At 45.8% G+C, this 57,671-nt stretch carries 57 protein-coding genes and 1 tRNA gene (2 of these 58 cut by a window edge); 5 read left to right on the top strand and 53 right to left on the bottom strand.

Going from position 1 to position 57,671, the window contains the following annotated elements:
- From WMO62_RS02820 to gap, 37 genes are all read right to left on the bottom strand, one after another.
- Window positions 1–326, bottom strand: the 5' portion of a protein-coding gene (locus WMO62_RS02820; protein ID WP_117497169.1) for a BMC domain-containing protein. 37 nt of this gene lie to the left of the window's left edge; 326 of the gene's 363 nt are visible here — the first part of the coding sequence; it begins with the start codon at window positions 324–326; its stop codon lies off the left edge, out of view.
- Window positions 327–329: 3 nt separating this feature from the next.
- A complete protein-coding gene (locus WMO62_RS02815) occupies window positions 330–884 on the bottom strand; it encodes a DUF2284 domain-containing protein (RefSeq protein WP_118439350.1) in 555 nt (184 codons plus the stop codon).
- Window positions 885–895: 11 nt separating this feature from the next.
- Window positions 896–1,336, bottom strand: coding sequence for a cupin domain-containing protein (locus WMO62_RS02810; protein ID WP_117497171.1), 441 nt, complete (start codon window positions 1,334–1,336; stop codon window positions 896–898).
- 77 nt (window positions 1,337–1,413) lie between these two features.
- On the bottom strand, window positions 1,414–2,652 hold the full coding sequence (locus WMO62_RS02805) for an ethanolamine utilization protein EutH (RefSeq protein WP_349143732.1): 1,239 nt from the start codon (window positions 2,650–2,652) through the stop codon (window positions 1,414–1,416).
- Window positions 2,653–2,694: 42 nt separating this feature from the next.
- Window positions 2,695–3,234, bottom strand: a complete 540-nt coding sequence (locus tag WMO62_RS02800; protein WP_349143731.1) for a BMC domain-containing protein — start codon at window positions 3,232–3,234, stop codon at window positions 2,695–2,697.
- A 3-nt stretch (window positions 3,235–3,237) separates the two neighbouring features.
- Window positions 3,238–4,590 (bottom strand): 4Fe-4S dicluster domain-containing protein, encoded by a 1,353-nt coding sequence (locus tag WMO62_RS02795; protein WP_117497177.1) that lies wholly within the window; start codon window positions 4,588–4,590, stop codon window positions 3,238–3,240.
- Between the two features lie 22 nt (window positions 4,591–4,612).
- A complete protein-coding gene (locus tag WMO62_RS02790) occupies window positions 4,613–4,894 on the bottom strand; it encodes a EutN/CcmL family microcompartment protein (RefSeq protein WP_117497179.1) in 282 nt (93 codons plus the stop codon).
- A 36-nt stretch (window positions 4,895–4,930) separates the two neighbouring features.
- Window positions 4,931–5,665, bottom strand: a complete 735-nt coding sequence (locus tag WMO62_RS02785) for a hypothetical protein (protein WP_349143730.1) — start codon at window positions 5,663–5,665, stop codon at window positions 4,931–4,933.
- A 15-nt stretch (window positions 5,666–5,680) separates the two neighbouring features.
- Complete coding sequence (gene eutJ, locus WMO62_RS02780) at window positions 5,681–6,511, bottom strand: ethanolamine utilization protein EutJ (RefSeq protein WP_118439345.1); 831 nt, start codon at window positions 6,509–6,511, stop codon at window positions 5,681–5,683.
- Between the two features lie 31 nt (window positions 6,512–6,542).
- On the bottom strand, window positions 6,543–7,154 hold the full coding sequence (pduL, locus tag WMO62_RS02775; RefSeq protein ID WP_117497184.1) for a phosphate propanoyltransferase: 612 nt from the start codon (window positions 7,152–7,154) through the stop codon (window positions 6,543–6,545).
- Window positions 7,151–7,960 carry a cobalamin adenosyltransferase family protein gene (locus WMO62_RS02770; RefSeq protein WP_349143729.1) on the bottom strand — a complete coding sequence of 270 codons (810 nt, stop codon included), beginning with the start codon at window positions 7,958–7,960 and terminating at the stop codon, window positions 7,151–7,153. The genes pduL and WMO62_RS02770 overlap by 4 nt, the downstream gene beginning before the upstream one ends.
- A gap of 82 nt (window positions 7,961–8,042) precedes the next feature.
- On the bottom strand, window positions 8,043–8,327 hold the full coding sequence (locus WMO62_RS02765; protein WP_117497188.1) for a BMC domain-containing protein: 285 nt from the start codon (window positions 8,325–8,327) through the stop codon (window positions 8,043–8,045).
- A 45-nt stretch (window positions 8,328–8,372) separates the two neighbouring features.
- Window positions 8,373–9,851 (bottom strand): acetaldehyde dehydrogenase (acetylating), encoded by a 1,479-nt coding sequence (locus WMO62_RS02760; RefSeq protein ID WP_349143728.1) that lies wholly within the window; start codon window positions 9,849–9,851, stop codon window positions 8,373–8,375.
- A gap of 3 nt (window positions 9,852–9,854) precedes the next feature.
- Window positions 9,855–10,442, bottom strand: coding sequence for a BMC domain-containing protein (locus WMO62_RS15875; protein WP_435390458.1), 588 nt, complete (start codon window positions 10,440–10,442; stop codon window positions 9,855–9,857).
- A gap of 22 nt (window positions 10,443–10,464) precedes the next feature.
- Window positions 10,465–11,139, bottom strand: coding sequence for an ethanolamine utilization microcompartment protein EutL (gene eutL / locus WMO62_RS02750; protein ID WP_349143727.1), 675 nt, complete (start codon window positions 11,137–11,139; stop codon window positions 10,465–10,467).
- A gap of 26 nt (window positions 11,140–11,165) precedes the next feature.
- Window positions 11,166–12,095 (bottom strand): ethanolamine ammonia-lyase subunit EutC, encoded by a 930-nt coding sequence (gene eutC, locus WMO62_RS02745; RefSeq protein ID WP_435390457.1) that lies wholly within the window; start codon window positions 12,093–12,095, stop codon window positions 11,166–11,168.
- A 15-nt stretch (window positions 12,096–12,110) separates the two neighbouring features.
- Window positions 12,111–13,478, bottom strand: coding sequence for an ethanolamine ammonia-lyase subunit EutB (locus tag WMO62_RS02740; protein ID WP_349143725.1), 1,368 nt, complete (start codon window positions 13,476–13,478; stop codon window positions 12,111–12,113).
- Between the two features lie 17 nt (window positions 13,479–13,495).
- Entirely contained in the window at window positions 13,496–14,929 is a 1,434-nt protein-coding gene (eutA, locus tag WMO62_RS02735) for an ethanolamine ammonia-lyase reactivating factor EutA (protein ID WP_349143724.1), read from the bottom strand.
- Window positions 14,922–15,368 carry a EutP/PduV family microcompartment system protein gene (locus tag WMO62_RS02730; protein ID WP_118439337.1) on the bottom strand — a complete coding sequence of 149 codons (447 nt, stop codon included), beginning with the start codon at window positions 15,366–15,368 and terminating at the stop codon, window positions 14,922–14,924. The genes eutA and WMO62_RS02730 overlap by 8 nt, the downstream gene beginning before the upstream one ends.
- A gap of 37 nt (window positions 15,369–15,405) precedes the next feature.
- Window positions 15,406–15,762, bottom strand: a complete 357-nt coding sequence (locus tag WMO62_RS02725) for a BMC domain-containing protein (RefSeq protein ID WP_117497202.1) — start codon at window positions 15,760–15,762, stop codon at window positions 15,406–15,408.
- Window positions 15,762–16,925: a 1-propanol dehydrogenase PduQ gene (locus WMO62_RS02720; protein ID WP_349143723.1), complete on the bottom strand. Its 1,164-nt coding sequence runs from the start codon at window positions 16,923–16,925 to the stop codon at window positions 15,762–15,764. The genes WMO62_RS02725 and WMO62_RS02720 overlap by 1 nt, the downstream gene beginning before the upstream one ends.
- A 104-nt stretch (window positions 16,926–17,029) precedes the next feature.
- On the bottom strand, window positions 17,030–17,320 hold the full coding sequence (locus tag WMO62_RS02715) for a BMC domain-containing protein (protein ID WP_349143722.1): 291 nt from the start codon (window positions 17,318–17,320) through the stop codon (window positions 17,030–17,032).
- Window positions 17,321–17,614: 294 nt separating this feature from the next.
- Entirely contained in the window at window positions 17,615–18,847 is a 1,233-nt protein-coding gene (locus WMO62_RS02710) for a GNAT family N-acetyltransferase (protein ID WP_349143721.1), read from the bottom strand.
- An 88-nt stretch (window positions 18,848–18,935) separates the two neighbouring features.
- Window positions 18,936–19,967, bottom strand: a complete 1,032-nt coding sequence (rseP, locus tag WMO62_RS02705) for an RIP metalloprotease RseP (protein WP_118596052.1) — start codon at window positions 19,965–19,967, stop codon at window positions 18,936–18,938.
- 1 nt (window position 19,968) lies between these two features.
- A complete protein-coding gene (locus WMO62_RS02700) occupies window positions 19,969–21,111 on the bottom strand; it encodes a 1-deoxy-D-xylulose-5-phosphate reductoisomerase (protein WP_118509877.1) in 1,143 nt (380 codons plus the stop codon).
- Between the two features lie 58 nt (window positions 21,112–21,169).
- On the bottom strand, window positions 21,170–21,979 hold the full coding sequence (locus WMO62_RS02695) for a phosphatidate cytidylyltransferase (RefSeq protein WP_349143720.1): 810 nt from the start codon (window positions 21,977–21,979) through the stop codon (window positions 21,170–21,172).
- Complete coding sequence (gene uppS, locus WMO62_RS02690; RefSeq protein ID WP_117497216.1) at window positions 21,976–22,671, bottom strand: undecaprenyl pyrophosphate synthase; 696 nt, start codon at window positions 22,669–22,671, stop codon at window positions 21,976–21,978. The genes WMO62_RS02695 and uppS overlap by 4 nt, the downstream gene beginning before the upstream one ends.
- A gap of 114 nt (window positions 22,672–22,785) precedes the next feature.
- The gene (gene frr / locus WMO62_RS02685; RefSeq protein ID WP_118596055.1) at window positions 22,786–23,340 is read right to left on the bottom strand and encodes a ribosome recycling factor; all 555 of its coding nucleotides are present in this window, start codon (window positions 23,338–23,340) and stop codon (window positions 22,786–22,788) included.
- A gap of 14 nt (window positions 23,341–23,354) precedes the next feature.
- Window positions 23,355–24,050, bottom strand: a complete 696-nt coding sequence (gene pyrH, locus WMO62_RS02680) for a UMP kinase (RefSeq protein ID WP_117497219.1) — start codon at window positions 24,048–24,050, stop codon at window positions 23,355–23,357.
- 127 nt (window positions 24,051–24,177) lie between these two features.
- Complete coding sequence (gene dtd, locus WMO62_RS02675) at window positions 24,178–24,624, bottom strand: D-aminoacyl-tRNA deacylase (RefSeq protein ID WP_117497221.1); 447 nt, start codon at window positions 24,622–24,624, stop codon at window positions 24,178–24,180.
- Window positions 24,625–24,649: 25 nt separating this feature from the next.
- Window positions 24,650–25,237 carry a Maf family protein gene (locus tag WMO62_RS02670; RefSeq protein WP_117497222.1) on the bottom strand — a complete coding sequence of 196 codons (588 nt, stop codon included), beginning with the start codon at window positions 25,235–25,237 and terminating at the stop codon, window positions 24,650–24,652.
- 81 nt (window positions 25,238–25,318) lie between these two features.
- Window positions 25,319–26,644 carry a phosphopyruvate hydratase gene (gene eno, locus WMO62_RS02665; protein WP_349143718.1) on the bottom strand — a complete coding sequence of 442 codons (1,326 nt, stop codon included), beginning with the start codon at window positions 26,642–26,644 and terminating at the stop codon, window positions 25,319–25,321.
- Between the two features lie 54 nt (window positions 26,645–26,698).
- On the bottom strand, window positions 26,699–28,039 hold the full coding sequence (locus tag WMO62_RS02660; RefSeq protein ID WP_349143717.1) for an SH3 domain-containing protein: 1,341 nt from the start codon (window positions 28,037–28,039) through the stop codon (window positions 26,699–26,701).
- 9 nt (window positions 28,040–28,048) lie between these two features.
- A complete protein-coding gene (gene gpmI, locus WMO62_RS02655; RefSeq protein WP_349143716.1) occupies window positions 28,049–29,587 on the bottom strand; it encodes a 2,3-bisphosphoglycerate-independent phosphoglycerate mutase in 1,539 nt (512 codons plus the stop codon).
- Window positions 29,588–29,832: 245 nt separating this feature from the next.
- Complete coding sequence (tpiA, locus tag WMO62_RS02650; RefSeq protein ID WP_117497228.1) at window positions 29,833–30,582, bottom strand: triose-phosphate isomerase; 750 nt, start codon at window positions 30,580–30,582, stop codon at window positions 29,833–29,835.
- Window positions 30,583–30,655: 73 nt separating this feature from the next.
- Window positions 30,656–31,879, bottom strand: coding sequence for a phosphoglycerate kinase (locus tag WMO62_RS02645; protein ID WP_117497231.1), 1,224 nt, complete (start codon window positions 31,877–31,879; stop codon window positions 30,656–30,658).
- A 226-nt stretch (window positions 31,880–32,105) separates the two neighbouring features.
- Window positions 32,106–33,119, bottom strand: coding sequence for a type I glyceraldehyde-3-phosphate dehydrogenase (gap, locus tag WMO62_RS02640; protein ID WP_117497233.1), 1,014 nt, complete (start codon window positions 33,117–33,119; stop codon window positions 32,106–32,108).
- Window positions 33,120–33,337: 218 nt separating this feature from the next.
- Here gap and WMO62_RS02635 point away from each other — a divergent pair, with 218 nt between their 5' ends.
- Complete coding sequence (locus WMO62_RS02635) at window positions 33,338–34,144, top strand: histidinol-phosphatase HisJ family protein (RefSeq protein ID WP_349143715.1); 807 nt, start codon at window positions 33,338–33,340, stop codon at window positions 34,142–34,144.
- Between the two features lie 104 nt (window positions 34,145–34,248).
- Here WMO62_RS02635 and mnmA read toward each other — a convergent pair whose 3' ends face one another.
- Genes mnmA through WMO62_RS02615 form a run of 4 tightly spaced genes read right to left on the bottom strand, consistent with a single transcriptional unit; the run spans window position 34,249 to window position 37,454 of the window.
- Entirely contained in the window at window positions 34,249–35,322 is a 1,074-nt protein-coding gene (gene mnmA, locus WMO62_RS02630; protein ID WP_118439178.1) for a tRNA 2-thiouridine(34) synthase MnmA, read from the bottom strand.
- A 1-nt stretch (window position 35,323) separates the two neighbouring features.
- The gene (nifU, locus tag WMO62_RS02625) at window positions 35,324–35,761 is read right to left on the bottom strand and encodes a Fe-S cluster assembly scaffold protein NifU (RefSeq protein ID WP_117497237.1); all 438 of its coding nucleotides are present in this window, start codon (window positions 35,759–35,761) and stop codon (window positions 35,324–35,326) included.
- 34 nt (window positions 35,762–35,795) lie between these two features.
- Window positions 35,796–36,983, bottom strand: coding sequence for a cysteine desulfurase NifS (gene nifS / locus WMO62_RS02620; RefSeq protein WP_349143714.1), 1,188 nt, complete (start codon window positions 36,981–36,983; stop codon window positions 35,796–35,798).
- A 6-nt stretch (window positions 36,984–36,989) separates the two neighbouring features.
- Complete coding sequence (locus WMO62_RS02615) at window positions 36,990–37,454, bottom strand: RrF2 family transcriptional regulator (protein WP_349143735.1); 465 nt, start codon at window positions 37,452–37,454, stop codon at window positions 36,990–36,992.
- Between the two features lie 125 nt (window positions 37,455–37,579).
- On the opposite strand from WMO62_RS02615, the gene WMO62_RS02610 reads away from it, so the two are divergent.
- Complete coding sequence (locus tag WMO62_RS02610) at window positions 37,580–39,112, top strand: putative polysaccharide biosynthesis protein (protein ID WP_349143713.1); 1,533 nt, start codon at window positions 37,580–37,582, stop codon at window positions 39,110–39,112.
- Between the two features lie 65 nt (window positions 39,113–39,177).
- Window positions 39,178–40,206 carry a 3-deoxy-7-phosphoheptulonate synthase gene (locus WMO62_RS02605; RefSeq protein WP_349143712.1) on the top strand — a complete coding sequence of 343 codons (1,029 nt, stop codon included), beginning with the start codon at window positions 39,178–39,180 and terminating at the stop codon, window positions 40,204–40,206.
- 53 nt (window positions 40,207–40,259) lie between these two features.
- Here WMO62_RS02605 and WMO62_RS02600 read toward each other — a convergent pair whose 3' ends face one another.
- From WMO62_RS02600 to WMO62_RS02560, 9 genes are all read right to left on the bottom strand, one after another.
- Window positions 40,260–43,313, bottom strand: a complete 3,054-nt coding sequence (locus WMO62_RS02600) for a gamma-glutamyl-gamma-aminobutyrate hydrolase family protein (protein ID WP_349143711.1) — start codon at window positions 43,311–43,313, stop codon at window positions 40,260–40,262.
- A gap of 5 nt (window positions 43,314–43,318) precedes the next feature.
- Window positions 43,319–44,197, bottom strand: a complete 879-nt coding sequence (locus WMO62_RS02595; RefSeq protein ID WP_117497248.1) for a tyrosine-type recombinase/integrase — start codon at window positions 44,195–44,197, stop codon at window positions 43,319–43,321.
- Between the two features lie 107 nt (window positions 44,198–44,304).
- Entirely contained in the window at window positions 44,305–44,868 is a 564-nt protein-coding gene (locus WMO62_RS02590) for a hypothetical protein (protein ID WP_147357041.1), read from the bottom strand.
- A gap of 54 nt (window positions 44,869–44,922) precedes the next feature.
- Complete coding sequence (gene proC, locus WMO62_RS02585; RefSeq protein WP_118509903.1) at window positions 44,923–45,717, bottom strand: pyrroline-5-carboxylate reductase; 795 nt, start codon at window positions 45,715–45,717, stop codon at window positions 44,923–44,925.
- Between the two features lie 81 nt (window positions 45,718–45,798).
- Window positions 45,799–47,343, bottom strand: coding sequence for a ribonuclease Y (rny, locus tag WMO62_RS02580; RefSeq protein ID WP_349143710.1), 1,545 nt, complete (start codon window positions 47,341–47,343; stop codon window positions 45,799–45,801).
- A gap of 114 nt (window positions 47,344–47,457) precedes the next feature.
- Entirely contained in the window at window positions 47,458–47,913 is a 456-nt protein-coding gene (locus tag WMO62_RS02575; protein WP_349143709.1) for a regulatory protein RecX, read from the bottom strand.
- Window positions 47,879–48,970, bottom strand: coding sequence for a recombinase RecA (gene recA / locus WMO62_RS02570; RefSeq protein WP_349143708.1), 1,092 nt, complete (start codon window positions 48,968–48,970; stop codon window positions 47,879–47,881). The genes WMO62_RS02575 and recA overlap by 35 nt, the downstream gene beginning before the upstream one ends.
- Before the next feature lie 221 nt (window positions 48,971–49,191).
- On the bottom strand, window positions 49,192–50,277 hold the full coding sequence (asd, locus tag WMO62_RS02565; protein ID WP_117497261.1) for an aspartate-semialdehyde dehydrogenase: 1,086 nt from the start codon (window positions 50,275–50,277) through the stop codon (window positions 49,192–49,194).
- 225 nt (window positions 50,278–50,502) lie between these two features.
- Window positions 50,503–51,276, bottom strand: a complete 774-nt coding sequence (locus tag WMO62_RS02560; protein WP_349143707.1) for a formate/nitrite transporter family protein — start codon at window positions 51,274–51,276, stop codon at window positions 50,503–50,505.
- A 226-nt stretch (window positions 51,277–51,502) separates the two neighbouring features.
- Between WMO62_RS02560 and WMO62_RS02555 the strand changes: the two genes are divergently transcribed.
- Window positions 51,503–51,575, top strand: a tRNA-Thr gene (locus tag WMO62_RS02555).
- Between the two features lie 125 nt (window positions 51,576–51,700).
- Here the strand turns inward: WMO62_RS02555 and glgA are convergent.
- Window positions 51,701–53,152 carry a glycogen synthase GlgA gene (gene glgA, locus WMO62_RS02550; RefSeq protein ID WP_147602228.1) on the bottom strand — a complete coding sequence of 484 codons (1,452 nt, stop codon included), beginning with the start codon at window positions 53,150–53,152 and terminating at the stop codon, window positions 51,701–51,703.
- Between the two features lie 196 nt (window positions 53,153–53,348).
- Here glgA and WMO62_RS02545 point away from each other — a divergent pair, with 196 nt between their 5' ends.
- Complete coding sequence (locus WMO62_RS02545; RefSeq protein WP_117497268.1) at window positions 53,349–54,989, top strand: ABC-F family ATP-binding cassette domain-containing protein; 1,641 nt, start codon at window positions 53,349–53,351, stop codon at window positions 54,987–54,989.
- A gap of 238 nt (window positions 54,990–55,227) precedes the next feature.
- On the opposite strand, the gene WMO62_RS02540 is transcribed toward WMO62_RS02545, so the two are convergent.
- Both WMO62_RS02540 and nrdD read right to left on the bottom strand, forming a co-directional pair.
- Complete coding sequence (locus WMO62_RS02540) at window positions 55,228–56,256, bottom strand: asparaginase (protein WP_349143706.1); 1,029 nt, start codon at window positions 56,254–56,256, stop codon at window positions 55,228–55,230.
- Window position 56,257: 1 nt separating this feature from the next.
- Window positions 56,258–57,671, bottom strand: partial view of an anaerobic ribonucleoside-triphosphate reductase gene (gene nrdD / locus WMO62_RS02535; protein ID WP_118509913.1) — the 3' portion only. It continues 725 nt past the right edge of the window; the window shows 1,414 of its 2,139 coding nt (coding positions 726–2,139); its start codon lies off the right edge, out of view; it ends in the stop codon at window positions 56,258–56,260.

Below are 57,671 nucleotides of genomic sequence, written 5' to 3'. Positions count from 1 at the left end.
ACATCATGGTAATAGCGAACAACCTCATTGAGAGCGCTTCTTACATCTGAAATATCTCCGGTGATGATCAAAGTTCCGGTAAAACGATCTGCAAATCCAAGATATACATTTCCGCTCTTTATTGCAATGTCAGAAGCAATAACGGCTGATTCCGGTGGAGTCATATTCATGATCCCGATCGCAGATGATCCATAATCAATAGAAGGATTCAGACCCAGCTTCTGGTAAATGATCGGAGCCGGTCCGCCCATCACATGTGCAAGTGTGATCTCTTTACCTGCAACGGTCTCCTGTACAATTCTGATCTGATCTCTATGGTCAATCATCTCTTATTCCTCCTGGTTACATAATAAACTGGATACAGTCACCTGATATTCCGGCAGTTTGTTATCAAACCACTGTAATTTAATACCCAGTTCTTCTTCCAAAAGTCTGGTAAACTGAAATCCCAGACAAGTCATGGAATATCGCTGATCCTCCGGATGCCTGCACGGCAGATCATCCAATCTTGCGCATCTCTTACAGAGAAGACATGTGCTGATACTTAAGCTTCCCGGATATTGTTTTTCCAGCTCTAAAAGAATTACCTGCAGGTGAAGCTGAACCTTCTGAAAGAGATTTCTTCTCACCCAATCCATACCTTCCGGTGTCTTGATCCGCTCACGTAGTTCTTCTGAATAATGAATCTTTACAGCGATCAGATACGCATCCTGGTATGGCTTCAGATACTCAAATGGATCTGGCTGACCAGGCGGACAGGACCAGTCATTGTTATAATTCGTACATTTTTTGCACGCTTCATTTGAAGTTTTGGGATCCAGATAAGTCACCAACCGACTCACCGGTAATTTTTTTACAATGACTTCTGTGCGATAATCTTTCATAAGCTTTCTCTTTATAACTCAGCCCAGTTTGCCGGATATACAAAATACCAGTATTTTGCATAATTTGGTGTCTGGAAGTGAATATGGCTTCCTTTCGGGATATAAATGATCTCACCTGGTTTTGCTGTCAGAACATTTCCATTGATCTCGATCTCCAGAGTTCCCTCTACAACGCAGTCATACTCATCATAAGTAAGTGTCCATTCAAATGATGTGCCGTCTTTTAATTCCATGAGACCTGCACCCATTCTCGGTGCTTCTTCCAGGGTCACAACATCTTTCAGATATACCCCATCTTGCTCAAAACGCTCAGTCTCGACTTTATCAGTGGTGATCTTGATGATTCCACTCGGATCTTTTTCTTTATACGGCTCAGCCGGAGCTGCAGTGCCAGCTGATTCAGCCAGTACTTTTTCAACAATAGAGCGAATCAATTCTTTACTTACATCCATCTTTATACCTCGCTTATTCTAAAAGGAGCTTTACGAAAGCCGCTATTACACTTACTTTGCAAAGCTCCGTATTTAGATTACTCTTCTTTTTCTGCTGCTTTTACAGATGCTTCAACCTTTGAAAGAAGTTTCGGCGCAAGAATATTAGCAACGATCAGAGCTGTGATACCAGCTGTCAGCTTACCAACAATCATCGGGAAGATCATCTCGCTGTTAACACCTGCAGTAAATCCAAGGTGATCACCAAATACGAATGCTGCAGAAACTGCAAATGCAACGTTAAGGAGTTTTGCCTTCGGATTCATATCGCCCATAATATTAAATACAGCGATATTGTTTGCAAGGTTTGCTACCAGACCTGCAGAACCTTCTTTGTTCATACCAAGTTTTCCACCAATAGACTCCAGCGGCTTACCAAAGGTACGTGTGATCCACTCTACCATCGGGAATGCACCGATCAATACGCAGGAGATCTGTCCACAGGTAAGAAGACCAGACTCAAGTGGAATAGCTCCAGAAGCATCCGGCTCAACCATGATGTTCAGAAGCGGGAATTTAATACCGGTTTCATACTCAAATACTGCAATTGCAGTAAAGATCGTGATAACGATCGTAACGCCTGAACCAAATTTGTCAAAGCCACGGATCATCTTGTCCGGGATCACCCACAGACCTACAACGATAAGACCAGCAATAATGATAACCGGAATCAGGTTCACGAGGATCGTTCCGATACCCATCTTGTACTGTGTCATGTTCATTGCCAGACCACCAACGATACATCCGATCGGAACAGTGATCAGACCAGCCAGAACACCGGCACCCAGGTACGGTTTATCTGATTTTTTGATAATGGAAAGTGCTACCGGGATTGTAAATACAATTGTTGGTCCCATCATGGTTCCAAGGATCAGACCTGCAAAATTACCAATACTTTCGTTTGCTGCCATCTGCATAGCCAGCGGATAACCACCCATGTCACATGCAAGCAGTGTCGTTGCGAACATGGAAGGGTCAGCACCAACCAGAGTATAGATCGGAGCGATGATCGGTTTTAAGATAATACACAGAACCGGAGCTGCTGCTACTACTCCAGCCATAGCTGCTGCCAGAGGTCCCATAGCATTAAATCCTTCATCGAATTTTTCACCATATCCCCGCTTGTTTCCAGCAATCTTATCAATTGCACCAACCAGCATGAAGATCATCATAATAAATACGATTGCGCTGTTAATAGAAATACCGGATATCCATTCACCAAAACTTTCAGTGAATACACCTACATTTGTAATGTTAGAAACTAATTCCTGAAACATACAACCTCTCCCTTCGATTAGTATCCTTTCCTACGGTAAGGATTATAAGAGTGATTCAAGTACCTGTTTGGAAGGACGTGGAATCACGGTACTTCCAATGTAAAGCTCACTCTGTTTTTCAGCTGCTGCAACTGCTGCGCGAACAGCACCCACATCACCTGTAAGGGTGAAATAACCTTTTCCACCCACAGCATAGCCGGTCCTCACTTCGATCAGTGTCACCTGAGCGGCTTTTGCTGCCACATCTGCTGCCTTGATAGCCGATGCGATTGAATAAAACTCCACAACACCAATGGCCTGTGGGTCTACTACTTCCTGTGTTCCTGCAATTGCAGGGAACAATTGCTCATGTACATTTGGAATAAGAAGAGAATCAACAATAAATTCCCCTCCTTTTGCCAGGCCAGCCTCTAAGGCTGCTCTTACTGCACCAGTTTCGCCCCCAACGATGACCATATATTTTCCAGGACATACTGTTGTACCACGAAGCAATGTAACCTGGGCAGCTTTTATCATGTCATCACTGGTTTCGATACCACGTGCAATACTGGTAAGTTCTACCATACAGATTGCCATTCCCATGATTTATGCCTCCTTCTTGCTGATTCGAATGCCTGAAGATCCAATCTCTGTGACGATTCCCGCAAATCCGGTGTGGATATTTGCAGAGAGCCCCTCTGCTGCTTCCGCAATGAGATCTCCTGCATGTACCATATCTCCAACCTTCACCACCGGGGTCGCTGGTTTTCCAATGTGCTGTCCAAGCGGAACGATCACTTCCTTCACATCCAGATCTGTGATCAGCTTTGGCTCCACATGGAATACATAGTCTGAAAGTCCCAGCCTTGCGATCAACCGTTCGGTTGGTATCCTGCGCTGCTCGATGGTGGATTTTGCTGTAGGATTCTGGTTCTTTTCAGGATTGATTCCCAGTCCTCTCAACAGTCCCTTGGTATAGTCATTCATTTTCCGTGGTGATAAGCCCATCGGACATGCAAACATTTCGCATACACCACAGCTGCTGCAGTTTGCAGCACTTCCAAAAGTAGCTTCAAACTCCTTGACGTCTGTGATCTGATCCTGACGCCAGAGATTTCTCATAATTTGATTGGGTTTTACATTATGACCAATCTGTTCTCTTGGACACAGATCCGTACAAAAACGACACTGAATACAGGATGTTCTTGCCTGACGAATCATAGTCTGTACCGGCTTCACTGCCCTTCTTACCAGATAATGATCTTTTGGCAGGATCAGAAGGTTACCGGTTGTTTTTGTTACCACTGCATGATCGATCATGGAATCACTCGACTGCATCTTTCCCATCATTGGACCACCGATGATGACTGCATAGTCTTTTACTCTCAGATCAACCTGATTGATGATCCTTCGAATCGGTGTTCCAAGCGGAACTTTAAACATCACAGGTTCTCTCACTGCACCTGTAACAGATAAATACTTCTCCGTCACAGGTTTGTCTTCCAGCGCATCTGCAATGGAAAGAACGGTTCCAACATTCTCGACAACTGCTCCCACATTTAATGGAAGTCCTCTTTCCGGAACGCTTCGCCCTGTCACCTGCTGAACCAGCACCTGCTCATCTCCTGCCGGATAAAATGTCCGCATTGGAAAAATCTCAACTGCAGCATGTTTCTCACGGATCGCTTTCTCCAACGCTGCAATCTCAGCCTTATATTTTGCTTTTAATCCGATCACAATGTGCTGTGCTTCTAAATGATGCCCCATGAGCAGTATCGTATCAATGATACGGTCTGCAAATTCACGGCACAGGAACTTATCCGTCTCGATCAACGGTTCGCATTCCGCTGCATTAATAATCAAATATTCAGCTTTTGCATTTAATTTTACGTGTGTTGGAAATCCGGCGCCGCCGGCACCAACAACACCTGCTTTTTTAATCGCTTCTATTAGTTCCATAAACTTCAGCTCCATTAACTCATCAGATCAGCGCGACATCAACATCATGTCCGTCCACGATTCCAACTATAGTTGCATCCACCGGAATATTACTTCCTCCGGCTGCCGGACGAGCAGAACTACCGCCAACGTAGATCACCGTTTCACCGACACCTGCGCCGATAATATCTGCTGCAATGATCGGTTCCCCGACAGGATGCAGATCGATCAGATTAATCGGCTGAATCACAAGAAGTTTCAGTCCGTTTAAGTTTTCATCCTTTCTGGTTGCCCAGATATTTCCGATTACTTTTGCTGTCTTCAAATCAGAAACTCCTTTCTTCTAGTTTCGATTTATCACTTAGCAATCTACTTTTTCAATCACAATATGATACTTTTTCGCATAATCCGTTGCCAGATCTGTAACGATTGTCTTTCCGTTCACAAGAATGCGAGTTACTTTGCCCTGATGGGCTATGATCATGTCTCTTTCTGAGAGTACTCGCTTTTCAAAAGCAAGGTCTTTTTCCTCTGCCTTTGCAGAGACTTCTACCTCTGTACTGCTTGTACAGCACTCACTTCCCAGAATAGCAGGTCCGATCTGCTCATTCGGAAGGATCTCCACCCCGCTCTTTTTCAGGAGCTCAAGATTTGCTTCGAGCTTTCCATAATATTCCCTTGGTGCAGTCTTACGATAGTGATATAATTCCACATCCTCTTCCGGAACATAGATTTTCTTACCACAAAGCAGAGCCTTTCCAAATGCTTTTGTATAAGGCGTATCAAAAATACCATTTACGATCTTTCCCAGCGCCTCATTGGTCAGTGTATATGCGATCACGGCTTCCCAGTTTTCCACATCCCATGTATCCTCAAGCAAAGCACATCTCATCCGATAATACTCTGCCAGTTGTTTACATTCATAGACTTTGTGGCAAATCTCTCCATGATTCTCAGATATGATACCAAGCACAGGTTTATCTTCCGCTCCCACAACTCCAATATGGTTAGCTTCCGCTTCCGGCTCAGCTTCACAGGCGGCAACACGCTCTTGTACTCGACGATAGATTTCGTTGACTAATGCATCTAAATCCATGCGTATTCCTCCTAACTATTTGCAATTCATTGCAATTCCCGTCGGAGTAACCAAAAATGGATTCTCCGGCTTGACGGTTTTGATACCCGTCTCTTTTTCAATAATTTTTTCCATACCGGTGAGGCAGCAGGTACCACCACAAAGGTAAATGGTATCCGTCTCGCTGAGATTTACATACTTTTTGATAATACTTGCCATCTTTTCTACTACCGGTTTCAAAATCGGAAGAATCTCGCGATGTTTGCTGTAATCCTGCTTAATCACCTCTGCCTCATCAAAACTGATATGATAATTACCTGCAAGTACTAACGACAGATGCGTACCACCTGTTGGCTCATCCTGAATATCAACCACCTTGCCATCTTTCAGGATAGCAAGTCCTGTCGTACCGCCACCAATATCTACGATCACACCATCTGAGATCTGGTACACAGCATTTGCAGCACTGGGCTCATCCAACACTGCAACTACTTCAAATCCTGCACCTTCTGCCACATACTGATGTGTCTTTACACTGCTTTCAGTACCTGCCGGCATAGCGATCGCACAGTCAATAAGCTCTACTTCTCTGCCGGTTTTTTCTGATATACGGTCTTCCAGTTTTTTCTTTAACTCTTTTACCACTCGGAGGGTTCCAGAATAATCCACAACTACTCCATCTTTCAGGAAGTTATGCGCCTGCTTCTCACATGCAATCGGATTGTTCTCTTCATCCAAGACTACGATCACGATATATGCAGTACCAAGATCCAATCCCACTTTAAATTTGTTGCCTACAGGCTGAAAGGTTTCGGTCTCAGACTGTTCTACCCTTTTCATATAGCTTTCGATTCTTTGAATATCCATTCCAATTGCTCCTGTCGATATGTTTCCTTTTTTAATGTCTGATAATCTTTCCTAATGTAAAGCCGCTTACCATAGCTGCATTCGCTTCATCAAAATCGATATGCATCTTATACCGATATTTATCACTGACACGGATCACCACATCATCAAATGTCAGCATACGCTCTGTGAGCATCTGAACACTGACACGCTCTCCGTCCTTCATATTCATTTTACGGGCAATGTCCGTTGGAACATGAATATGATTATGGGCTACGATCGCTGCCGGGATGTCTTTTAGTACACCCTTAGGTCCTTCAATGGTGATAGTTCCGGCACCTTCCAGATTGCCGGACTCCCGAACCGGAGCTTCTACTCCCAGAGTTCGTTTATCAGTAATAGAAACCTCTACCTGAGCAGCACTTCTGGCCGGTCCCAAAACAGATACCTGTAAGGTTCCTTTTTTTCCTACCAGCTTTACTTTCTCTTCACTCAGGAACTGCCCCGGCTGGGACAGCATACGCTTCGGGTGAAGCTGTGCACCTTCTCCAAACAGGATCTCTATCTGTTCCTGGGTCAAGTGTACATGTCTTGCCGACACTTCCACTTCGACCAGACCAGACTTTACAATAGAATCAACGACTTCGTCTATTATTCTATTCATTTTGCCTCCTGATTCTGAAGTTTTGCCAACTGTTTACACATCAGGATATGCATTGCACTGGACATGCGGTTTAATTCCTCGATGATATCACCTCGGTCATAACTCTTTCCGTTATGGAAAGCGGTTGCAGCCGCTACTTCTGTCTCACGCACTGCAGTCCGCATCTGATTCAATAATGCATATGTCTTACCCAGCTTATAACTTGGAAGCACCATCTGTTTTACCTTATAATATTTCATCGGATAATGCGAATGCTCTCTCAGTTCAGCGTGAGTCAGCCCGATAATGGTTTCTCTTGTAAACGGTTCTTCCAGCACATCACATCTCATCATTTCCCGGATACTTGTCAACACATCTTCCAGGTCTTCTACAATGGACATATCCTCGCCCATCTCGATCAGTATAGTCTGGTTCAGAACAAAGAGTGCTTCTAATGCATCCAGTTTTCCACGGAAAAGAATTCTCTTGTCGTCCTTGGCAACCAGTCTGTTTCCTGCCAGCTGTGTCATGTGTTCCGGCTTTTCAAAATAAAATGCGCCAGTCGTATCATCTACATATTTTGGTTTCGGCAGATTTTCCACTTTCTTCGGAACTTCAGGTTCCTGTGCAGGTGGAACATCTGTGGCTACTACTTCAATATTACTTTTGCGGAGCGGCTTGTCTTTCGAACTAACAATTTTTACTTTATTCTGCTGCAGATATTCTCTTGCGGCCGGGGAAAGAATCTTTCCTTCCGGGATCACATAAGTCTCTATCTGTGTATCTCGCAGTTCATCCCGTAAAATTGCTTCGGTAATGACTTTCATGTCGTGCCACCTCCTAATATGGTGTTTTATAAACTACCTGCACCGGAGGCTTTACGCTCCGGGCAGGTCAGTCACAAATCACTTATTTAGAAAGCTGTGGCAGAATTCCTTCTACTTCCTCGTGTGGTCTCGGGATTACGTGTACGGAGATCAGCTCACCAACACGCTCAGCTGCTGCTGCGCCAGCGTCAACAGAAGCTTTTACTGCACCTACATCACCACGTACCATAACGGTTACCAGTCCGCCGCCTACATGCTCCTTTCCAACAAGAGTAACGTTTGCTGCTTTAACCATTGCATCTGCTGCCTCGATAGATGCTACTAATCCTTTTGTTTCAATCATTCCTAATGCCTGAGTAACTGCCATTGTAATGTCCTCCTTAAATTAATTGTCTTTTATTTTTTAGATATTTTATATTGCCTGAAGGCGCTTTACGATTTCATTGACCAGCATATCTACGTCAATATCTTCCGCCTTTGAGCCAGTACAGCAAGGAGCCGCGATCAAAGCTTCCGTATTTTTGCGGATCTCATCCATCTCCAGCAATCCTTCTGCAACAACACGAATATTGATCAAATGCTGCGGTCCTACGTTTTCAGAAGTAGCACTTCCTCCGATGGCACCGCATCCAAGTGTCAGTGCCGGCTGCATACCTGTGGAAGCGCCGATGCCACCAAGTGCACTTGGCGTATTTACCATGATACGGGAAGCCGGTATTCTTGCCGCAAAATAATCTACGATCTTAGGATCTTTGGTATGCATGGAGAATGTATGTCCTGCTCCTTCGTAATGAAGAACCTTTTGTGCAAGTTCACAGATCTCCACATAATTCTCTGCAGTATAGAATCCAAGGATCGGAGCAAGCTTCTCATTGGAATATGGATGTCCAAATCCAATGCCAGTCTCTTTTGCAACCAGAACTCTTGTTCCTTCCGGAATCTCAATCTCAGCCAGATCTGCAATCACCTGGGCACTCTTACCAACGATCTGCGGATTCATAGTTCCGTTTGCTCGAAGGATGAATTTTCCAAGTTTTGCGATCTGCTCATCATTCAGGAAATAAGCTCCCTGTTTTTCCATCTCGACACGAACGGCCGGTTCCATATCACAGTCGCACATAACGGACTGCTCGGATGCACAGATCGTTCCATTGTCAAAAGTCTTTGAATCCATGATACGTTTAACCGCCAGGGCTACATCTGCTGTCTTTTCAATATAAGCAGGTCCATTTCCAGGTCCCACACCGATAGCCGGTGTTCCTGAAGAATATGCGGCACGCACCATTGCGCTGCCTCCTGTTGCCAGGATCATGGCAACATCCGGATGTTTCATCAACATATCCGTTGCCTGAATCGTAGGTATGGTGATCACAGATACAAGATCTTCGTTTCCACCTGCCTCAGCAATGGCTGTGCGGATCACCTTAACCGCTTCTACGATACAGTTCTTTGCATTTGGATGCGGAGAAAAGATAATTGCATTTCCACCCTTCAGCGCAATCTCTGATTTATAAAATGCAGTAGACGTAGGATTTGTAGAAGGAATCAGACCTGCTACAATACCAACCGGAATTGCGATCTTTTTGGTTTTTTTCTCCTCATCTACTTCAAGTACTCCGATCGTCTTCATGTCTTTGATTGCTTCATAGACACCGCGACTTCCGAATACATTTTTTATTACCTTGTCAGCCTCGATACCAAACCCTGTCTCTTCATGAGCCATCTTCGCAAGTCTTTTTGCATTTCTGACTCCGGCTTCTGCAACGCTCTTTACGATTGCATCTACCTCTTTCTGACTCTTCTGTGCAAATTCCTGCTGAGCTTTTTTGGCCTTTTCAACAAGATCTCTCACTTCCTGAACTGACAACAAATCTTTATCATACAACTGCATATTTTATATCTCCCGTCCTGTAAATTCTAGTATGTTCTGAATCAGTTCTGTCTTTTTGCCAAATCGAATCTGTTCTCTTGTCATATTATCGACCTGCAATTCTCTTGCAATCGTTCTGAGCTTTGAAACAGACATTTTCTCCAATATTTCCTCGGTGTAAGATTCAGCTTTTACAGGTTCTTCGATCACTGCATTGTCTGAAACTTCAGCAATCGGAGTCTCGGAAACTTCCGGCACTGTTTCTACTTCAGGTTCAAGCTTCAATTCCAGCTCGGGCTTCGGCTCCGGATCAGACTCCGAAGATTTTTCCGGAGCAGAAGGCGTCGATGGCTTGAGCATCTCGCCCACTGACTCGTGAGGTCTTGGGATCACATGAACACTGATCACCTCTCCAACTCTTTCCGCAGCACTTGCTGCTGCATCCATAGAGGCTTTTACTGCTCCTACATCTCCCTCTACCATCACTGTTACCAGTCCGCCGCCTACCTTTGTTGCTCCAAGACTGCTGACATTTGCTGCTTTTAATGCACTATCGAGAGCTTCCACTGCTGCAAGGTAACCATATAATTCAATCATTCCTAATGCTTTCATATAGTACCTCAGTTGTGATTACTTATACCAGTGGGTTTTCTGCAACTGCCTCAACGGCTTCCGCAAATGCGTTACATGCTGCTTTACAAGCTGACTGGCTTCCAGTCAGAAGACCTCCACCAAAGTTGGTCTCACTAGGCGGATTGTACAGAGCAACGATGGTTACATCTGCTGCCTTGATTGCTGCATCCAGAGCGTACATTGCTTCCAGCGGCGGAGCAATCAGGTATGCAAGAGCTTCACCTTCTTTGATTCCATTGGTGCTGGACAGATAAGAACCAGTACGGGAAATGCAATGCGCATAATACGGAATGGAATCGTCATCATTTGCAGATACGAAATGAGCTTCATTTTCAATAAAGTCTACAGCAGCTTCCAGGCCGGCTCTTGCCTCTGCCGGGTTCGGTCCTGCCAGAACACCAATGATCTCACCTGCGAGCTTGGTGTTTGCATTTGCTGCTCCAGCATAGAAGGAATGTGCATAGATAACATCTACATCTGCTTTCTTTGTTGCTTCATCAAGCGCTGTATAAGTTACATCATCACTGTCTGCTGTCAGCAGTGCCAGTGAACGATGACGCTGCGGATCATATTCAATAATTCCACCAGCTGTGATCAAATCCTGAACCATTTTCTGTGTTGCATTCGGGATATATCTCGTTGCAAGGACAGTCGCTTTTAACGGATCTCTTTTCATTTTGTTATTACCTCCATCCAGAATGATTAAAGTTTAAGGTCTGTTCCACTTGCTTTTGCTTCCAGAATCTTCTTGATGATATCTGCAATATGCGCTCCTGCCTCAGCCGGGATCGTACCATCTTTGTGAATATTGGAAACAACTGTTCTTCTTGCTTCCGGCATACCAACTGTTGCCTTGTAAGCAATATATGCAGACATGGATTCTGCTGTAATAAGACCTGGTCTTTCACCGATCAGTACACAAGTAACGTCAGCGCCTGTGATCTCAGAAATCTGATCCATGACACCAACACGTCCATATTTTACAAAGAACGGTGTACCTGCTTCAATACCATAGCTCTTAAGGCCCTGAAGAATTGCCGGAAGAACATCAGCGGTATTGGCTGCAACTGCTGCGGAACTAAGTCCGTCAGATACATAGATCTGTACAGTCGGATGCATTTTGCATTTTTCTTTGATCGTCTGAACAGCTTCATCACTGAGGACACGACCAAGGTCCGGTCTTGTAAGATAGGTATCTTTACTGTCACATTTTGTCTGAACAGTGAACAGTCCAAGTTTCTCAATAACCTCTGGATCTACGTCTGTAAATACGGCATCCTGTGCTGCGGAATGTGCTGCACGGAATTCCAGTACCGGTAAGGTCTTGTATCTGGCACCTGCTTTGCCGATACCCAGACGACAAGGTGCATACTGTTTCAGTTCATAATAAGCATCTCCTGCAACCGGATGCTCTACCAGATACTGTTTTTTAATATCGATCAGTGCTACATCCTCTACAAACTGATCATCATCAGATGCTTTCTTTGTATCCGCTTCTTTCTGTGCAGGAGCTGCCTGAGCTGTTGATGCGGAAGCTGCTGATGTTGCAGATGCAGCAGGTTCTGCTTTATCTGTTACATTCATCTCAGTAAGAACCTGAGCAATAATATCTCTTAAATCTTTTTCGTTCAAAACTTCCACCTCCCCTTACTTTAAGAATACTGATGCATCGCCTGCAAGGTCTGTAAGTTTGCCGTCTTTGGAGAATCCCATCTTTTCAAGCCACTCATCAAACTCTTTGATCGGACGAAGACCAAATACTTCACGAAGAGATGCTGCCTCATGATAACCGGTACACTGATACATCAGCATACAGTCATCACCCTGCGGAACACCCATGATATAGTTGCATCCTGCTGCCACAAGAAGAGTTGCCAGATTCTCAATATCGTTCTGGTCAGTCTTCATATGGTTGGTGTAGCAGGCATCACAGCCCATTGGAAGGCCTGTCAGTTTACCCATGAAGTGATCCTCAAGACCTGCTCTGGTAACCTGTTTTGCATCATACAGATACTCCGGTCCGATGAAACCAACTACGGTATTAACAAGGAACGGATGATATCTTCTTGCGAATCCATAACAACGAGCTTCCATGGTTACCTGGTCCCATCCGTTGTGTGCATCGGAAGAAAGCTCGGAACCCTGTCCGGTCTCGAAATACATGTAGTTCGGACCTGCACTGGTTCCTTTTTCATTCATCATCTGATATCCCTCATCCAGCATAGCTGCTGTCAGGCCGAAAGCTTCATTACCTTTCTGAGATCCTGCGATGGACTGGAATAACAGGTCGATCGGAGCATGCTGTTTCTCACATGCTTCCATCTGGGTTGTCACATGAGCAAGTACGCAGGTCTGAGTCGGTACTTCCCATTTATTTCTGAAATCATCGAAACTCTTCAATACTCTTGCAACGCTCTCCACAGAGTCATCTACCGGGTTCAGACCGATAACGGCATCACCGCAGCCAAGGGAAAGACCTTCCATAGTAGATGCAATGATTCCTTTCGGATCATCAGTCGTATGGTTCGGCTGCAGACGGGAAGAGAATGTTCCATCAAGACCAATTGTTGTATTACAATGTGCCTGTACTCGGATTTTCTTTGCGGCATAAACAAGGTCAAGATTTGTCATCAGTTTGCAGACAGCTGCAATCATTTCAGAAGTAAGACCTTTTGCCACTGTTCTGATCATGTCACCTGTTGTATTAATATCCAGGATCCACTCTCTTAACTCAGATACAGTCCAGGACTGGATACTGCGATAAATAATCGGGTCAAGACCATCAACGATGATTCTTGTTACTTCGTCTGTTTCATACGGAACAGCCGGATTTTCATACAAATCTTTCATCGTAATGTGCATGAGAACTGCTTTGGCTGCAACTCTCTCCTCTGCGGATTCAGCAGCAACCCCAGCAAGCTTGTCGCCGGATTTCTCTTCATTGGCTTTACCCATTACTTCGCGAAGAGATTTGAATTCATAGACTTTTCCGCGTAAATGTGTCTTTAAGATCAATTTTCTTGTCCTCCTTCTCAAGAATTGAAAATTAAAGTTTTGGTAACAACCGGGACTACCCGTCCCATGGCAACTGGTTCTCCGATATCAATATAATCTCCGTCGTTCGCATAGATTCCATCAATACAGATGAGATCTTTTTTGCGCTCCAGGAGCACATTGATCGCATTTCCCAATACCTTGGCAATATCATTTTCAATGACCACAATCAATGGATACGGTCCCGAGATAACCGCTTCTGCCCCATGGATGATCATTTCTGCCAGTTCCTGAACTTTTAAAAAGCTGGAATGATATTTACCGGAAATTACGATTGCTACCTGTTCCATATGACCCTCACTCATGAATAGCTGAAGTTTTTTATGAAGAGTCGACTGGAACAATGCCGGGTCCTGTTCATCTTCTTCAGACAATCGCAGAACCGGAATGTTTTTTATGGGCAGTTTTCCATCCGTATACTGGATGGTGCTGCCACTAACATTTGTTGTATGGGTACCTGCACCTACAACTGTGGCACGGATCGTCTCCGCTGCCTGATAGGTCGGTACGGTTTTGAGAACCGGATGATTTTTGATCGCTCTTGCAAGCAATACCCCTACATCATGATAGGCAAATACATCTGCTGGCTCTCCTTCATAGTAGACACTGGCAACGCCGCCTGAATAAGTAACCGCATCAATTGCAGGTTCTTCTTTCAGTTTTTTGCCATGATTGGTATACATCTTGCTGTGCATATCATCTGCAGGCTCTTTATTGATCGCCTGTGCCAGCTGATCTGCCATCAGTTCACATACCTTCATGAGGGTCTCTTCTTTTGCCGTATCCCCAACATTGATCTCGATTCCATGAGCTTTTGCAAGCTCCTTTGTTCCCGGAAAAATATAGTAAATTTTTCCGTTCTCATCGATCTTGATCAATCTGCCGCCCACATCCAGGCAGCTGGTTCCCCTTAAGATTCCGTTCTGAAATACGGCAATGTTACTGGTGCCTCCGCCAATGTCCAGATTTGCCACAGTCTGTCTGTGTTCCTTTGACAGCTTGTCTGCGCCAGCGCCTCTTGCAGAGAGGACGGATTCCAGATCCGGTCCTGCAGTTGCAACGACAAAATCTCCTGCCAGATTACTTAATGTATTCAGTACAACATTGGCATTCTGTTTTCTTGCAGTCTCACCGGTAATGATCACAGCTCCTGTGGAGAGATCCTCCGGTTTCATTCCTGCATCCTGATATTCTTTTTCAATAATTTCTTTTACCTTCTCCGCATCAATGGTCTTCTGATCCAGCAGAGGGGTAAAATAGATCTTGCTTCTGTATGTTACTTTCTTATCAACAATGTTGATCCTCGGCACCACATAATTGCTTGCTTCATTTTCAATTGTCAGTTCGCTGAAAATCAGCTGTGTAGTTGATGTGCCGATATCAATTCCTACACTTTTTATGATCTCATGCATGGCTATCCATCTCCTCCATATACTTTAGAAACGCGTCAAACCCTTCTCCTGTATAGCTGCTGGTAACAAATGTCTTCTTTGCTCCTGCAAGCTCCAGATATTTTTTTGCATTTTCGATCTGCTCTTTGCTTCCAAGATCACATTTTGTCACTACACCCACACAGGGCTTTCCAAATGTGGTTGCATATCCTGGCGGAAACATGGTGCCGCTTTCTGTTGACTGCTGTACAAGAACAATACAGTCTACCTCAGCTGCTGTGACTGACAAAGCACCCCAGAACCGATGTTCAAAATATTCACCTGGTGTATCGACCATCGTTTTATTTATCACCTGGATCGTCTGGGTCTTCTTATATCTCAGTTCTTCATTAGTCAAATACTGGCAAAGTGTTGTCTTGCCTGCCATGGATCTTCCAATCAGGATGATCTTGGTTTTCATATTGCTGTCCTCTTTCTGACTTTATAACGGTTGATCATCAGGACTGTGTGATCTCCGGCTTTGCAAATCCCATGTAATCACACAATTTTGCGATTACTCCATTCATCGCCGCTTCCACGGAAGCCACTTCACCGGTAATGATCAGTGTTCCATTAAAACGATCCACAAATCCAATCTTGATTCCACCGGCTTTACTTGCCACATCTGCAGCAATGATCGCACCTTCGCTTGGCGTGATCGTAAAGATTCCGATCGCACCATCTCCATCTATCATTCCCATTTTTGAATAAAGATCACTCACCGGATTGGGAATAATATGTGCCAGTGTAATCTGCTTGCCTGGAACAAATTCCTGAATAATTCTTTCCTTTGATGAATCAAATTTTTCTATCATCAGATCTCTCTTCCTCTATAAGCTTCCATGAAAAGCTCCTTCAGTTCTTCCTTTGTCGGAACTCTCGGATTGGTTGCCGTGCAGGAATCTGCCATTGCTGCATCCACCATCTCATCCAGAGCAGCCACAAACTCATTTTCCGGAATTCCAAGATTCTTAATACAGGATGGAATATTCAGCTTTCTGATGAGCTGTTTCGTTGCACGGATCGCACCAAATGCACTCTGTCTGCTGCTTCCGCTATCAAGTGATAGAACCGTAGACATCTTTGCATAACGTTCTGCAACAGGTGTGAGAGAAGTACGGCATCCACAATTGTATGCCATCACATAGGGGAGAAGCACTGCATTGGCTCTTCCGTGTGGAATATGGAAATGTCCGCCCAGGGTATGTGCCATACTGTGATTGATACCAAGTCCTGCATTGGAAAATGCCATTCCTGCCAGACAGGACGCATGATGCATCTTCTGTCTTGCATACAGATCTTCTTTCGTCAGCTCTTCTATATTCTTTCCTGCTGCTTTGTACGCTTCCGGAAGATATTCAAATACAAGCTTCATAGACTTCTCAGCAGCTGCATCGGTAAAATCATTGGCCTTTGATGAAACATATGCTTCATACGCATGTGTCAGTACATCAATACCTGTATCAGCAGTGATCGATGCCGGCACTGTCTTGGTAAGCTCTGCATCCAGAACCGCCGCATCCGGGAGCATATTCTCAGAGATCAGCGGATATTTTGCTTTCTTATCCGGATCGCTGATGACCGCAAAGGTCGTCACTTCACTTCCGGTACCACTGGTCGTCGGGATTGCAACAAAGTATGCCTTTTCCAGCATACCTTCTCTTGATGCCAGATAATTCATGGCTTTTGCCGCATCAATGGAAGATCCTCCTCCCAAAGCAAACAGCACATCCGGTTTTATGTCTACCATCATAGAGATTCCTTTTGTTACAGTTGCAATATCCGGATCCGGCTTGATCTCTGAAAAGATGGTAACTTCCACACCCATTCTTGCACAGATATCTGTAATATAGGAGACCTTTCCACTTTCATGCATGAACCGGTCTGTAACGATAAATGCTTTTTTACGGCCCTGTAAAATCTCTGTCAGCCCTTCACGATCCATATAGATCCTTGGCTTCACTAAGTAGCTGTCCATTTTCTAGTAACCTCCTTACATTCTTCAGAAAATAAAAACAGCACCATATAATTCTACTTATACGGCGCGCCTTCCGATATCAATAAAAGAAACCTTTTGACAGTTTACCATGATTCTGAATTGATCCGCTTAACTGCTTCATCCACCGCGGATGCAGATCCCAGAATTGCAAGGCAGGTCAGATGCTGCGGACAATTGCCGCTGATCTCAAACACTTCCACATCCGATGCTTTCTGAGCAAGATCACTTGCATAGATCAGATCACATACGTTCCCATTGAGCACCGCCAATGCAGAATGCTCCTGAAACAGCACATCAAGTCCTTCCATCCGTGCTCGTCGAATAATAATCTGCCTAGTTCCTTCTGACACCGTTTTCATAATATGAATCTTCATCGATGTCATTCCTTCCCTATTCACTTTTTCAATCAACAAGTCAGGTAACTGATATATGCATATGGCGCTGCACATATCCTTTCGTTCATTTGATGATTCTGTCTTTTCACCTGTCTCCGAGCCGAGCAGTTGTACAAATCATCTTTTCAACGCTTTCTTAGTATACATCATTTTTGCAGTTTGTCTATTCATTCATAAAAATTTTTTTTACAACTATGCAATTGTTACAATTTTTCTTTTTTATGTCCATTTTTAAGCAGAAAGAAGGAAGAGTCTCCTCTTCCTTCTTTTTGCTTAAAAATATGTATAATTCTTTGGTTTCCGGCTCCAGCCGATGGCATTTTGTATATCCTGCACATAAGCATGATCACTGCATTCCATCTGCTCAGACCACAGAAATGTTTCCAGTGGGATCGCACCAACAACCAGCGAAGACAGATCTGCAATCTTTGCCTTCAGAATCACATCTGCTTTCTGAGCATCCGTCTGACATACCCGATCCCCATCTACCCGAAGCCGGATCGTCTTATTGTTGGATTCCATAAAATCATCCTCTATCTGGAGCTCCAACGTAAATGCTCTACTCACAGGTTTGTCACAATGACTTTGCTGTCGGAAATATTCCTCCAGATCCAGAATACGGAACATAAATCCCATGATCTTCCTTCCCGTCTCCTGAATTGCTCCATCATAGGCCCGGTTCTCGCCACTGTCCGGATTCGTAAACAATATATGGAAATATTCTTCATACGTATAGATACGCACTCTCTCGATCTGATCGGTCTGTGAAGCAAAAAACGTCAGGAACTGCTTCATGGTCTCCATATCCTCACAGATCAGTTCACGCACCGCCAGGTCATGATACATATCTGTATAATGATCCACTTGCACAAAATCAAAGGTCAGATATCCTGTAATCTTTCCATTTCTTCTGCAGACTACCACATATGGTTCATCAAAGATCCGATGCTTATCCATAAAAGGATGGATCGTCGCTCCATGTGTTTTTCTGGCATATTGCCGGTAGAACTCCAGTATTTCTTCCTCATCCTCTGGTCCTGCATAGGACAGGCCGGATTTATCTCCATAGGAACGGATATATTGTGGACGCGGTGAATACATTACCTGTTCCGTACAATATCCATATCCCATTTTGCGATAAAAAGCCGGATTAAATGGATGCAGTGCTCCAACTGCCGTGCCTGTCTGTGCAAATACCCCCATCTGAACCCTGAGAAGATTTCTTGCAATATGTTCCTTCTTATGCAGAAAGTTTGTGGATACATAGGCTGGTGCCCCCATTTTCATCATCTTCCCACGGACATTCATCTCAAAATCCATCATAAGAAGAGAGCCTATCATGGTGCCGTCATCATCAAAACAGCCAAGATATCTCCCTTCCTCCGGTCTGACAAGTTCTTCTGGCATATTGTCCAGTAATGCCTGTGGTGTCTTAGATGGGAACGCTGTCTGCACATTTCTTCTGAGCTGCTCCACTTCTGCTGGTTCTACAAAACGTATTTCCATCTTTTTTCTTCCCCTTACAATTCAATTTTCAGCGCCATATCATTCGATTCATATGCACCCATTATATCACCTTCGTACAAAATAATCATCACTTAATAAAAAGTTTATGCAAATCGCTGAACAGAATCACAGCCATCAGTCCCATCAACAATACAAATCCTGTAAAATGCACCATACTTTCTTTTTCCTGTGGAATAGCCTTGCCGCGAATAGCCTCAAGGATCAGAAATACCAGCCGCCCCCCATCCAGTGCCGGTATGGGCAGGAGATTCATTACTCCCAGGTTCACACTCAGAAGAATTGCGATCATGATCATATTCATAGTCACATAATACCAGCCATCTACCCGGGATTCCTTGTAGGTATCACCAATCGTGCTGACGATTCCCACCGGACCGGACATTTCCTCCAGTCCCACCTGTCCGCCGATCAGCATCTTCAGGCTTTCAACGGTAGCCTTCAGCCAGTAGCGGATCTCTGCACAGCTGTATCCAACTGTTTCCAGTGCACCGCCCTTTTCCCGCTGCACAGTTCTGGAAAATCCATAGAGATAAGCTCCGGTGTCGCTTTGCTTCGGAGTCAGCACAACCGTCTGCTTCTCTCCATTCCGTTCAAAGACTACTGTTGCCGTCTGTCCCTGATGAAGACTGCTGTAAAGACTTACCTCCCGGTAGAGCCAAGTACGGCTTCCATTGATGCTGATGATCTGGTCACCATCTTCCATGCCAGCCTCTGCTGCCGCAGAATCTGGAATAATGTCCACCATTGTATTGTCGTAGCCCACGCTTCCCACAATGATCAACGCCAGCACCCATGCCAGAATAAAATTAAATACAGGGCCTGCCGCCACCACAGCGATCCGTGCCCAGACAGATTTATTTCCAAAAGCACCTTCAGAATCGCTGGCTTCTTCCTCTCCTACCATCTGACAGGAACCACCGATCGGCAGAAGCTTCAGCGAATACCGTGTATCTCCCCACACATGGCTTAAGAGTCTTGGTCCCATGCCAAGAGAAAATTCAATCACTTCAATACCATTCCATTTTGCCAGAAGAAAATGTCCAAGCTCATGAAATATAACGATCGCACTGAATATGATCAGTGCCAGAATATAACTCAATCTACCACCTGCTCTCAATCATGTCATAGGTTGCAGCCTCTGTCTGAAGGATCTGCTCCACAGTCGGAGCTTCCACAACCTTGTGGGCAGCCATACACTCACTGATAATCTCAGGAATATCGAGAAAACCGATCTTCCGATCCAGGAATTTGGCTACTGCCCGCTCATTGGCCGCATTATAGACCGTCGGCATGGAGCCGCCTGCAGCTGCCGCATCAAATGCCAGCTTCAGTCCCGGGAAATTCTCCATATCCGGTTTTTCAAAAGTAATCTGGTTCAATGACCAGAAGTCCAGCCGGTCTCCCGGCAGATACTTGCGATCCGGATAATACAGGGCATACTGGATCGGCAGCTTCATATCCGGTGTGCCAAGCTGCGCAATCACTGCACCATCTACAAACTCCACCATAGAATGAATGATGCTCTTAGGCTGTACCACGATCTGAATATCTTTTGGTTCCACGCCGAAGAGCCAACGTGCCTCCATCATCTCCAGTCCTTTGTTGACCAGCGTTGCAGAGTCAATGGTAATCTTTCTTCCCATGGACCAGTTCGGATGCTTCAAGGCATCCTCCACCTGTACATGTTTCAGTTCTTCCTTTTTCTTTCCGCGGAACGGGCCACCGGAAGCTGTCAGAAGAATCTTCTTCAACTGACTTCTGTGCTCTCCGTTCAGACACTGGAAAATCGCACTGTGCTCACTGTCCACCGGAAGGATCTGTACGTTGCACTCCTTCGCCAGCGGAATAATAATATGACCTGCCGTTACCAGTGTTTCTTTATTGGCAAGCGCAATATCCTTTCCAGCTTTCATAGCTGCGATAGTCGGACGAATGCCGATCATACCTACGATTGCCGTCACCAGGATCTCTGAAGACGGTTCTGTCGCCACCTCCAGAAGTCCATCCATGCCACAGACCACCTTCACATCCAGATCTTTTACTCTGTCTTTTAATTCCTTTGCCTTTTCTTCTTTCCATACAGCTACCAGTCCCGGATGGAACTCGCGGATCTGCTTTTCCAGCAGTTCAATATTATTTCCCGCCGCCAGTGCTGTGATCTGAAGATCACCATTTTCTCTTGCCACTTCCAATGTCTGTGTGCCAATGGAACCAGTAGAGCCTAAGATTGCTATCTTCTTCATCTGCTGTTCTCCTGTTCTCCTGCAGTCGCTTCTGACTGCCTTATTTATTCCCGACCGATCATCCAAGCATCCTTAATGCAAGTACATAGATCATGGGAGCTGTAACGATCACGCTGTCAAACCGGTCCAGGATCCCTCCATGTCCTGGAATCAGCGTACCATAATCCTTAATGCCATGTTGTCTCTTCACCGCTGATGCCGCCAGATCTCCAATCTGGGAAGCCGCTGCGCCCACTGCGCAGATCAGGGCAAAGGTTGCCGTATACTTACCCAGCAACGCTCCATACGCCGCTCCAAGCAATGCCGCACCTACAACGCCCCCGATGGCTCCTTCAATGGATTTCTTCGGACTTAATACCGGTGCCAGCTTATGCTTTCCGATCAGTACACCTGTACAGTATGCGCAGGTGTCGCAGCCCCATGCACTTAAGAAGATCAGCCAGACCAGTTGAAATCCATCTTCCAGCATCCGGGTCTGATAGATAAAACTCAGCATGACCGGCACATAGAAGATGCCGAAAAATGCTGCCATGATCTGCTGGGTATTGTATTTAGGATAGGAAATCACATATTCCAGCATGATCAGCATAAATGCCGCAACCAGTGTAAGCCACAGATTTTCTTTCCATGCCGGATCACCACCACAGACAACAAAGCTGATGAACGACCACAGTCCCGCACCAATCATGCCGATCCACCAGAGAGTATCCCCCCTGGGAATCTCCAGCACTCGATAGAATTCATGAAGGCCAATAAAACCCGCCAGTGTTACTGCGATCCAAAGCGGCCAGCTGCCAAATGCACAGGTCACGCCAATGATTACCAGCAACAAAATACCACTGGTCAGTCTGGTTAAAAATGCTTTCATTCTTCTTTCACTCCCCCATACCGACGGTCACGGCCATTGTATTTTTCAATCGCTTTTTCAAGCTCCGCCTTATTAAAATCCGGCCACGGTACATCAGTAAAATAAAACTCTGTATAAGCAAGCTGCCACATCAGATAATTGGATAATCTAAGTTCTCCGCTGGTACGGATCAGAAGATCCGGATCCGGGATTCCTGCTGTATCCAGATGATCACTGATCACCTGCTCTGTAATATCCTCCGGTGCAATTCCTTCTGCCACGATCTTTTTCACTGCACGACAGATCTCATCCCGACTTCCATAATTAATGGCAATCGTAAAGTTCAGTCCGTCCTGATCCTTAGACTCTTCCTCCAGCTTTGCAATGCTTGCCTGGATATCCTCTGCCAGTCCGCTCTTATCTCCGATCACACGCACGCGCATATGATTTTTCTTCGCTGTCTTGACACAGGTCTTCATATAATTGCGCAGCAATGTCATCAATGCATCCACTTCATCCTTGCTACGCTTCCAGTTCTCCGTGGAAAATGCATAGACTGTAAGATATTTGATACCCATATAATATGCATCTTCACAGATTTTCTCCACATTTTTTGCTCCCTGTACATGTCCATAATTGCGGGGCATGCCTTTTGCTTTGGCCCAGCGGCCGTTTCCATCCAGAATGATCGCCACATGCTGCGGAATATTCATACCGGTTTCCTCCAAATTTTCTCTAAAACGTGTTTTAGGCTGCTGTCGGACAAGAAGACCCGTGATTCACAGCTCTCCTCATGTTACCCAACAGCAGCCTCCCTCATTGCATGCCTATACGGTCATGATCTCTTTTGTTTTCTCTTCTACAGCTTTATCAATGTCGCTGATGTATTTATCAGTCATCTTCTGTGCCTGACTTTCCAGATCCTTCTGATCATCCTCCGTTAGCTCATTGTTCTTGTTCATCTTCTTGAATGCTTCGTTTGCGTCACGACGGATATTGCGGATCGCAACCTTTGCCTCGTCGCCTTTTTTCTTCACATCTTTGGCAAGTGCTTTTCTGCGCTCCTCAGTGAGCTCCGGGAAGATCAGGCGGATAGACGTACCATCGTTGGTCGGGTTGATACCAAGATCAGAAGTCATGATCGCCTTCTCGATCTCACGGATCAGCTTTTTCTCCCACGGCTGGATCTGAATGATTCTTGCCTCCGGTACAGAAATATTTCCTACCTGCTGAAGCGGAGTCGGGGTTCCATAATAATCAACTTTGATCTTGTCCAGCACATGCGGATTGGCACGTCCTGCACGAATTGCTGCATAATCTCTCAGCAGCGCATCAAATGATTTTGTCATCTTGCTGTCATATACTTTTAATCTCTCATCCATCTATATATCCTCCCTTATACGGTCACTTTTGTTCCGGAAAATTTTCCTTTTAATGTATTAACGATACTGTTTTCTTCATTCAATCCAAATACCATCATCGGCATCTTGTTCTCCATGCACATGATAGATGCTGTCAGATCCATCACGCCCAGCTTCTGATCGATCACCTGCTGAATCGGGATCTCATCATATTTCTTTGCTTCCGGATTCACCTTCGGATCGCTGTCATAGACACCGTCCACTGCCTTAGCCAGCAGAATCACATCTGCCTCGATCTCCACTGCCCGAAGAGTTGTGGTGGTATCGGTGGAGAAATACGGATGTCCGGTTCCGCCTGCGAAGAAGGTCACTACCCCTTTCTCCAGGCACTCAACAGCTGCATCCTTGGTAAACATCTCAGCCATCGGTCCCATGGTAAACGGAGTAAATACCTTGGTCTTCATTCCCACGCTGCGGAAAATCTCAGACACATAGATACAGTTCATCACAGTTGCCAGCATACCGATCTGGTCAGATTTTGTACGGTCAATATTGTTGCTGGTACGACCTCTCCAGAAATTGCCTCCTCCGATCACAATAGCTACCTGAACACCGCTGTCACACACCTGCTTTACCTGTTCTGCAACCTGAAGGCAGGTTGCCTCATCAAATCCGGTATGCTTCTCACCGGCCAGAGCTTCTCCACTCAGTTTCAAAAGTACACGTTTCATATCGCACCTCAATTTTTTCTCGCAGCACGCAGTATCCCCACATGCCTCATATCTGTCGTTATTCTACCATAACACCAGAAGATTTTCAACTGATACGTCAGTCGTCGGAACGGATTCCAGTCACTTCTTACAGTTGGTCTGAATCCAGCAGAATCGTGAATGGACCATCATTTAACAGTTCTACCTTCATATCCGCGCCAAATTCCCCTTTTTCCACCACCGGTACCTGCTCTTTGCATTTTGCAATGATGTACTCATACATTTCGTTGGCCATATCCGGCTTTCCTGCCTCAATAAAGCTCGGACGGTTACCATGACGGCAGTTTGCATAGAGAGTAAATTGTGAGATCAGCAGAAGTTCACCTTCCACCGTATGTATATCCAGATTCGTCTTGCCGTTCTCATCCTCAAAAATGCGAAGTCCCAGCAGCTTTTTTACCATTTTATCAGCAATCTCTCTCGTGTCTGTATCCGCTACACCGATCAGCACCATAAATCCATTTCCGATCTTTCCGATCACCTGACTATCTACCGTGACAGATGCATGTGTCACTCTCTGTACTACAAATCTCATATTTCTGACTCCTGTCTCTTATCTTCTATAGGGTTCGCAGATCCACATCTGCAATGGCCTTTACTTCCTGATACAGTCTTCCCACCGGCAGACCAACCACATTGTTGTAATCACCTTCGATTCCGGATACATATGCGGCAAAGAGCCCCTGGATGCCATATGCCCCGGCTTTATCCATGGGTTCTTTGCTTGCTACATACGCTTGGATCTCCTCCTCTGTCATAGGAAACACATGCACACGGGTAGTCTCTGCAAAATTGATGGTGGTCTCCACCTCTCCTTTTTTCAGGATCACAGCCACACCGGTCAGCACCTCATGATCCCGTCCCTGAATGCGGTGGATCATCCGAACCGCATCTTCCGGATCCTTTGGTTTTCCCATGATCTCGCCGTCTACAGCGACCACAGTATCCGCTCCGATCACCACATCTGCATCCACGCGGCCCGCAACCTCCTGCGCTTTCTGCATGGCAAGCTCCTTGACCGCTTCCTCCGGATCATCCGTCGTTATCTTTTCTTCACCTTCCGCCTTCACCACTTCAAAGGAGATGCCGATCTGTGTCAGCAGTTCTCTTCTTCTTGGCGATCCGGAAGCCAATATGATCTTCTTCATTTGTTTTCTCCCGTCCATAAACTGGTTTTTAAGCGCCAGTCAGTTCTGCATTATCATATCATCTATGCCGGTTTCTGTAAATCATGAACTTTGCTCCCGCCCGTCATCAACAGCAAAAGGATTCCGAAAAGATGCCAGCTCTCCTAATTCTTCCTGTATCCGCAGCAACTGATTATATTTTGCCGTCCGCTCCGCCCGGCATGGCGCACCGGTCTTAATCTGTCCGGATCCGCAGGCTACTGCCAGATCTGCGATCATATCCTCTGAAGTCTCACCGCTGCGATGAGATATAATGGTGCGATATCCGGCCTTGTGAGCCATATGGATCGCATCAAAAGCTTCCGTCAGCGTTCCGATCTGATTGAGTTTGATCAGAACCGCATTGGCCGTCTGAAGCTTGATCCCACAGCTGATCCGCCTGGTGTTCGTTACAAACAGATCATCTCCTACCAGCTGAATATTCTGACCCAGACGACAGGTAAGCTTCTGCCAGCCTTCCCAGTCATTTTCCGCCAATCCATCTTCAATTGATACCAGTGGAAATTCTGCCGTCAACGATTCATAGTAATCGATCATCTCATTTGTACTCCGACTGATCTGACAGCCTTCCTGGCTTCCTTCTCCTGGAAAATCATAACAGCCAGTCCGTTCATTTAACAACTCGCTGGCTGCTGCATCCATGGCAAACACCACATCTTTTCCCGGATCGTATCCCGCCAGTTCTACTGCCTTCATCAGATATTCCAACGCTTCCCTTGCGTTTTTCAGATCCGGTGCAAATCCGCCTTCGTCACCAACTGCGCTGACCATCTGATCTTTGTTGAGAATCAGTTTTAACTTGTGGTACACCTCTGTTCCCATACGAATGGATTCCTTAAAATTCTCTGCACCTACAGGAAGGATCATAAATTCCTGAAAGTCCAATGAATTCTTCGAATGACGGCCTCCATTCAATATATTCATCATAGGAACCGGCATGCTGTCTGTCCGAATACCACCCAGATACTGATACAGAGGAAGTCCCAGTGCCTTTGCAGAAGCTTTGGCAACCGCCATAGAGACCGGCAGGATCGCATTGGCACCCAGGTTAGACTTATTTTCCGTACCATCCGCATCAATGAGCAGATGGTCAATATATCCCTGACTCAACGCATTTTCCCCCAGCAGAGCATTGGCGATCTTTGTGTTTACATTGGAGACTGCCTTTTCTACTCCCAATCCCAGGTAACGTTCCTGTCCATCCCGCAGTTCCACCGCCTCATACTGCCCTGTAGATGCTCCTGACGGAACGGATGCCCTTGCCTCATAGACACCATCCAGCACCACCTCCACCTCCACAGTAGGGTTTCCCCTGGAGTCCAGGATCTCTCTTGCGTAAATATAGGTGATTGGCAGATATCGATTCATAAAAAAAGAACCTCCTATACTATTTTTTCATAGTATAGGCAGGTTCCTTTCTTTCTATTCGGCAGCTACCAGATACTCGCTCTTCACGTAGCCTTCCTCATTATTCTTGCTGGTGCATCGAATCTGTACCCATTCCTGAGATGCATCACCAAGAACTTCTACCGTATCTCCATTTGCCAGACTGGTTACGACAGAGCTGGTGGTATTAGCTTCACTCCTTACATTCAAAGAGCTTGCATTGACCTTCATAGTCACAGTCTGCGGCTCTTCCGGTTCTGCTTCTTCCTCTTCCGGAGCAGCCTCTTCAGTCTCCTCTGTCTCCTCAGCATCCGTTTCCTCAGCAGGCTCTGCATCATCAGCAGTATCTCCATCACCCTTGATCACCAGATCTGCAGCTGCATCTTCACCTTCCTGCTGTTCTTCTGTCTGAGACGATGTCGCGCTGTCACTCTTGTTTCTTCCCATGAACCACATGGCACCAAGTCCGATCACAACGCAAAGAATCACTGCAACAACTGCTCCAATAATGATCATCTTACGGCCATCATCTTCCAGATCCCAGTCATAACGATCCTCATCGTCTTCGTCATCCTCGTCATCATATTCTTCATCATCGTCATCGTATTCCTCATCCTCATTGTCTTCATCGGAATACTCTTCTTCGTCCTCATCATCCTCTTCTTCAATGACAGGCTCTGCTTTTTTCTTCTTCGGCTTTTCTTCTGTCAGATCTACATCTGCCACAAAATACTCAAAGTTGTCTTCTTTCTTCGGCTGTTCTTTCACGCCTGCAGCAGCAGATGCCTTCTCATAGGCCACATCCACCCAGTCAGCAGCTACCGTCCCAAGGATCTGACGGTCTGCGCCTGCCAGAATCGTCTTCCAGCCTGCCAGCCATACAGCATTCTCCTGCGGCTGTCCCTGTGTAAGGGTCGGAAGAATCTTCTCCAGCTTCTCAAGCTCGCCTTCAATCTTCTCCGATGCCAGACCAAGCACTGCGCTGATCTGTTCTGCGCTGAAGTCATCCTCATAAGCCATCACCAGCATCACACGATGAAGCAGCGGAAGTGCCGCCAGGATCTGTGCCAGATTCTGTGCTTTACCCGGAGCCTCTTTATGCTGAATGCTTAAAAGCTTCTGATATTCGCGGCGGATCTTCTTATAATACTGCTGCCAGAACCAGAGATTCTGATCCTCTGCTTTCAGTGCTTCGCCGATTTCTTTTAATACACCTGCATAAAAATCTTCCACCAGACTCAGTGCCTGTTTTTCTTCCTGTGTGATCAGAAAACTCTTGCAGTATACCTCTTCATAAGTTGCATCGTATATTTTTCTATATGCCCCGTCAGCACCTTTTTTCAGATCTTCCAGAGCACGTTTCATCTCCAGTACCATAAGCCACTCCTATTTTACAAGCAGAGATTTTCCGGTCATCTCAGCAGGCTGCTCCATTCCCATCAGTTCCAGCAGAGTCGGTACGATGTCTGCCAGGCATCCGCCTTCTCTCAGCGTATATTTCGAATCCGCATTTACAAGGATGAACGGAACCGGGTTGGTGGTATGAGCAGTGAACGGTTCACCGGTCTCATAATCTTTAAGCTGCTCTGCATTTCCATGGTCAGCACAGATAAACATCTGTCCATCCACTTCCTTGAGTGCCTCTACTGCCTTGCCAACACACTCGTCAACAACCTCAATGGCTTTGATAGCTGCAGCCTCTACACCTGTATGACCTACCATATCCGGGTTTGCAAAGTTGATGATGATCACATCATATTTTTCAGAACGGATTGCCTCACACAGACGGTCGCATACTTCATATGCGCTCATCTCCGGCTTCAGATCATAAGTTGCAACTTTCGGGGATTTTACAAGGATACGATCCTCGCCCTCGTTGGGCTGCTCTACTCCTCCGTTGAAGAAGAAGGTCACATGTGCATATTTTTCTGTCTCAGCAATACGTGCCTGAGTCATGTGATGTGCTGCCAGATACTCACCAAACGTATTGTGGAGTTCTACTTTCTTGAATGCAATGATTGTATGCGGAATCGTTGCATCATACTGAGTGAAGCATACATATGTCAGATCCAGCTTCTTCTCTCTTGCAAATCCGTCAAACTCATCTGCGCAGAAAGCTCTGGTAATCTCTCTTGCACGGTCCGGACGGAAGTTGAAGAAGATAACAGAATCCTTGTCCTGAATGGTCGCGGTCGGGTGTCCGTCTTTCATAACCACGCTCGGTTTTACGAACTCATCGTATACTTCTTCCTTATAAGAATTCTCTACAGCGCAGATCGGGCAGTCAGCCGGGATGCCTTCTCCCTTGGTCAGAGCCTTGTATGCCAGCTCCACACGATCCCATCTGTTATCACGGTCCATAGCATAATAGCGACCCATAACGGTTGCCACTTCTCCAACACCGATCTCTTTCATCTTATCAACTAACTGGGCAACAAAATCTTTTCCAGATGCAGGCGGTGTATCACGTCCATCCAGGAAGCAATGTACATATACTTTGTGAAGTCCCTGCTGCTTTGCCATCTCCAGAAGTGCATACAGGTGAGTATTGTGGCTGTGAACGCCTCCGTCAGAGAGCAGTCCGTACAGATGAAGTGCGGAATCGTTCTTCTTGGCATTATCCATAGCTTCCAGAAGTGCTTCATTCTTGAAGAAATCACCATCCTGGATCTCTTTGGTGATACGGGTCAGCTCCTGGTATACGATACGGCCTGCGCCCATATTCATATGTCCAACCTCAGAGTTACCCATCTGTCCATCCGGAAGTCCTACTGCCAGTCCACTAGCATTTCCTTTTACATACGGATACTCAGCCATCAGTTTGTCCATCACCGGGGTATTCGCCTCAGCGATCGCATTGGCTTCTTTTCTGTCATTCAGTCCATAGCCATCTAAAATCATCAGCACTGTTGGTCTTTTGCTCATTTTTTCATTCTCCTTTATCTTATCTATGTATACGGCCTGTCTTCAGAACAAACCTGTAACTAGCCATATGTCATTGTACATGATGTCCGCAGAACATGCAAGCCGTCACTTGACAAATTCAGAGAATTTTCATTTCTTCTCTTAATATATTGTCTGATAAGCAGGATCTTTTCTTAAAAAGCAAATAGCCAGACGATTCCTTACTTGGAACCATCTGGCTATATACATTTCACTTATTCAGTGACTTATTTCCAGTTTACGATCTTTCCGAAATCTGGTTTCAGAGCAGCTCCTCCAACCAGTCCGCCATCGATATCCGGCTGTACGAACAGCTCCGGAGCGGTAGCAGCATTTACAGATCCGCCGTACTGGATACGGATTGCTTCTGCAGTTGCCTCATCATAGATCTCAGCAATGCACTCACGAATGCCTTTGCAAACTTCCTGTGCCTGCTCGGTAGTAGCGGTCTTGCCGGTACCGATTGCCCAGATCGGCTCGTAAGCGATAACAGCGGTCTTAGCCTGCTCAGCAGTTACTCCAAGGAAACCAACTTTTACCTGCTGACGGATGAAATCCATAGTTACGCCCTGCTCTCTCTGAGTCAAAGTCTCACCACAGCACATGATCGGAGTCAGACCATGCTCAAATGCTTTCAGCATCTTCTTGTTTACAGTCTCGCTGGTCTCTGCGAAGTACTCTCTTCTCTCAGAATGACCAAGGATTACATATTTTACTCCTACGTCAGTCAGCATGTTCGGGGAGATCTCTCCGGTGTAAGCACCTTTCTCCTCAAAGTACATGTTCTCTGCACCAACCTGGATATTGGAACCTTTAGCAGCTTCCATTACCGGAATGATGTCGATTGCCGGTACGCAGAAAACTACATCTGCATCTTCTGTTGCTACCAGCGGTTTCAGTGTGTTAACCAGCTCTACTGCCTCACTCGGAGTCATGTTCATCTTCCAGTTTCCGGCAATAATTTTCTTTCTAGCCATTTCTTATATCCTCCTGATATACTTTATAAAATATCCGTCTGCAGCTGAAACTGCCGCGGTATCTTACGAAAACTTATTTGTCATCAGCAGCCATAACACCCGGAAGCTCTTTGCCCTCCAGGAACTCAAGGGAAGCTCCGCCACCGGTGGAGATATGAGTCATCTTATCGCCGAATCCAAGAGTATTAACTGCTGCTGCGGAATCGCCGCCGCCGATGATAGTGATTGCATCGGTCTCAGCAAGTGCTTTTGCAACTGCGATGGTTCCTTTTGCAAGGATCGGGTTCTCAAATACACCCATCGGTCCGTTCCATACAACGGTCTTGGCAGATTTTACAGCATCAGCGTAAAGCTCTGCAGTCTTCGGTCCGATATCCAGTCCCATCATATCAGCCGGAATTGCTTTGCTGTCTACAACTTCTACAGCAATTTCAGCATCGATCGGATTCGGGAATGCTGCTGCAATGGTAGTATCTACCGGAAGGAGCAGTTTCTTTCCAAGCTTTTCAGCTTTCTCAAGCATCTCTTTGCAGTAATCAAGTTTTGTATCATCTACCAGAGAAGTACCAACTTCTGCGCCCTGTGCTTTCAGGAAGGTATAAGCCATTCCACCACCAATAATCAGAGTATCACATTTCTCCAGCAGGTTGGAGATAACGTTCAGCTTGTCTGCTACTTTTGCACCACCAAGGATTGCAACGAACGGACGAACCGGATTCTCTACTGCATTTCCAAGGAAGTTGATCTCTTTCTCCATCAGGTATCCAACTACATTCTGTCCGCCTTTTGCGCTGATAAATTTAGTAACACCTGCAACAGAAGCATGTGCTCTGTGAGAAGAACCAAATGCATCGCATACATAGATATCAGCCAGGTCAGCCAGCTCTTTGCTGAACTCTTCACCATTCTTGGTCTCCTCAGCACCACGGAAACGTGTATTCTGAAGAAGAACTACATCTCCATCTTTCATCTCAGAAACTGCTTTGGTAGCTGCCTCTCCGGTTACATGATAATCAGATACGAATACTACCTCTTTGCCAAGCTTCTCAGACAGACGCTTTGCAACCGGTGCCAGGGATTCTCCCTCGTTCGGACCATTCTTTACTTTTCCAAGATGGGAGCAAAGGATCACTTTTGCGCCATCACCTATCAGCTTTTTGATAGTCGGAAGTGCTGCAACGATACGGGTCTCATCAGTGATCACGCCGTCTTTCAGCGGTACGTTGAAATCGCATCTTACAAGGACACGTTTTCCTTTTGCATTGATATCATCAACTGTTTTTTTATTTAATGCCATGATAAATAACTTCCTTTCTTTCAGGATCTTTCACAAAGACGAAAAAAAGGTCCGGTCCTGAAGACCGGACCTTTTGAGGTCTTAAACAATCAGCCCGCCATGCCCCTCGATTCCACTTCGTTTCATCTCGGTGAACGGGCTATCGCCCTATAAAAGTCGCAAACTCCAGCCGCTCATGTGCAAGCACATAGCGCCTGCATTTTACGCCTTTTGCATGGCTCAATGCTTACGCAAGCTCAGCGAAGTATTTGATAGTACGAACCATCTGAGAAACGTAGGAGTTCTCATTGTCATACCAAGATACAACCTCAACCTGGGTCTTTCCATCCGGAAGCGGGGAAACCATAGTCTGGGTAGCATCGAACAGAGAACCAAATCTCATACCAACGATATCGCTGGATACGATCTCATCCTCGTTGTATCCGAAGGATTCGGTAGTAGCTGCTTTCATAGCTGCGTTGATCTCTTCTTTGGTTACAGCTTTGTCTACAACTGCGAACAGAAGAGTGGTAGATCCGGTCGGGGTCGGTACACGCTGTGCAGCACCGATCAGTTTGCCGTTCAGTTCCGGAATAACCAGACCGATTGCTTTTGCAGCACCAGTGCTGTTCGGAACGATGTTAACAGCGCCTGCACGGCTTCTTCTCAGATCGCCTTTTCTCTGCGGTCCGTCAAGGATCATCTGATCACCAGTGTAAGCATGGATGGTGCACATGATACCAGACTCGATCGGAGCCAGGTCGTTCAGAGCTTTTGCCATCGGTGCCAGGCAGTTGGTGGTACAGGAAGCTGCAGAAATAACAGTATCCTCTTTGGTCAGAGTTTTGTGGTTTACGTTGTATACGATAGTCGGCAGATCATTTCCAGCCGGAGCGGAAATAACTACTTTCTTAGCGCCTGCAGTGATGTGTGCAGAAGCTTTCTCTTTAGAGGTGTAGAATCCGGTACACTCCAGAACTACATCTACGCCGATCTCTCCCCACGGAAGCTCAGCTGCGTTAGCTTTTGCATAAATCTTAATCTCTTTTCCGTCAACGATGATAGAATCATCAGTTGCAGATACAGTGTCAGCCAGAGCATATTTACCCTGAGAAGAATCATATTTCAGCAGATGTGCAAGCATTTTCGGAGAAGTAAGGTCGTTGATTGCTACTACCTCATATCCCTCTGCGCCAAACATCTGTCTGAATGCCAGACGGCCAATACGTCCGAATCCATTGATCGCTACTTTTACTGCCATGTTTCAATTCCTCCTAAAAGTTGAATAATGATATATTTCTGATCTTTTAACTCTTGCCATGATTGTTAAAAGAACATCAACCGTTACTTATTTTAACTGCTTTGCCTGAAAATATCAATACCAAAAATCAAGATTCCACATTTTTTTACTTTACTTTCCTGCTTTTTTCTTCTATCATGGGTCAGGACAGGACTATTTTTACACAGGAGGAACAGATTTTGGCAATTATTGCTGATACACATGTACATACTTTATTCTCCGGTGATGGTTCATTTTCACCGGAAATTATGATTGAAAAAGCAATTTCACTCGGACTTTCCCATCTGTGTCTGACCGACCACATGGACTATGATTACACAGACGGCGGTATCTGCTTTGAATTTGACCCGAAAAAATATTTTGACTATATGACTCCACTGAAGGAACAATATCAGGATCGGATCGATCTGATAATCGGTGTGGAACTCGGGCTGCAGCCCTATCTGTCCAGCCGGCATCACAATCTGGTGTTTTCTCATCCCTTTGATTATGTGATCGGCTCCATCCATCTCGTCAACAGCCGTGACCCTTACTACCCTTCTTTTTTTGAAGGGCGAGAAGAGCAGACCGCTTACCGGGAATACTTTGAATGTGTCCTTCAGAATCTGAAATCATATACGAACTTTGACAGTCTTGGACATCTTGACTATGTTGTCCGATATGGTCCCACAAAAAACAAAAATTATGCATGGACACAATATCAGGAAATTCTAGATGCAATCCTTCGTATTTTGATTAAAAATGAAATTGCGTTAGAAGTCAACACGGGTGGATATAAATATGGTCTCGGCGAACCTAATCCTTGCACAGATATTCTGAAACGTTATAAAGAACTTGGCGGGAAATTGCTGACCATCGGCTCAGATGCCCATGATCCTGCGTATCTGGCCTATGAATTCTCAAGATTACGAGAGTTGCTGATCTCCTGCGGATTTTCTTCCTATTATATATTCAAGAAACGTGTACCGATGGAACTGCCGCTGTAGCCAACTATGACAGTCTGGAATGGCAGCATAAAAACTTCTATAAAAACCACAACAGCCCGGAATGACAGCAATAAATTGTGCTGCCGCTTCGGGCTGTTATTTATTTACAGAATTGTTCCACCGCCTGCCACGTAGTCTCCATCGTAAAATACAACGGCCTGACCAGGTGTCACGGCACGAACCGGCTCATCAAAGGTGCATTCCACCAGATCTTCCTCGATCTTCCGCACAGTACACATAGATCCGCTGTGGTTATAACGGATCTTTGCCAGGAAACGTGCTTCCCCTTCAATATCCGGCACGCTCATCCAGTTCAGACGATCCGCACGAAGCGTTGTACGAAAGACGGCATCTGCTTCACCGATAACCACTTCACCGGTCTCCGGACGAATCTCTGTCACAACGACAGGTCTTCCCATGGCAAGTCCAAGCCCTTTCCGCTGACCAATGGTATAATGCGTGATTCCCTTATGCTTTCCGATCACAGTTCCGTCTGTCCAGACAAAATTTCCTTCTGGAATCTTCTTTCCAGAGTTCTCCTCAATGAACTTTGCATAATCTCCATCCGGAACAAAACAGATCTCCTGGCTGTCCGGCTTATGAGCCACTGGAAGACCCAGCTCTTCTGCAAATGTGCGGATCTGATCCTTGGTGTACTCTCCCACTGGCATCAGTGTTTTTGACAGCTGTTCCTGTGTCAGATTATACAGTGCATAAGTCTGATCCTTGGCCGAAGTCGCTGATTTACGCAGCGCATAACGTCCATTGGGCAATTTCTCGATCCGGGCATAGTGACCGGTTGCAATGTAATCTGCGCCAATATCCATGCTTCTCTTCAGCAGAGACTCCCACTTCACATAACGATTACAGGCAATACAGGGATTAGGTGTATGTCCCTTTAAATATTCATCCATAAAATAATCAATGACATTTTCCTTGAAATCCTGTTTAAAATTCATGACATAGTAAGGAATCTCCAGGCGGGATGCCACTCTTCTGGCATCATCCACAGCAGAAAGTCCACAGCATCCGCCGTTTTCCTCCACCTGCTCCGGCACTTCATCCTGCCAGATCTGCATGGTCACACCCATCACGTCGTAGCCCTTCTGAAGAAGAAGCCAGGCCGCCACGGATGAATCGACTCCGCCGGACATTCCGACAACGACCTTTTTCTTCATCCTAGTATTCTTCCTCTTCTTCGCCTTCGTGAATATCTGACTTCGGTTTTTTCAGTCCTTCAATCTTAATATGATGTTTCTCTGCATAATCCCACAGTGCTGCATGGATTGCTTCCTCAGCCAGCAGAGAACAGTGTACTTTTACAGGTGGAAGTCCATCCAGTGCTTCCATAACTGCTTTATTGGTAACTTCCAGAGCTTCATAGATGCTTTTTCCTTTTACCAGCTCTGTTGCCATACTGCTGGTTGCAACTGCTGCACCGCAGCCAAAGGTCTTGAATTTTACATCACGGATGATCTGGTTGTCATCGATATCAAAGTAAATTCTCATGATATCACCGCATTTTGCATTACCGACTGTACCTACACCGCTGGCATTCTCAATCTCTCCTACGTTTCTCGGATGCTGGAAATGATCCATTACTTTATCGCTATACATATTCTAAATCCTCTTTTCTTATTAATGGCTGTAATTAATGATTCCGAATGAAATCCTCATACAGCGGAGACATACTTCTAAGTCTCTCAACGATTTTCTTAATACAATCTACTACATAGTCCACATCTTCCATGGTGGTCTCCTCGCTCAGAGTCAGACGCAAGGAACCATGTGCGATCTCATGAGGCAGTCCAATAGCCAGCAGTACGTGAGACGGATCAAGAGATCCCGATGTACAGGCTGATCCACTGGAGCCACAGATGCCATCCATATCAAGCATGATCAGCAGGGACTCACCCTCTACGAACTGGAAACTGAAGTTTGCATTGTTCGGCAAACGGTCAGTTCTGTGTCCATTCAGTCTGGTGTACGGAACTTCTGCAAGTACACGGTCAATCAGATGGTCACGGATCTTACGCTCTTTTGCAGTACGCTCTTCCATGGTATTTGCTGCACGTTCTGCTGCCACACCGTATCCTACAATACCCGGAACATTCTCTGTACCTGCACGACGTTTTCTCTCCTGAGCACCACCATGAATAAAGCTTCTGATCTTTACCCCTTTACGAATATACAGGAAGCCAATTCCTTTCGGTCCGTTCAGCTTGTGTCCACTGGAGCTTAACATATCGATATGCAGCTCATCTACATTAATAGGAAGCTGTCCATATGCCTGTACTGCGTCGGTGTGGAACAGGATACCATGCTCATGAGCAATCTCACCGATCTCTTTGATCGGCTGAATGGTACCAATCTCATTGTTTGCAAACATCACACTGATTAGAATGGTGGTCGGACGGATAGCTTTTTTCAGTTCATCCAGCTTGATCTTACCAAACTCATCTACATCCACATAAGTGATCTCAAATCCATGTTTCTCCAGCCAGTCACAAGTATGCAGGATTGCATGATGCTCGATCTTAGATGTAATAATGTGATTTCCTTTGGAACCATAAGCTTCTGCAGTTGCTTTTAATGCCCAGTTATCAGACTCACTTCCACCTGCTGTAAAATAGATTTCCTCCGGATTTGCTCCAAGAGTCTTTGCAATCTTCTCTCTTCCTGCAGTGATAGCTTCTTTGCTTTTCTGGGAAAAGCTGTAGACACTGGACGGATTTCCATACAGTTCTGTAAAATACGGAAGCATTGCCTCCACAACTTCCGGCGCAGTCTTGGTCGTCGCCGCATTATCCAGGTAAATTAATTTCTTCTCTTCACCCATGTTTCATCACTCCTTTTTCTCACAACATGATACTGGAATCTGACGTTTTTTCTGTACTTCCCGGCTTTCTGCCAGCAGATCGCTGAGCATCATTCCATCTACAGTCTGGTTAATACTGTCATTGATCCGTTTCCATACATATTTAGTCACGCATACATCGGAACCATCACAGCCGCCCTGATGTTCGATCCCCGGACACTCCACTGGATCCAGATTTCCTTCCAGTGCTCTCAGCACATCTCCTACTGAGATCTCTTCCACCGGCCGTCCCGGTACATATCCGCCTCCGGCTCCACGCACGCTTGTTACCAGATTTGCTTTACGGAGCTTCGCGATCAGTTGTTCCAGATAGCTCTCGGATATGTGCTGTCTGGCTGCAATACTTGCAATCGACACCGGAGTATTCTCCGCATATAATGCCAGATCGATCATCGCTCTGAGCCCATAACGTCCTTTTGTAGACAGCTTCATCTCTTTCACCCCGTTTCAATTCCGAGCTTTTTACTCGGATTTCATGTAAAAGAATAACACTGGTAAGCAGTTCTGTCAAGCACTCTTCTCTAATATATTATAGGAAAAAAGAACAGCGAAATTCTATGCGATCATTTCCTCATTTCATCAAAGGCACGCTCCTGCTGACCTGTGCAGGTCTTCTGTGCCGTTTTTCCGGTTTCTTCTATAAGATATTCCTGGCACATGCCCTGGGTGCGGAAGGAATCGGCATCTATCAGCTTATTTTTCCTGTATTCGCCGTATGTCATGCATGCACCGCCTCCGGTATTGAATCTGCCATCTCCCGTTTCACCGCCGGAGCTGTAGAAAAAGAACGATCCTACGCTTTGAAAGCCGGACTGTTCCTGTCCTTGTCCGCCTCTGTGCTGGTCTGCGTCCTTCTCTGGAATCAGGCAGAATTCATAGCAGACAAACTGCTCTGCGAAAGCCGCTGTGTCACACCTTTACGTATTCTGGCTCCGGTCATCCCTCTAAGTGCGATCCACGGCTGTCTCCAGGGATATTATCTTGGACAGAAGAAAGCATCTCTCCCGGCCATCTCCCAGATTCTGGAGCAGGCAGCAAGAATCGGTTCTGTGATCTTGCTTTACCGCATTTTTATCCAGGAGAGCCGGGCAATTACCCCCTCACTGGCAGTATTGGGGCTTCTCTTCGGAGAGGCTGCTTCCGCCCTGTTCATGCTCCACTTTACCGTTTCCGAAAAGCGTTCTACTCTGCCACTATCTGCACTGCGTATTCAATGCCGGAAGATTCTTTCCATGGCGTTGCCTCTCACCGGCAGCCGTTTAAGTCTGACACTCCTTCAAAGTGCGGAGGCAGTGCTGATTCCTGTAAGCCTCCAGACATCCGGTCTGTCTGTATCAGAAGCTTTAAGTCTCTATGGCATCCTGACAGGCATGTCCCTGTCCTTCCTGATGTTTCCCAATGCAGTGACCTCTTCTCTGTCTGCCATGCTGCTCCCGACCATCTCAGAAGAGCAATCCCGCGGCAATGAACAACGAATTTCTCTTTCTATTGAATATACGATTCTTTTCGGACTCCTCATGGGAATATTCTGTATGGGAATTTTTTTATTTTTCGGAAACGAATTGGGAACTGTTGTCTTCCACGAACCATTAGCCGGAAGCTTTTTGTGTACATTGGCATGGATCTGCCCATTTCTGTATCTTACCGGAAATATCAACAGCATTCTCCACGGCCTTGGCAAGACCGGCATCACATTCATCAATCAGCTGGCGGCAGTGCTGGTGCGGATCCTGGCTCTTCTGCTCTTCGTACCCCGCTTCGGCATCGAAGGTGTTCTCTGGAGCATTCTGATCAGTCAGTTGCTGCTGTGCATGTCCGGGCTTCTGGCAGTCTCCCGGCACATTCACCCAACCATCGGGCTTGATGCCTATATTCTAAAGCCCGCTGCTGCCATGCTTTTATCAACCGGAGGTATTTATCTGTTGAAACCCTTGTCTCACTTTATGATTTTCCGTTCTTTATCAACGATCCTGATTCTGGCAGGAAATCTTTGTCTATGCGCGATCCTGTATATACTTCTGCTCCTTTCCTTCGGAATCTGGAAACTTTTCACTTCTGCCCGGAAGTTCTTTTATTTACAATCTCAGTGAAGTATACTATAATATTTTCGAATATCATTTCGCAAACATAGAAACTAGTAACAAAGGAGATTACCATGGGATTCACATTCAACAAAAAGCTGCCTATCCCCAAGGAGATCAAAGCCATGTATCCGCTTTCCCCGGAAAATGCAGCAAAAAAAGCACAGCGAGATAAAGAGATCCGCGACGTGATCACTGGCGCAGACGATCGATTTCTCGTAATCATCGGACCGTGTTCCGCAGATAATGAGCCTGCTGTCATGGATTACCTGCACCGTCTGGTTCCAATCCAGGAGCAGATTAAAGATAAATGCATCATCATTCCACGTATTTATACCAACAAGCCACGTACTACCGGTGAAGGATACAAGGGAATGGTTCATCAGCCGGATCCGGAAGCAGCACCAGATCTTCTGGAAGGTCTGATTGCAATTCGTAAGCTTCATATCAGAAATATTGAGGAGACCGGCCTTACCGCAGCGGATGAGATGCTTTACCCGGAGAACTGGTGGTATCTGGCAGATCTGCTCTCTTATGTGGCAGTTGGTGCCCGTTCCGTAGAAGACCAGCAGCATCGAATGACTGTCAGTGGCTTTGATGTCCCGGCCGGTATGAAGAATCCGACCAGCGGCGACATGACAGTTATGCTGAACTCCGTTGTCGCTGCTCAGCATGCTCACTCCTTTATCTATCGAGGCTGGGACGTGGACACCACCGGCAACCCGCTTGCTCACACGGTTCTTCGCGGTGCTGTCAATAAGCGTGGGCAGGTTCTTCCGAATTATCACTATGAAGATCTGCGTCTCTTATGCGAGCTGTATGCTCAGAAAAACCTCCAGAATCCAGCTTGTGTGGTAGATACCAACCATTCCAACTCCAACAAGCAGTATCTGGAACAGATCCGTATTGCCAAGGAAGTCCTTCACAGCCGCCGTTATAACAACGACATCCATAAGATGGTGAAAGGACTGATGATCGAGAGCTACATCGAAGATGGCAGCCAGAAGATCCATGATCACATCTATGGAAAATCCATCACCGACCCTTGTCTTGGATGGGAAAAAACAGAAAGACTTCTCTATGAGATCGCTGAGGAGTGCTAGCACAAAAATTATCCTGCGAAAACTGTTCTTATCGGCAGTTTCCGCAGGACTTTTTATTTTACATATTTCTGAATGAAATCCAGTATGATCTTTCTCGTCTCCTCATAAGCATTGGCTGTCTCAAATCTCCGCTCCGGGTGCCACTGCAGCGCCAGAATCTTCATTTCATCCGAACCATAGGCCTCAACCACATGGTTTTCCCTGTCAATAGCAAGAGGTTCAAAGCAAGAAGCCAGACCTTCCTCATAGATACAGTCAGAATGATAATTGTTGACCCAGATATTTCGCTGTTCCTTCACCAGCCACACCTGATGATCCACGCCTCTGGTCCGGTTCACCGGAAGTTTCGGATGATACCAAAGCTTTCCACCAAACATCACATTGATATACTGCATGCCGCGACAGGTAGCAATGATGGGAATCCCGTGAGCCACACAATAATGGATCACCTGCTCTTCCATCCGGTCACGGTTGGGTTGCAGCTCATCTTCATGAGGTCTGTCATACAACTGCGGCGGAAGAGAACCGCCTCCCACCACGATCAGAAGATCTCTCTTCTTATTAAAGATCATCTCCACATTTTTGGTAAAGTTGGAAATGGTCTTTGGAATAAATCCAAGTAATTCATAGAACCGTACATAGCCAGATTCCAGAATATCTACCGGATCTCCGTACTGATTGACCCCCTCTCTTTGAGTGATCAACGCACTTAAATTCCTATACTGAATTCCCTCCTCGATCTTTCCAGCCCGGCAGTCCAGTGTCAGATAGCTCAGAGAAGAAACATAATTATATATCTTCTCTCCGCAACCAATAGCAGCTGGTATTTCAAATTCCGCACATCGGATTGCCATATGGGAAGCCGCACCACCATAGCAGGTAATAAATCCTTTGATTCCTTTGGCAAATACCCACTCATAGCCAGGATCCGCCTTTGGAACTACCACGATCTTATCATGAATATCCACCCCCGGCTCTTCCTCCAGAAGCACCACTTCTCCTTCGATCCGTTTGGTCGTAATAAAATTAGGTCTCGCCTCGTAAACTTCCACCACATCAAGACTTTCACGGTTCAGGATTACCTCCGGCAACGAAAGCTCCCGATATTGCTGATACCGTTTATGTCTCCGTCTGATCTTCACCTCCAGCTGATCTCTCAGCTCTTCCATCGCCATATACTGAGGCAATCTGAAATCTTCAATCTCCAGCCAGGACAGATCATTTCTGGCGATCTCCATCTCATTTCCTGCACGTACCAGAAGTTCCAGAATGAGACTTAATGATTTTGTAAATTCAAATTTAAAATATTCCCGTTGTTCGATGGCGTAGCGGATAAAATGCAGCAACTGCTCGACACTTACCTGTAGTCCAGCTTCCTTCAAAGCCTCCGCCAGACGCCCCGGATTCAATGCATCTTCTCTAGCTTCCGCCTTGCCTTTACTCTTTGACGGTCCCGGTCGGAAATTCATCTGGTCATACCGCTCGGTACGGATATCATAGGTTCCCACTCGCAGATGGCCATATTTTTCATTAAATTCCGCACGGCTGATCTCATCCATGGAAAATGCCCGAAAATCTTTTTCAAATTCCGTGGATACAGTAGATATTGATTGCATAAATGCATCTGTATCCTCCTGTGAAAACCAGGTCTTTCCTTCATCGTCTGCTGGTCCGTTTTCTGTAAGACTCCGCAAAAATGCACGTGCCATAAATGCCATTCGTGCCTGTCTGGCAAACTGTGGTGTTCCATAATGCTGTAATCCTGCCCGTAGATTCTGAACTGCTCTGAGAATCTGATAAATATCTGCCTGTTGGTTTCTAAGAAGCCTCTCCTCTTTTTTTCGAAGTTCTTCCAGTTTCTGAAGACTTGTCATGTCTTCTGCCAGAATCTCATCAAACTGAAGGATTGCTGCCATTGTCACTTCTTTTAATTTTTCCGTTAGATCCTGACGGTCATCTTCCGTAAATCCATGCTCCAGCAGACATCTGGTTCGATTTTCTGTTCCAAAATCATAACTGGTAAACACGATTTCAAACTCGATCTTGTCATGAGCCGTCAGATTGTGTCTTAGAGCATCCTGATAATACCGCACCAGCCGGAGTGCCAGCTCCTCGTCCACCGCCTGCGGAATCAAAGAATAAAAAGCATATTCCAGACAGATATACGGCTTATTTCCCACCCGGTGCATCAGATCTTCCTCAAGCTTTCGGAATCCGATCCGCGCAATTCCCTGATTCCAGGCCCGATGGGTAATGATTGCCCGGTAAAGAGAATAATCAAGAGGTCTCGGATTACTTCCGATGATCTCAGAAGGATTCCAGAATGCCATATCTGACATCATCATAGGCTCTTTGGTAATCACATTTTTATGTCGTTCATACATACTTCCCGCATCTTCCAGAAGTTCAAAAAATGCGTGGTCATCATAACTTCCTGCCTGCTTATAGCTGGCCACCAGCGGCCGCATCTGAAACAGGATCACCTGGTAGTCCCTGTCAATGGCAAACTCAATATCAAGAGCCAGTCCATCCATAATATGCTCCAGCTCCCGCACTGCCAAAAGCAATTCTTTCCATGGTGAAGGCAGCCCCTCCGCCTTAATATTCCGGACGATCTTCATCATCCTTCCGGCAGAGCCGCTGGTCACACTATCTGTAGACCCGGTCTCATCATAATTGATCAGATAATATGGTTTGTTACTTTGGATATCGCGGGTGAAGACCACACCCCCGAGCATGACATTTCTGGCCTGACACTGAATCAGCACTTGTTCTTCTTCCAGATTGTGAATATCCCGCCGATAAGACGCAATGACTGCATCCACCGCATCAATGATCTCCTGCTCACTGGAAGAATCCACATCCAGAATACTTTTATAATGTCCCGCATTAGAACGCTGGAAAGAATCTTCTGCGGTAGAAGAGCTTCTTACCACAATCCGCCTTCCCCTGAACTGATCCATGATCTCATGGCAGACGCCGATCTTATCTCTGTGGTAGTCTCCCACCTGCAAAATATACATTTCCTCAATCACAGACTCATGGATCAGACTTCTTAAGGCAAACAATGTGTCTGCCTTTGTGGAAATCAATTTTCTGTGTTCCATACTTCTCACCCTCTTGGATGTACTTTGCTGTATTCATTCTTTACTTCTGGCTGAAATCCTGCATAGATCTGTGCCGCCGTAAGATCTGAATACCCCAACAATTCCTGTATCATATGCATTCTTGCTCCGCCTGCAGCCATGTGCGCTGCACAGGAATGACGGAACATCCGTGGTGTAATATCTTTTTCGATACCAGCTCTCGCCGCATAACCTTTTAATACTTTCCAGAATCCCTGGCGGCTCATGGGTGCACCAGAGCAGTTCAGAAACAGAGTCTCTGTATCTTTCTTCAGAAATGCATCTCTTCCCCGTTCCAGATAGACCAGCAAAGCTTTTCCCGCTTTTTCGCCAAATGGAATCATACGTTCCCGACCTTCATCCCTGCACAGAATCCATCCAAAACGCAGATTCACATCCTCCATCCGAAGGCTGATCAGTTCACTGACTCTCATACCTGTGGCATACAAAAGCTCCAGCATAGCCTTATCCCTGCATCCTTTTGGCGTATCCTCGGTGGTCTGAGCAAGCAGATGCTCCATTTCCTGAATGGTCAGTATTCCTGGCTGCTTCTTCTCCACCTTTGGCGGTTTTAACGTAAATGCAGGATCTTCCTCGATCATATGCTCCCGAAACAGATACTCAAAGAACCCTTTCATCGAGGCAATATATCTGGAAATGGTAGCTGCTGCCATTCCATCCTTTTCCAGAAGCAGCACATAGGAATTCAGATGCGTGGTCCGCACCGCAGATACAGAATCCATTCCCTGTCCATGCAGATACGCAATCATCTTGGTCAAATCACTGTGATAGGACATGACCGTATTATGTGATGCCTTTCTTATATTTTCCAAATATGCGACAAAATATCGCAGTTCTTCTTCCATAACAACTCCTCGACCTCTGAAAACTGCATTGATATCTCCCTTCAGATCAGATATCAATATTAGATTCAGTATAGCCAAGTATGTTGTGAATTTCAATCTTTTTTTCACTATATTTTACGTAAAATCTGCCTGACAAGTCCCGGATTCAAGGCCGCCTCACATGCAACTCCAAAGAATAGAAAAAACAATCCCAAAGCCGCCAGAAAAACATATTTTTTTCGGTTCGATCCTCCACAGGAGGTCCACAGAATCACCCACCCAAAGGCCGGTATATAGAAAAGGATCTGCGGAAACAGTCCGGCTACACAGATCATCAGCCCCTTTCCACCCAGCTGGATCACTGAGATTCCCGCCATGGTTCCCCAGAGCATTCCTGTCAGAAATATCAGTCCAGTCAGTATAGCCGGTGCCAGCGGAAGAAATCCCGCGCACACAACTGCCAGATACTGACTTATCCGATAACCACCTATGTACAAGAACAATTTTTCTATATTAACAGACAGGGAAGCATATTGATTCAGAAAATATTCACTGAATAATCCTGTATCTGCTGTCGTTGCTTTTGTCTGTGCGATCAGAACACCTGCAATGATCCCTGCAAAGAAGATCATCGGCCCTGGTTTCCACCTGATGCCGCTATTCGTATACTGCCTCCATATCCTCCCTAACACAAAAACACCTCCCCATCCATCTTATGGACGGGGAGGTGTCTGTATGACTCTATCTCAGATTTTTGTACATCTGTTGTACACTGCTTCCGATGCTTTGAGCACTGCATTGCGAAGGCCATATTCTTCCAGTGCTGCCACCCCTTCAATGGTCGTTCCCGCCGGAGAGCATACCTGGTCTTTTAAGACTGCGGGATGTTCTCCAGTCTCCAACACCATGGCAGCCGCACCTTTCACTGCCTGTGCCGCAAATACATAAGCTTGCTTTCTTGGCATACCATATCTGACCGCACTGTCTGCCAATGCTTCAATGAACTGATAGACAAATGCCGGAGAGCTTCCACTGGCGCAGACTACCGCATCCATCAACCGTTCTTCGATAAATTCGGTCTTTCCGCAGGCATCGAAGAGCTTCTTTATCTCATCCATCTCCTCGCCTGACAATTCGCCCTGCTTCACACTGACACCTGTCATTCCCTCTCCGATCATAGCCGGTGTATTTGGCATGACACGGACGATTCTCTTATCATTGCCAAGGTTCTGCTTTAACTGGTCAATAGTCTTGCCAGGTGCCAGCGAGATCAATACATGCTCCGGTGTCACCATATAACGGATCTCTTTTAAAACCTCCTCATAGAACTGCGGTTTTACTGCCAGCACCAGATACTTACAACGATTTGCACATTCTGCATTGTTGTCTGTATATTCCACCCCTGTCTCTGCATGAACTTTTGTCTTTGTTTCAGAAGTCTTTGCGCAGAAGATCATCTCTTCTGCGGGATACTCTTTTAAGGCTCCTTTCAGGATCGCATGTCCCATATTGCCCATTCCAATAAATCCAATCTTCGCCATACTATGTACCTGCCTTCTTTCTTTGTAAACAGAAAAGGATGCCGTATGTTACGACATCCTCTTTGTTATCTTTTATCTTAGTTATTTCGCGTAATCCGTTACCCTGCTTTCGCGGATCACGTTTACTTTGATCTGACCAGGATACTCCAGCTCTGCTTCAATCTGCTTGGAAATATCACGCGCAAGCAATACCATTGATGCATCGTCTACCTGATCCGGAACTACCATTACACGAACCTCTCTGCCTGCCTGAATAGCAAAAGACTTATCTACTCCCTTAAAGGAGTTTGCAATATCTTCCAGTTGTTTTAATCTGTTGGTATAAGTCTCCAGTGTCTCTCTTCTTGCACCCGGTCTTGCTGCAGAAATTGTATCTGCTGCCTGAACGATACATGCAATCAGAGATGTCGGCTCCACATCACCATGATGTGCTTCTACCGCATTGATAACAATCTGAGATTCCTTATACTTCTTACATAAATCTACGCCGATCTGAATATGGGATCCTTCCATCTCATGGTCGATGGATTTACCGATATCATGTAAAAGTCCGGCTCTCTTAGCCAGACGAACATCAACACCGATCTCGCCTGCCAGAAGTCCTGACAAATGTGCAACCTCAATAGAATGCTTCAAAGCATTCTGACCATAGCTGCTACGGAATTTCATACGTCCAAGCAGACGTACCAGTTCCGGATGAATACCATGTACACCAACCTCGAGAGTTGCTGCTTCTCCCTCTTCACGAATCATTGTCTCGACTTCTTTCTGAGCTTTCTCAACCATCTCTTCGATTCTGGCCGGATGGATACGTCCATCAACGATCAGCTTCTCAAGAGCGATTCTGGCTACTTCCCGGCGAATCGGGTCAAAGCCTGAGAGAATAACTGCTTCCGGTGTATCATCAATGATCAGATCCACACCGGTCATCGTCTCCAGAGTACGGATATTACGTCCCTCTCGTCCAATGATTCTTCCTTTCATTTCGTCATTCGGAAGCTGTACAACAGAAATTGTTGTCTCTGCCACATGGTCTGCTGCACATTTCTGAATGGCAGTTACCACATAGTCCTTTGCTTTTCTGTTTGCTTCCTCTTTCGCCCTGGCCTCCATTTCTTTGACCAGCTTGGCTGTTTCATGTTTTACATCGTCTTCAACTGTTTTTAAAAGATATTCTTTTGCTTGTTCGGAGGTAAGGCCTGAGATTCTTTCCAGTTCCTGCACACGTCTGACAGACAGCTCTTCTACTTCAGCACGTTTTTTTGCCAATTGCTCTTCCCGTGCTGCAAAGCCTGCTTCCTTACGCTCAATTGCCTCAGTCTTCTTGTCAAGAGTTTCCTCTTTTGCCAGAACACGACGCTCATAGCGCTGGAGCTCTGCCCTGCGTTCTTTGGTTTCTTTTTCTAATTCATTTCTGGTTCTCATAGACTCTTCTTTTGCTTCCAGCATCGCTTCACGTTTTTTCGTTTCAGCGGTCTTCAGCGCTTCGTCTACGATCTCTCTCGCTCTGTCCTCTGCATTGCCAAGCTTGGTCTCCACAACCTTTTTCCGATAACCGATTGCACAAGGCCAGGTGATAGCTGCTGCAACAACAACTGCGACCAGAACTGCTATAGCCGTAACCATATACAGGAGCACCTCCTTATTCAATTTTCATTGTACATACACAACACTTAAAGTTTAATCTGTTTTTACAATTATGTCAAGTGTTGTCTGTCCGCTTTTGTATATTTTGTGCAATCAGTCAGTTTCTTTCATGACAGATATGATATCACTCATGCAAAATCCTTTTCTGGCAAGAGATGCTATCACACTCCGCTTCTGACGGTCATCTGCCTCTGCATTCCGATAATGCTTTTTTTCCAGATGCTTTCGGATCAGCTCACACTGATCCACCGGTTCCAGTTCTTCGTACACCTGCTGGATCAGTTCTGGGGATACTCCTTTACGGAACTGCAGTTCCTGTTCCAGCTGTCTTCTGCTCTTGCTCTGGCACCGGCACTCTATGTAGTTACGCACATAACGTTCATCATTGATATAACCAAAACTTTTTACATAGGCAATGGCCTTCTCCACCATTTCAGAGTCAAATTCCGCCTGCAAAAGCTTTTCTCTGAGCTGTGCCTCTGTCCGGTCCATCCGTTCCAGAAGCCGTAAAGCTTTAAGCTTCGCCTGTCTCAGCTGTTCTTCCGGCATCAGCTCCTGCGGACTTCGCTTTATCTTCTTCCGGCACCGGTAATCCATAATATGCTCTTACTTTCCTCTCAATTTCATCACAGATCTGATGATTCTCCTTCAGATACTGTTTTGCGTTCTCACGGCCCTGACCGATCTTAGCATCATTATAGGCATACCATGCACCGCTCTTGTTCACAATGCCACAGTTAGCAGCCAGATCCAGAATGTCTCCAATCGTGGAGATTCCCTGCCCGAACATGATATCAAATTCAGCCTCTTTAAATGGAGGTGCGATCTTATTCTTTACAACTTTTACTTTCGTATGGTTACCGATCACTTCTCCGCCCTGCTTGAGAGCTTCCGTACGACGTACATCCAGACGTACAGATGCATAGAATTTCAATGCACGTCCACCAGTTGTGGTCTCCGGATTTCCGAACATCACACCGATCTTCTCACGAAGCTGATTGATAAAGATCACGATACAGTTAGTCTTGCTGACAACAGATGTGAGCTTTCTCAGTGCCTGAGACATAAGTCTCGCCTGCAGTCCCACATGAGAATCACCCATATCGCCTTCGATCTCTGCCTTTGGAACCAGCGCTGCCACAGAGTCCACGATCACAATATCCACTGCTCCAGAACGCACCATGGTCTCAGTGATCTCCAGTGCCTGTTCCCCATTGTCCGGCTGGGAAATGTAGAGATTATCAATATCCACACCAATATTTCTTGCATAGACCGGATCAAGCGCATGCTCTGCATCAATAAATCCCGCAATGCCTCCACGCTTTTGTACCTCAGCTACCATATGAAGAGCAACCGTGGTCTTACCACTGGATTCCGGTCCATAGATCTCAACAATTCTTCCCTTCGGAACACCTCCTGCTCCCAGTGCAATATCAAGGCTTAAAGAACCAGTCGGAACGGTCTCCACCTGCATATGGGAAGTATCTCCCAGCTTCATCACAGAACCTTTCCCATACTGCTTCTCGATCTGGCTTAAAGCCGCATCCAGCGCTTTCAGACGGTCATCCTTTTTTACATCATCCTTTTTATTATCTTCCTTTGCCATGAATAATCTCCTTCAAATGATCTGTTTCACGATACGAACTTTTGTTCGATTTCCATGCATTCATCCTATCCTATTTCCAGACGATTGTCAAGTAAAAGTTCCCTGGATCACCATGGTTATTCTGTTGAAATTACAAAGACCCCGGGATACTTTCTCCCGGGGTCTGCTGCCTTTTGTGTATTTGCGATGTGTTTGTGCAGTATCAGCTTTATATCTGATGCTTATTTCTTAGCGATATATCCTTTTGCTTTCAAAGTCTCTGCGCAGAGCACAGCTCCTCCTGCTGCACCACGGACGGTATTATGGGAAAGTCCTACAAATTTCCAGTCATAGATACTGTCTTCACGGATACGTCCTACAGAAATGCCCATTCCGTTCTCATAGTTTACATCCAGCTGTACCTGCGGACGATTATCTTCTTCCATATAGCGGATGAACTGCTTTGGTGCACTTGGAAGTCCTGCTTCCTGCGGGAATCCTTTGAAGTTCACCAGGCGATCGATAAGCTGTTCCTTGGTCGGTTTCTTGCGGAATTTTACAAATACAGCTGCGGTATGTCCATTCAGAACCGGAACACGGATACACTGACAGGTGATCTTCGGTTCTTCTGCTTTTACGATCACACCATCCTCAATGTGTCCCCAGATACGAAGCGGTTCCTGCTCGGATTTTTCTTCCTCACCACCGATATACGGGATAATATTTCCAACCATTTCCGGCCAGTCTTTGAAAGTCTTTCCTGCTCCGGAGATTGCCTGGTAAGTAGTAGCTACGACCTCATACGGTTCGAACTCTTTCCATGCAGTCAGGACCGGTGCATAACTCTGGATAGAGCAGTTCGGTTTTACTGCGATAAATCCTCTGGTGGTTCCCAGACGTTTTTTCTGATGTTCGATGACTTCGAAGTGCTCTGGATTGATCTCCGGCACTACCATCGGCACATCCGGGGTCCAGCGATGTGCACTGTTATTGGAAACAACCGGTGTCTCAGTCTTTGCATAAGCCTCCTCGATTGCTTTGATCTCATCCTTGGACATATCCACTGCACTGAATACAAAATCAACGCTTGCAGCTACTTTTTCTACTTCATTGACATTCATAACAATGATCTTCTTTACCGCTTCCGGCATCGGAGTATCCATCTTCCAGCGTCCTCCGACAGCTTCCTCATAAGTCTTTCCTGCGGAACGTGCACTGGCTGCAATGGTCACTACCTCAAACCACGGGTGATTCTCAAGCAATGAAATAAATCTCTGTCCTACCATACCGGTACCGCCAAGGATACCTACTCTTAACTTCTCGCTCATCTCTTTCATTCTCCTCTGTTTTATGCCCGCTGCACATGTCCGTATGTAGCGTACATTTGTATGTCCTCTGAAATATTACAGGATTTTTGATAAAAATGCAATACCTTTTTCAAAAACATATGAAATATATTTTAACATATCTATATACATACAACAACCGGGGCACCGACAAAATTGCCGATGCCCCGGATTTATATGGGATCCAAATATAAGGTAGCTGTCCTTTTATTTCTTTTGGATCAGATAATACGGCAGCGCAACAAAGATGCTGCCACCAATAATATTTCCAAGTGTTACCCACAGAAGATTGTGAAAATATCCTGCAACGGTAAGTCCTGCCACACCATTAGGACTCATCAGTCCGATTGCCATCACACTCATGTTTGCAATACTATGCTCGAATCCGCACACCATGAAAATAAAGATACACCAGAAGATCATGATCAGTTTTCCAGATTCTGTCTTCATCTTCGTACAGCACCATACTGCCAGGCAGACCATCAGGTTGCACATGATACCTTTCACAAACAGCTGGCCGGCTGCTCCACCCATCTTGGTTGCCGCTGTATTTGCAAAAAATTCACCGACAGTCCCAGTCGGAACACCTGCTGCCACGAACATGACTGCCCCTAAAAGTGCTCCCACCAGATTACCAAGATAGCAGACTACCCATACTTTCACAGTATTTGCCCAAGACACCTGCCCCATAAAGGAACCGGCTGCCATCACAAAGTTATTTCCAGTAAAGAGTTCTGCTCCTGCCATGACCACCAGACTCAGTGCCGAGGCAAATGCGAAAGCCATGATCGGCTTTGTGATCGTACAACCTGCCGCAGTCAGATGTGCCCCAAGAGTAAATGTCACAAATCCTCCCAGTGCAATAAACATGCCTGCCACTATGGATGATACAAAATATCCCAGTGGACTCTTCTCCAGTAATCCAAGTTTTCCTTTTGCCGCGTTGCATACGCTCTGATACTCGTCTTTGAACATCTTCATCTCTCCATTCTGCTCTTGTTACCCTTTATCATTCTGCCAGATACTCAGAATCTTTATGGATCGCCCCCATATTAACGACCCGGGTCAAAGATTGTTATTATAATAACATACTTTTTCTCATGTGTGATTGTACACATTGTAGGAAAGGTTTTCCTAGAGTTTTTCGAAAAAAGACTTTACAATCTTCTATTTATCCGATATAATATTATTTGTTGTTATGCAACAAGCTTCCGTGGCTCAGTAGGTAGAGCGACGCACTCGTAATGCGTAGGTCACCGGTTCGAATCCGGTCGGGAGCTTCACGTAAAAACCTTGATTTTTCAAGGTTTTTTTATTTTACGCCAGAAAGAAAACCGCCCGAAAACGGGCGGTTTTTCCTGTTTTGTCGACCGGTTGTCGACCATTCTTGCATTTATTCCAGTATCTACCAGCCAATCAGCCAGGAATAGATTCCTTCATATTTGTATCTGGAAGCATCCCAGGAGAAGTCCTTCTGCATGCCGCGGGCCACCATCTCGTCCCACTCTTTTCTATGGACAAAGTAGGTATATTTCGCATAGTTGATAACTTCCATCATATCCCACGGATTGTAGTTGGTGAAAGAGAATCCATCTCCACGACCTTCATACTCATTGTAGGGTTCAACTGTATCTTTCAGTCCGCCAGTCTCTCTGACAATTGGCACGGTGCCATAGCGGAAAGAAATCAACTGTGTCAGTCCACATGGTTCAAATGCAGACGGCATCAGGAATGCATCTGCTGCTGCATACAGCTTATGAGACATCTCATCCGCATAATAGATATTAGCAGATACTTTGTTCGGATATTTCCATGCATAGTGACGGAACATATTCTCATAACGCTCATCGCCGGTTCCGATTACAACAAACTGTGTATTATCATCCACGATCTGTTCCATCACTTCTGCGATCAGATCCAGACCTTTCTGATCCGTCAGACGGGAGATGAGACCGATCAACATCTTATTCTCATCTACTGTAAGACCCAGAGCTTCCTGAAGTGCCCTTTTATTAGCTGCTTTTCCTTTATGAACATCCTTAATACTGTAATTGGTGTCGATCTTTCCATCTGTCTCCGGATTCCAGATATCGTAATCGATACCATTGACGATTCCTCTCAGATCCATGTGTCTTGCAGAAAGAAGTCCATCCAGTCCTTCGCCATATTGCGGTGTCTGAATCTCCTGTGCATAAGTTTCGCTGACAGTCGTAATATAATCTGCATATACCAGACCGCCCTTCAACATGTTGGCATCTCTCTTATACTCCAGCTTGTCCGGGGTAAATACATAATCCGGAAGTCCTGTCAGTCCCTGCATCGTCTCAATATCCCAGATTCCCTGGAATCTCAGGTTATGAATCGTCATAACAGATTTGATACCGCGATAAAATTCGCCTGCTGCGAACTCCGTCTTCAGATATACCGGAATCAGCCCTGTCTGCCAGTCATGGCAGTGGATCAGATCCGGGCGGAAGCCTACGATTGGCAGGATAGAGAGCACTGCCTTGTCAAAGAAAGCAAACTTCTCAATATCGGTACGGAAATCTCCATACGGTTTAGATCCCCCGAAATAGACCAGATTGTCAATAAAATAATAGGTGACGCCCTCATACTCATAGGTCATGACACCTACATGTGCACCCGGATTATAAGAACCGGTTCCCATATAAAAATGCGTGATATACTTGAAATTATTTCGGAAATGATCTGGAATACAAGTATAGTTCGGAAGCACTACCCGGACATCCCACTCATCTTTATTGAATCCCTTCGGAAGAGCTCCGCATACGTCCGCCAGTCCTCCTGTTTTCACGAACGGTACACACTCCGATGTTGCAAACAATATTTTTCTCATAAATGAGTCCCCCTGTCGCCATAAAGAGATATTTGATAGGAATATCATATCATAAATCAGATTATTTCTAAAGCACATTTTTCGGAAAGATATGTTTTTATACTTACTTGCGATTTTCCTTGAAAAATCAACACTTTTATGTATAATAAGAATGGTGCGTTTTAATGTAAAAATTCTGATAAACTGAGGTGTTACAATGATTAGTGCAAATAACGTTACTCTTCGGATCGGCAAAAAAGCTCTTTTCGAAGATGTAAACATCAAATTTACTGAAGGAAACTGCTACGGTCTGATCGGTGCCAATGGTGCCGGCAAGTCTACCTTCCTGAAGATTCTCTCCGGAGAACTGGAGTCTACCAGCGGTGACGTGGTGATCACTCCGGGACAGCGTCTTTCCTTCCTGAAACAGGATCATTTCCAGTATGATGAGTATACCGTTATGGATACCGTTATCATGGGAAATGCAAGACTCTATGAGATCATGAAAGAAAAAGATGCCATCTATGCCAAAGAGGACTTCTCTGATGAGGACGGAATCCGCGCCAGTGAGCTGGAAGCTGAGTTTGCAGATATGGACGGATGGGAAGCCGAGTCTGATGCCGCTACCCTGTTAAATGGTCTGGGAATCGAGACTGATCTTCATTACAGCATGATGAAAGATCTGATCGGTGCACAGAAGGTCAAAGTGCTTCTTGCCCAGGCATTGTTCGGAAACCCGGATATTCTGCTTCTGGACGAGCCGACCAACCACCTGGATCTGGATGCCATCGCATGGCTGGAAGAATTTCTGATCAACTTTGAAAATACTGTCATCGTTGTATCCCATGACCGTTATTTCCTGAACAAGGTATGTACCCATACTGCTGATATCGACTATGGCAAGATCCAGCTCTATGCCGGAAACTACGATTTCTGGTATGAGTCCAGTCAGCTGCTGATCCGTCAGATGAAAGAAGCGAACAAGAAAAAGGAAGAGAAGATCAAAGAGCTGCAGGAATTCATCTCCCGTTTCTCTGCAAATGCTTCCAAATCCAAGCAGGCAACTTCCAGAAAGAAAGCTCTGGAAAAAATTCAGCTGGATGAGATTCGTCCGTCCAGTCGTAAATATCCGTACATTGACTTCCGGCCGAATCGCGAGATCGGTAACGAGGTTCTGTCCGTAGAGGGACTGACCAAAACCATCGATGGTGTAAAGGTTCTGGACAATGTATCCTTTATCCTTGGCCATGACGACAAGGTTGCATTTGTAGGTAGCAATGAATTTGCGAAGACTACGCTGTTCCGTATCCTTGCAGGTGAGCTGGAACCGGATGAAGGAACTTACAAATGGGGTGTTACTACTTCTCAGTCCTATTTTCCGAAGGACAATACCAAGGAATTCGATAATGATGATACCATCGTTGACTGGCTGACTCAGTATTCCGAGATCAAGGATGCGACTTATGTCCGCGGATTCCTGGGACGTATGCTGTTCGCCGGCGAGGACGGTGTAAAGAAAGTCCGCGTTCTGTCCGGTGGTGAGAAAGTCCGCTGCATGCTCAGCAAGCTGATGATCTCCGGTGCAAATGTACTTCTTCTGGATGAGCCAACTGACCATCTGGATATGGAATCTATCACAGCACTGAACAATGGCCTGATCAAATTCCCAGGTGTACTGCTGTTCTCCTCACGTGACCACCAGATCGTACAGACAACTGCCAACAGAATCATCGAGATCTTGCCAAATGGTTCCATTATTGATAAGATCACGACTTATGATGAGTATCTGGAAAGCGATGAGATGGCGAGAAAGAGAACTGTCTACAGCAACAGTCGTGAAGATGAAGATGATAACTAAATAAAATGTTTGGCCGAAATCCTCGAGGGTCCACACAGACCGACAGGCAGGAACGCTCGTATGGAGTGTATCGGACACCAAGCAAAAGGAATCCCCCACAATCGTACATGCAAGCATGTTCGCCTGTGGGGGATTCTTTTTGCCTAATGTCCGCTCCAATCCATAGCAGCGCTGTTCCTTGTCTGCCGGTCTGTGTGAACCGGGAGGTTTTCGGCTACTCGGGAATGGATGCAAACTTTTATTCTATAAAATTTTTCAGCGGCACGCTTCGATCCACCGGACTCATGTCACCACGAAGAAAGGCTTCGATATCCTTCTTATCGGTCCAGCGCCCAAGAGCGATCATAGTCCGCACAACCAGAGCTTCTGTGGTCAGATCCCCTGCTGGGATCACACCAAGTTTCAGAGCTCGAACTCCTACTTCATACTGACTCAAATCACAACCGTCAAAGATGCTCTGTGTGGTAGCTGCCACAACCATCCCTTTGTGGATCATTTTTTCAATAGCAGGAAGAAGATTCCGGCGATAATTGGTGATTCCTCCACATCCGTAAGCTTCCAGAACCACACCATGATATCCCAGATCCACCACCGTCTCCAATAGCACCGGATCAAACCCCGGTATTAACTTGAATACTGCCACTTTAGAGTCCAATCGCACATCAACAGCTGATTCTACTGTTGCAGCTGCGACAGTTTTTTCTTTTGCAGTTTCCTGCATCATCAATTTCCCATCTGCAATTTTTCCTGCATAAGGACAGTTCACACTGACAAAGGCATCGAATCCCATCGTTCGGATTTTAGTTGCCCATAATCCATGAATCACTCTGCCATCGAAAGTAAGATAAACTCCCGCCGGTGCTCCGCAGGCCGTCAGGAATGCATCATAAATATTATGCGCCGCATCACTGTCCTCTTCTCCCGCTGGAAGCTGAGATCCCGTCAGAACCACAGGCACTTTAGGATGGATCAACATCGTATCCAGTGCCGCTGCACTGTAGGCACAAGTATCCGTTCCATGAGTAATCACAATTCCATCATGGTTCTTCATTCCTTCAAATGCTGCTTTTGCCATCACAGCCCACTCTTCTGGCTGCATATTAGTGCTATCGAGATTCAGAAGATCGACACAGTCGATTTCACACAGACTCTGAAGTTCCGGAATCAGATCCAGCATCTGCTGTCCGGTCGTCTTCGGTTCCAGACCGTCTTCTCCTTCCTGAGAAGCGATGGTTCCACCTGTCGTTATCATTAGAATCCGTTTCATATTACATAGACACCCGTTCTGCGATCTCTGCCATCTTCGCTTTATTCAGCCTGGTATCTCCCTTTACTCTGGAATAGGACAGATAGCCGTTCATACGGTCGATCTTGGTCAGATTTTTGCTGCCACATTTAGGGCATACATCCATATCCAGTTCCTGATATCCACAATCATCGCAGTATGCCAGTGACAGATTCACGCCTTCGTAAAATCCTTTTTTCATAGCACGACGTACCAGAGTGCGGACAGCCTCTTTGTTATATCCTACCGGATAACGCACATACTGAATCTTTCCACCGTTACACAGTTCCCAGAAGCGGCCTTCCTTATCCTGCTTTTCAATTGGAGTCATTTCCTCAGTCACATGACAGTGAAAGCTGTTGCTCACATACGGTCTGTCAGATACATTTTCCACGATTCCATATTTCTTGCGGAACTGCTCGATCTGAAGTCCACACAGGCTCTCTGCCGGAGTACCATAGATGGCATAGAGGATACCATCCTCTTCTTTATATTCGTTAATCTTTTTATTGATGTATCGCATTACTTCCAGTGCGAACTCGCCGTCTTCCCTGATAGATTTTCCATTATAAAGCTCCTGCAGCTCATTAAGGGCCGTGATTCCAAAGGAAGCTGTCATAGGTTTCAACAGTGGTTTGATCTTATCCTGCGGCTTCAGATGTCCTCCATAGAAACCACCTTCACAGTAAGCCAGCGGATTGGTAGACGCTCTCATCTCGCCCAAATAGTCAAAGGTACGGATATGAAGGTTACGGATCATCTCCAGATAGTAATCCAGCACCTCATAGAAGTCCCGGTTCTCTGCTCTGGACTGTGCCAGAATCATAGGAAGATGCAGACTTACAGCTCCGATATTAAAACGACCTACAAATACCGGCTTGTCATTCTCATCTGCCGGTCTCATGCCTCCTCGCTCATACCAGGGACTCAGGAACGCACGGCATCCCATGGGGCTGATGACTCTCTTGTATTTTTTATACATTTCAGAGATATATCCTTCTCCGCTCATGGACAGCCAATCTGGATACATGGTTTTGGAAGAACACTCGATCCCTGCTTCAAATACATCCTCGCAGACACCGCCTTTTCCATGAATCTCTTCGTCATAAAGAAATACAATCTTCGGAAACAGTACCGGCTTTTTGTTCCCCGGTTTACCCTGTCCGCCCTGATGCACATGCAGCAGAGAAATATTGCACATCTTTGCAAACCGTTCCTGTCCAAGTCCAAGGGTTACTGTCACAAACGGATAATCTCCACGGGAAGATCCTACCGTATTTAACTTATACTCAATTCCCTGCCATCCCTGATCAAAATCTCTGCGGACTTTGTTCATGGCATAGGTCTCTGCCTTCTCTTCCACTCCCTGCCATTCAGGATCCATATAAGATAAAAAT

It is taken from the genome of Hominiventricola aquisgranensis, from assembly GCF_040096225.1.
Classification (GTDB): domain Bacteria; phylum Bacillota; class Clostridia; order Lachnospirales; family Lachnospiraceae; genus Hominiventricola; species Hominiventricola aquisgranensis.
Note: the sequence above shows the minus strand (reverse complement) of the source record. Positions and strands in the feature narration are given on the sequence as shown.

Coding starts and splice junctions, on each gene's coding strand:
- WMO62_RS02595 (WP_117497248.1), bottom strand. CDS start 44,197: ATGGAAGAAGAACTGCGATATTTTGTCGCATATTTGGAAAATATAAGA.
- WMO62_RS02610 (WP_349143713.1), top strand. CDS start 37,580: ATGCGATCATTTCCTCATTTCATCAAAGGCACGCTCCTGCTGACCTGT.
- WMO62_RS02815 (WP_118439350.1), bottom strand. CDS start 884: ATGAAAGATTATCGCACAGAAGTCATTGTAAAAAAATTACCGGTGAGT.
- WMO62_RS02695 (WP_349143720.1), bottom strand. CDS start 21,979: ATGAAAGCATTTTTAACCAGACTGACCAGTGGTATTTTGTTGCTGGTA.
- WMO62_RS02800 (WP_349143731.1), bottom strand. CDS start 3,234: ATGGGAATGGCAATCTGTATGGTAGAACTTACCAGTATTGCACGTGGT.
- gap (WP_117497233.1), bottom strand. CDS start 33,119: ATGGCAGTAAAAGTAGCGATCAATGGATTCGGACGTATTGGCCGTCTG.
- gpmI (WP_349143716.1), bottom strand. CDS start 29,587: ATGAGCAAAAGACCAACAGTGCTGATGATTTTAGATGGCTATGGACTG.
- eutJ (WP_118439345.1), bottom strand. CDS start 6,511: ATGGATATTCAAAGAATCGAAAGCTATATGAAAAGGGTAGAACAGTCT.
- pduL (WP_117497184.1), bottom strand. CDS start 7,154: ATGAATAGAATAATAGACGAAGTCGTTGATTCTATTGTAAAGTCTGGT.
- tpiA (WP_117497228.1), bottom strand. CDS start 30,582: ATGGCTAGAAAGAAAATTATTGCCGGAAACTGGAAGATGAACATGACT.
- proC (WP_118509903.1), bottom strand. CDS start 45,717: ATGGCGAAGATTGGATTTATTGGAATGGGCAATATGGGACATGCGATC.
- WMO62_RS02605 (WP_349143712.1), top strand. CDS start 39,178: ATGGGATTCACATTCAACAAAAAGCTGCCTATCCCCAAGGAGATCAAA.
- WMO62_RS02645 (WP_117497231.1), bottom strand. CDS start 31,879: ATGGCATTAAATAAAAAAACAGTTGATGATATCAATGCAAAAGGAAAA.
- pyrH (WP_117497219.1), bottom strand. CDS start 24,050: ATGAAACGTGTACTTTTGAAACTGAGTGGAGAAGCTCTGGCCGGTGAG.
- eutA (WP_349143724.1), bottom strand. CDS start 14,929: ATGCATGAGATCATAAAAAGTGTAGGAATTGATATCGGCACATCAACT.
- WMO62_RS02660 (WP_349143717.1), bottom strand. CDS start 28,039: ATGGTACTGGAGATGAAACGTGCTCTGGAAGATCTGAAAAAAGGTGCT.
- WMO62_RS02785 (WP_349143730.1), bottom strand. CDS start 5,665: ATGGATTTAGATGCATTAGTCAACGAAATCTATCGTCGAGTACAAGAG.
- uppS (WP_117497216.1), bottom strand. CDS start 22,671: ATGAATATTCCGCAGCATGTGGCGATCATTCTGGATGGAAACGGCCGC.
- WMO62_RS02805 (WP_349143732.1), bottom strand. CDS start 2,652: ATGTTTCAGGAATTAGTTTCTAACATTACAAATGTAGGTGTATTCACT.
- eutL (WP_349143727.1), bottom strand. CDS start 11,139: ATGAAAAGAGATCCGTTAAAAGCGACTGTCCTTGCAACGAGATATATC.
- glgA (WP_147602228.1), bottom strand. CDS start 53,152: ATGAGAAAAATATTGTTTGCAACATCGGAGTGTGTACCGTTCGTGAAA.
- WMO62_RS02700 (WP_118509877.1), bottom strand. CDS start 21,111: ATGAAGAAGATAGCAATCTTAGGCTCTACTGGTTCCATTGGCACACAG.
- WMO62_RS02575 (WP_349143709.1), bottom strand. CDS start 47,913: ATGCCGGAAGAACAGCTGAGACAGGCGAAGCTTAAAGCTTTACGGCTT.
- WMO62_RS02720 (WP_349143723.1), bottom strand. CDS start 16,925: ATGGACAGCTACTTAGTGAAGCCAAGGATCTATATGGATCGTGAAGGG.
- WMO62_RS02600 (WP_349143711.1), bottom strand. CDS start 43,313: ATGGAACACAGAAAATTGATTTCCACAAAGGCAGACACATTGTTTGCC.
- WMO62_RS02715 (WP_349143722.1), bottom strand. CDS start 17,320: ATGAAGATTCATATTATGAAAACGGTGTCAGAAGGAACTAGGCAGATT.
- rny (WP_349143710.1), bottom strand. CDS start 47,343: ATGGTTACGGCTATAGCAGTTCTGGTCGCAGTTGTTGTTGCAGCAGCT.
- WMO62_RS02710 (WP_349143721.1), bottom strand. CDS start 18,847: ATGGAAATACGTTTTGTAGAACCAGCAGAAGTGGAGCAGCTCAGAAGA.
- WMO62_RS02760 (WP_349143728.1), bottom strand. CDS start 9,851: ATGCAGTTGTATGATAAAGATTTGTTGTCAGTTCAGGAAGTGAGAGAT.
- recA (WP_349143708.1), bottom strand. CDS start 48,970: ATGGCAAAGGAAGATAATAAAAAGGATGATGTAAAAAAGGATGACCGT.
- WMO62_RS02810 (WP_117497171.1), bottom strand. CDS start 1,336: ATGGATGTAAGTAAAGAATTGATTCGCTCTATTGTTGAAAAAGTACTG.
- WMO62_RS02615 (WP_349143735.1), bottom strand. CDS start 37,454: ATGAAGCTGTCTACAAAAGGACGTTATGGGCTCAGAGCGATGATCGAT.
- frr (WP_118596055.1), bottom strand. CDS start 23,340: ATGGATGAGAGATTAAAAGTATATGACAGCAAGATGACAAAATCATTT.
- WMO62_RS02545 (WP_117497268.1), top strand. CDS start 53,349: ATGATTAGTGCAAATAACGTTACTCTTCGGATCGGCAAAAAAGCTCTT.
- WMO62_RS02795 (WP_117497177.1), bottom strand. CDS start 4,590: ATGGAACTAATAGAAGCGATTAAAAAAGCAGGTGTTGTTGGTGCCGGC.
- nifU (WP_117497237.1), bottom strand. CDS start 35,761: ATGTATAGCGATAAAGTAATGGATCATTTCCAGCATCCGAGAAACGTA.
- WMO62_RS02560 (WP_349143707.1), bottom strand. CDS start 51,276: ATGAAGATGTTCAAAGACGAGTATCAGAGCGTATGCAACGCGGCAAAA.
- WMO62_RS02770 (WP_349143729.1), bottom strand. CDS start 7,960: ATGAAAGTCATTACCGAAGCAATTTTACGGGATGAACTGCGAGATACA.
- WMO62_RS15875 (WP_435390458.1), bottom strand. CDS start 10,442: ATGAAAGCATTAGGAATGATTGAATTATATGGTTACCTTGCAGCAGTG.
- WMO62_RS02730 (WP_118439337.1), bottom strand. CDS start 15,368: ATGAAAACCAAGATCATCCTGATTGGAAGATCCATGGCAGGCAAGACA.
- asd (WP_117497261.1), bottom strand. CDS start 50,277: ATGAGCGAGAAGTTAAGAGTAGGTATCCTTGGCGGTACCGGTATGGTA.
- dtd (WP_117497221.1), bottom strand. CDS start 24,624: ATGAGATTTGTAGTACAGAGAGTGACACATGCATCTGTCACGGTAGAT.
- WMO62_RS02725 (WP_117497202.1), bottom strand. CDS start 15,762: ATGATAGAAAAATTTGATTCATCAAAGGAAAGAATTATTCAGGAATTT.
- WMO62_RS02765 (WP_117497188.1), bottom strand. CDS start 8,327: ATGGCAGTTACTCAGGCATTAGGAATGATTGAAACAAAAGGATTAGTA.
- nifS (WP_349143714.1), bottom strand. CDS start 36,983: ATGGGTGAAGAGAAGAAATTAATTTACCTGGATAATGCGGCGACGACC.
- WMO62_RS02540 (WP_349143706.1), bottom strand. CDS start 56,256: ATGAAACGGATTCTAATGATAACGACAGGTGGAACCATCGCTTCTCAG.
- WMO62_RS02670 (WP_117497222.1), bottom strand. CDS start 25,237: ATGAAGAAGATCATATTGGCTTCCGGATCGCCAAGAAGAAGAGAACTG.
- eno (WP_349143718.1), bottom strand. CDS start 26,644: ATGAATCGATATCTGCCAATCACCTATATTTACGCAAGAGAGATCCTG.
- mnmA (WP_118439178.1), bottom strand. CDS start 35,322: ATGAAGAAAAAGGTCGTTGTCGGAATGTCCGGCGGAGTCGATTCATCC.